Annotated in this window: 43 protein-coding genes (1 of these 43 running past the window's edge); 18 read left to right on the top strand and 25 right to left on the bottom strand. The window is 71.1% G+C overall.

Annotation, left to right across the window (positions count from 1 at the left end):
* Positions 1 to 424, top strand: the 3' portion of a protein-coding gene (locus tag QRO03_RS11170) for an alkaline phosphatase family protein (RefSeq protein WP_285137570.1). It extends 959 nt beyond the left edge of the window; the window shows 424 of its 1383 coding nt (coding positions 960-1383); its start codon lies off the left edge, out of view; it ends in the stop codon at positions 422 to 424.
* A 200-nt stretch (positions 425 to 624) separates the two neighbouring features.
* Here the strand turns inward: QRO03_RS11170 and QRO03_RS11165 are convergent, their stop codons facing one another.
* From QRO03_RS11165 to QRO03_RS11155, 3 genes are all read right to left on the bottom strand, one after another.
* The gene (locus tag QRO03_RS11165) at positions 625 to 1629 is read right to left on the bottom strand and encodes a sugar phosphate isomerase/epimerase family protein (RefSeq protein WP_183419326.1); all 1005 of its coding nucleotides are present in this window, start codon (positions 1627 to 1629) and stop codon (positions 625 to 627) included.
* 38 nt (positions 1630 to 1667) lie between these two features.
* Positions 1668 to 2855, bottom strand: a complete 1188-nt coding sequence (locus QRO03_RS11160) for a Gfo/Idh/MocA family protein (protein ID WP_285137683.1) — start codon at positions 2853 to 2855, stop codon at positions 1668 to 1670.
* A gap of 92 nt (positions 2856 to 2947) precedes the next feature.
* A complete protein-coding gene (locus QRO03_RS11155) occupies positions 2948 to 3997 on the bottom strand; it encodes a substrate-binding domain-containing protein (RefSeq protein WP_285137569.1) in 1050 nt (349 codons plus the stop codon).
* A 265-nt stretch (positions 3998 to 4262) separates the two neighbouring features.
* Here QRO03_RS11155 and QRO03_RS11150 point away from each other — a divergent pair, with 265 nt between their 5' ends.
* From QRO03_RS11150 to QRO03_RS11135, 4 genes are all read left to right on the top strand, one after another.
* Positions 4263 to 5783, top strand: a complete 1521-nt coding sequence (locus QRO03_RS11150; RefSeq protein ID WP_285137568.1) for a sugar ABC transporter ATP-binding protein — start codon at positions 4263 to 4265, stop codon at positions 5781 to 5783.
* Positions 5780 to 6832, top strand: a complete 1053-nt coding sequence (locus QRO03_RS11145; RefSeq protein ID WP_502883037.1) for an ABC transporter permease — start codon at positions 5780 to 5782, stop codon at positions 6830 to 6832. The genes QRO03_RS11150 and QRO03_RS11145 overlap by 4 nt, the downstream gene beginning before the upstream one ends.
* Before the next feature lie 100 nt (positions 6833 to 6932).
* A complete protein-coding gene (locus QRO03_RS11140) occupies positions 6933 to 8114 on the top strand; it encodes an ROK family transcriptional regulator (RefSeq protein WP_285137567.1) in 1182 nt (393 codons plus the stop codon).
* Positions 8115 to 8220: 106 nt separating this feature from the next.
* The gene (locus QRO03_RS11135; RefSeq protein ID WP_285137566.1) at positions 8221 to 8970 is read left to right on the top strand and encodes an SDR family oxidoreductase; all 750 of its coding nucleotides are present in this window, start codon (positions 8221 to 8223) and stop codon (positions 8968 to 8970) included.
* Between the two features lie 355 nt (positions 8971 to 9325).
* On the opposite strand, the gene QRO03_RS11130 is transcribed toward QRO03_RS11135, so the two are convergent.
* From QRO03_RS11130 to QRO03_RS11115, 4 genes are all read right to left on the bottom strand, one after another.
* Entirely contained in the window at positions 9326 to 10522 is a 1197-nt protein-coding gene (locus tag QRO03_RS11130; protein WP_285137565.1) for a DUF916 domain-containing protein, read from the bottom strand.
* A gap of 72 nt (positions 10523 to 10594) precedes the next feature.
* The gene (locus QRO03_RS11125) at positions 10595 to 11866 is read right to left on the bottom strand and encodes an autotransporter outer membrane beta-barrel domain-containing protein (RefSeq protein WP_285137564.1); all 1272 of its coding nucleotides are present in this window, start codon (positions 11864 to 11866) and stop codon (positions 10595 to 10597) included.
* A 17-nt stretch (positions 11867 to 11883) separates the two neighbouring features.
* Positions 11884 to 12912, bottom strand: a complete 1029-nt coding sequence (locus tag QRO03_RS11120; protein WP_285137563.1) for a sugar phosphate isomerase/epimerase family protein — start codon at positions 12910 to 12912, stop codon at positions 11884 to 11886.
* 87 nt (positions 12913 to 12999) lie between these two features.
* Positions 13000 to 16545 (bottom strand): PQQ-dependent sugar dehydrogenase, encoded by a 3546-nt coding sequence (locus tag QRO03_RS11115; protein ID WP_285137562.1) that lies wholly within the window; start codon positions 16543 to 16545, stop codon positions 13000 to 13002.
* A gap of 420 nt (positions 16546 to 16965) precedes the next feature.
* On the opposite strand from QRO03_RS11115, the gene tatA reads away from it, so the two are divergent.
* The 3 genes from tatA to QRO03_RS11100 all read left to right on the top strand — a co-directional run bounded on the left by tatA (position 16966) and on the right by QRO03_RS11100 (position 19338).
* Positions 16966 to 17205 (top strand): twin-arginine translocase TatA/TatE family subunit, encoded by a 240-nt coding sequence (gene tatA / locus QRO03_RS11110; RefSeq protein ID WP_285137561.1) that lies wholly within the window; start codon positions 16966 to 16968, stop codon positions 17203 to 17205.
* A gap of 48 nt (positions 17206 to 17253) precedes the next feature.
* Positions 17254 to 17700 carry a twin-arginine translocase TatA/TatE family subunit gene (locus QRO03_RS11105; protein WP_285137560.1) on the top strand — a complete coding sequence of 149 codons (447 nt, stop codon included), beginning with the start codon at positions 17254 to 17256 and terminating at the stop codon, positions 17698 to 17700.
* Positions 17701 to 17763: 63 nt separating this feature from the next.
* Complete coding sequence (locus QRO03_RS11100; RefSeq protein ID WP_285137559.1) at positions 17764 to 19338, top strand: DUF2079 domain-containing protein; 1575 nt, start codon at positions 17764 to 17766, stop codon at positions 19336 to 19338.
* Positions 19339 to 19527: 189 nt separating this feature from the next.
* On the opposite strand, the gene QRO03_RS11095 is transcribed toward QRO03_RS11100, so the two are convergent.
* Positions 19528 to 20430, bottom strand: coding sequence for a LysR family transcriptional regulator (locus QRO03_RS11095; RefSeq protein WP_285137558.1), 903 nt, complete (start codon positions 20428 to 20430; stop codon positions 19528 to 19530).
* Between the two features lie 71 nt (positions 20431 to 20501).
* Between QRO03_RS11095 and QRO03_RS11090 the strand changes: the two genes are divergently transcribed.
* Positions 20502 to 21578: a DMT family transporter gene (locus tag QRO03_RS11090; protein WP_285137557.1), complete on the top strand. Its 1077-nt coding sequence runs from the start codon at positions 20502 to 20504 to the stop codon at positions 21576 to 21578.
* On the opposite strand, the gene QRO03_RS11085 is transcribed toward QRO03_RS11090, so the two are convergent.
* Complete coding sequence (locus QRO03_RS11085; RefSeq protein ID WP_285137556.1) at positions 21559 to 22182, bottom strand: hypothetical protein; 624 nt, start codon at positions 22180 to 22182, stop codon at positions 21559 to 21561. The two genes, QRO03_RS11090 and QRO03_RS11085, sit on opposite strands and share 20 nt — an antisense overlap.
* Positions 22183 to 22648: 466 nt before the next feature.
* On the opposite strand from QRO03_RS11085, the gene QRO03_RS11080 reads away from it, so the two are divergent.
* The 4 genes from QRO03_RS11080 to QRO03_RS11065 are packed head-to-tail and all read left to right on the top strand — an operon-like array spanning position 22649 to position 30300.
* On the top strand, positions 22649 to 25996 hold the full coding sequence (locus tag QRO03_RS11080; protein WP_285137555.1) for a 3-keto-alpha-glucoside-1,2-lyase-like domain-containing protein: 3348 nt from the start codon (positions 22649 to 22651) through the stop codon (positions 25994 to 25996).
* Between the two features lie 54 nt (positions 25997 to 26050).
* Positions 26051 to 28276 carry an MMPL family transporter gene (locus QRO03_RS11075; protein ID WP_285137554.1) on the top strand — a complete coding sequence of 742 codons (2226 nt, stop codon included), beginning with the start codon at positions 26051 to 26053 and terminating at the stop codon, positions 28274 to 28276.
* 9 nt (positions 28277 to 28285) lie between these two features.
* Positions 28286 to 29335 (top strand): lipoate-protein ligase LplAB, encoded by a 1050-nt coding sequence (lplAB, locus tag QRO03_RS11070; RefSeq protein WP_285137553.1) that lies wholly within the window; start codon positions 28286 to 28288, stop codon positions 29333 to 29335.
* Positions 29332 to 30300, top strand: a complete 969-nt coding sequence (locus tag QRO03_RS11065) for a DNA-methyltransferase (protein ID WP_285137552.1) — start codon at positions 29332 to 29334, stop codon at positions 30298 to 30300. The genes lplAB and QRO03_RS11065 overlap by 4 nt, the downstream gene beginning before the upstream one ends.
* Before the next feature lie 848 nt (positions 30301 to 31148).
* On the opposite strand, the gene QRO03_RS11060 is transcribed toward QRO03_RS11065, so the two are convergent.
* The 4 genes from QRO03_RS11060 to galT form a co-directional block, all read right to left on the bottom strand.
* On the bottom strand, positions 31149 to 32636 hold the full coding sequence (locus QRO03_RS11060) for a carboxylesterase/lipase family protein (protein WP_285137551.1): 1488 nt from the start codon (positions 32634 to 32636) through the stop codon (positions 31149 to 31151).
* Positions 32637 to 32693: 57 nt separating this feature from the next.
* Entirely contained in the window at positions 32694 to 33650 is a 957-nt protein-coding gene (locus QRO03_RS11055; RefSeq protein WP_285137550.1) for a squalene cyclase, read from the bottom strand.
* Positions 33651 to 34289: 639 nt separating this feature from the next.
* Positions 34290 to 35453, bottom strand: coding sequence for a galactokinase (galK, locus tag QRO03_RS11050; RefSeq protein ID WP_285137549.1), 1164 nt, complete (start codon positions 35451 to 35453; stop codon positions 34290 to 34292).
* Complete coding sequence (gene galT / locus QRO03_RS11045) at positions 35450 to 36625, bottom strand: galactose-1-phosphate uridylyltransferase (protein WP_285137548.1); 1176 nt, start codon at positions 36623 to 36625, stop codon at positions 35450 to 35452. Before galT ends, galK begins: the two co-directional genes overlap by 4 nt.
* Positions 36626 to 36666: 41 nt before the next feature.
* Between galT and QRO03_RS11040 the strand changes: the two genes are divergently transcribed.
* Positions 36667 to 37641 carry a LacI family DNA-binding transcriptional regulator gene (locus QRO03_RS11040; protein WP_285137547.1) on the top strand — a complete coding sequence of 325 codons (975 nt, stop codon included), beginning with the start codon at positions 36667 to 36669 and terminating at the stop codon, positions 37639 to 37641.
* A gap of 905 nt (positions 37642 to 38546) precedes the next feature.
* Here the strand turns inward: QRO03_RS11040 and QRO03_RS11035 are convergent.
* Positions 38547 to 38963 (bottom strand): VOC family protein, encoded by a 417-nt coding sequence (locus tag QRO03_RS11035; RefSeq protein WP_285137546.1) that lies wholly within the window; start codon positions 38961 to 38963, stop codon positions 38547 to 38549.
* A 95-nt stretch (positions 38964 to 39058) separates the two neighbouring features.
* Between QRO03_RS11035 and QRO03_RS11030 the strand changes: the two genes are divergently transcribed.
* The gene (locus QRO03_RS11030; RefSeq protein WP_285137545.1) at positions 39059 to 40024 is read left to right on the top strand and encodes a helix-turn-helix transcriptional regulator; all 966 of its coding nucleotides are present in this window, start codon (positions 39059 to 39061) and stop codon (positions 40022 to 40024) included.
* 386 nt (positions 40025 to 40410) lie between these two features.
* Here the strand turns inward: QRO03_RS11030 and QRO03_RS11025 are convergent, their stop codons facing one another.
* The 4 genes from QRO03_RS11025 to QRO03_RS11010 all read right to left on the bottom strand — a co-directional run bounded on the left by QRO03_RS11025 (position 40411) and on the right by QRO03_RS11010 (position 45690).
* Entirely contained in the window at positions 40411 to 41739 is a 1329-nt protein-coding gene (locus QRO03_RS11025) for an ABC transporter substrate-binding protein (RefSeq protein ID WP_285137544.1), read from the bottom strand.
* Positions 41740 to 41813: 74 nt separating this feature from the next.
* Positions 41814 to 42734: a carbohydrate ABC transporter permease gene (locus tag QRO03_RS11020; protein ID WP_285137543.1), complete on the bottom strand. Its 921-nt coding sequence runs from the start codon at positions 42732 to 42734 to the stop codon at positions 41814 to 41816.
* Positions 42731 to 43660, bottom strand: a complete 930-nt coding sequence (locus QRO03_RS11015; RefSeq protein WP_285137542.1) for a carbohydrate ABC transporter permease — start codon at positions 43658 to 43660, stop codon at positions 42731 to 42733. The genes QRO03_RS11020 and QRO03_RS11015 overlap by 4 nt, the downstream gene beginning before the upstream one ends.
* Positions 43657 to 45690 carry a beta-galactosidase gene (locus QRO03_RS11010; RefSeq protein WP_285137541.1) on the bottom strand — a complete coding sequence of 678 codons (2034 nt, stop codon included), beginning with the start codon at positions 45688 to 45690 and terminating at the stop codon, positions 43657 to 43659. Before QRO03_RS11010 ends, QRO03_RS11015 begins: the two co-directional genes overlap by 4 nt.
* Before the next feature lie 141 nt (positions 45691 to 45831).
* On the opposite strand from QRO03_RS11010, the gene QRO03_RS11005 reads away from it, so the two are divergent.
* Positions 45832 to 46848 (top strand): LacI family DNA-binding transcriptional regulator, encoded by a 1017-nt coding sequence (locus tag QRO03_RS11005; RefSeq protein WP_285137540.1) that lies wholly within the window; start codon positions 45832 to 45834, stop codon positions 46846 to 46848.
* 244 nt (positions 46849 to 47092) lie between these two features.
* On the opposite strand, the gene QRO03_RS11000 is transcribed toward QRO03_RS11005, so the two are convergent.
* Entirely contained in the window at positions 47093 to 47677 is a 585-nt protein-coding gene (locus QRO03_RS11000) for a TetR/AcrR family transcriptional regulator (protein WP_285137539.1), read from the bottom strand.
* Positions 47678 to 47745: 68 nt separating this feature from the next.
* Between QRO03_RS11000 and QRO03_RS10995 the strand changes: the two genes are divergently transcribed.
* Positions 47746 to 49020: an MFS transporter gene (locus QRO03_RS10995; protein ID WP_285137538.1), complete on the top strand. Its 1275-nt coding sequence runs from the start codon at positions 47746 to 47748 to the stop codon at positions 49018 to 49020.
* A gap of 54 nt (positions 49021 to 49074) precedes the next feature.
* Here QRO03_RS10995 and QRO03_RS10990 read toward each other — a convergent pair whose 3' ends face one another.
* From QRO03_RS10990 to QRO03_RS10965, 6 genes are all read right to left on the bottom strand, one after another.
* Complete coding sequence (locus tag QRO03_RS10990) at positions 49075 to 49515, bottom strand: cupin domain-containing protein (RefSeq protein WP_285137537.1); 441 nt, start codon at positions 49513 to 49515, stop codon at positions 49075 to 49077.
* A gap of 177 nt (positions 49516 to 49692) precedes the next feature.
* On the bottom strand, positions 49693 to 51414 hold the full coding sequence (locus QRO03_RS10985; RefSeq protein WP_285137536.1) for a glycoside hydrolase family 35 protein: 1722 nt from the start codon (positions 51412 to 51414) through the stop codon (positions 49693 to 49695).
* 16 nt (positions 51415 to 51430) lie between these two features.
* Positions 51431 to 52951, bottom strand: coding sequence for an alpha-N-arabinofuranosidase (locus tag QRO03_RS10980; protein WP_285137535.1), 1521 nt, complete (start codon positions 52949 to 52951; stop codon positions 51431 to 51433).
* A gap of 71 nt (positions 52952 to 53022) precedes the next feature.
* Positions 53023 to 54375 carry an ABC transporter substrate-binding protein gene (locus tag QRO03_RS10975; protein WP_285137534.1) on the bottom strand — a complete coding sequence of 451 codons (1353 nt, stop codon included), beginning with the start codon at positions 54373 to 54375 and terminating at the stop codon, positions 53023 to 53025.
* A 131-nt stretch (positions 54376 to 54506) separates the two neighbouring features.
* Positions 54507 to 55442, bottom strand: coding sequence for a carbohydrate ABC transporter permease (locus QRO03_RS10970; RefSeq protein ID WP_502883036.1), 936 nt, complete (start codon positions 55440 to 55442; stop codon positions 54507 to 54509).
* The gene (locus QRO03_RS10965) at positions 55439 to 56362 is read right to left on the bottom strand and encodes a carbohydrate ABC transporter permease (RefSeq protein WP_285137533.1); all 924 of its coding nucleotides are present in this window, start codon (positions 56360 to 56362) and stop codon (positions 55439 to 55441) included. The genes QRO03_RS10970 and QRO03_RS10965 overlap by 4 nt, the downstream gene beginning before the upstream one ends.
* 110 nt (positions 56363 to 56472) lie before the next feature.
* Between QRO03_RS10965 and QRO03_RS10960 the strand changes: the two genes are divergently transcribed.
* Positions 56473 to 57516 (top strand): LacI family DNA-binding transcriptional regulator, encoded by a 1044-nt coding sequence (locus tag QRO03_RS10960; protein WP_502883035.1) that lies wholly within the window; start codon positions 56473 to 56475, stop codon positions 57514 to 57516.
* The last annotated feature ends 155 nt before the right edge of the window (positions 57517 to 57671 follow it).

Here is a 57671-nt window from a genome sequence, read left to right as displayed (position 1 = left end):
GGCTCAGGCCCGGTACGGCCTCGACCACGAGCGCTCCGGCGACCTCGTGGTGGTGGCCGAGCCCGGGGCGTGGTTCACCTACTACTTCTGGCTCGACGACGACCGCGCGCCCGAGTACGCCCGCGGTGTCGACATCCACCGCAAGCCCGGGTACGACCCCGCCGAGCTGTTCTTCGACCCCGCCGACCGACTGGCCAAGGCGAAGGCCGGCGTGAACCTGGTGAAGAAGAAGGTGGGGCTGCGCTACGCGATGAGCACCGTGCCGCTCGATCCCTCCTGCGTGCGCGGCACCCACGGCCGCCTGCCCTCGTCGCGCCAGGATGCGCCGATGGTGGTGACCAGCGACCCGGGGCTGCTCCCCGACGTCGAGGCGGTGCCCGCGGCCGGCGTGCGCGATCTGGTGCTGCGCGGGCTCGGCGTCTGACGCGCACTCGCGGCGGAACGCAACGCAGGAGTCTCGGGATCGAGCCCGCCTTGCCGCGCGCCGAGAGCAGTGTTCGGGCGGCGGCGGCCTGTACGGTCTCAGCCGTTCGGCGCGCGGCCGCTCCCGGACGCCGGGCAGACAGAAGGGCCGGGTGCCCCACGCACCCGGCCCTTCCGTGGCTCGCTTCCGCAGCCCCCCGTTCAGCGCTGACTGAACGCCGCGTCGAACGCCGCCCCGGAGGGCTCGTACGTCGACAGCTTCCGCACGAATCCGAGCGCCTCGGGCGCTCCGACCAGGCGGTCCATCCCCGCATCCTCCCACTCGACCGACAACGGACCGTCGTAGCCGATGGCGTTCAGCATGCGGAACGCGTCCTCCCACGGCACGTCGCCGTGACCGGTGGAGATGAAGTCCCACCCGCGGCGGGGATCCGCCCACGGCAGGTGCGACGACAGGCGGCCGTTGCGCCCGTTGGTGAGGCGCTTCTTGGTGTCCTTGCAGTGCACGTGGAAGATCTTGTCCTGGAAGTCCCAGAGGAACGCGACGGGGTCGATGTCCTGCCACACCATGTGCGAGGGGTCCCAGTTCAGCCCGAACGCCTCGCGGTGCCCGATGGCCTCCAGTGCCCGCTTCGTCGTCCAGTAGTCGTAGGCGATCTCCGACGGGTGCACCTCGTGCGCGAAGCGCACGCCGACCTCGTCGAACACGTCGAGGATGGGATTCCACCGGTCCGCGAAGTCCTGGTAGCCGGCATCCACCATCTCCTCGGTGGCGGGCGGGAACATCGCGACGTACTTCCAGATGCTCGAACCGGTGAAGCCTGTGACGGTCTTCACCCCCAGCTTGGATGCCAGGCGCGCGGTGTTCTTCAGTTCTTCGGCGGCGCGCTGGCGCACGCCCTCGGGGTCGCCGTCGCCCCACACGCGGTCCGACACGATGTCGCGATGGCGCTGGTCGATGGGGTCGTCGCAGACGACCTGGCCCTTGAGGTGGTTGGAGATGGTCCACACCTTCAGGCCGTTGCGCTCGAGCACGTCGAGCTTGCCCTGCACGTAGGCCTCGTCGTCCCAGCGCCAGGGGTCGAGGTGGTCGCCCCAGCAGGCGATCTCGAGGCCGTCGTAGCCCCATTCGCCGGCGAGGCGCGCGACCTCGTCGAAGGGCAGGTCGGCCCACTGGCCGGTGAACAGCGTGATCGGTCGCGTCATCGCGGAAGTCCTCTCGTCGGGCGGGTCGGGGATGCGATTCAGGATGCCGCGAGCACGCGCTCGGCGGAAGCGACGACCGACGGCGACTCGACGCCCGTCCAGACGCCGTCGGCGTCGGAGCTGCGCGCGACGGCGTCCAGCACCTCCTGGACGTGGAGTCCGTCGGCGAACGAGGGACGGGGGTCGAGGCCCGCGGCGACCGCCTCGACGAAGTCCTTCGCCTGGTGCGAGAAGCCGTGCTCGTAGCCCAGCATGTGGCCGGTGGGCCACCAGGCGCCGACGTAGGGGTGCCCGGGCTCGGTGACGAGGATGCGGCGGAAGCCCTGTTCGGTGTCGGGGAGGGTCGCGTCGTAGTACTGCAGTTCGTTGGGGCTCTCGAGGTCGAACGAGAGGGAGCCGAGCGAGCCGGCGATCTCGACGCGCAGGGCGTTCTTGCGGCCGAGGCGGAAGCGGGACGCCTCGAACGAGGCGAGGGCACCGGACTCCAGGCGTCCGGTGAACAGGGCGAGATCGTCGACGGTGACGGCGCCGCGTCCGGCGCCGGCCGAACCCGACAGGCCCGACGACGCCGCGAGCACGGGGCGTTCGGCGACGATCGTCTCGAGGACGCCCGCGACGCGGGTGAGGCGCTGTCCGGTCATGAACTCGGTGATGTCGACGGCGTGGGCGCCGATGTCGCCGAGGGCGCCGGAACCGGCGCGGTCCTTCTGCAGACGCCACGTGAGGGGCGCTTCGGCATCGCTCAACCAGTCCTGGAGGTACTCGGCGCGCACCTGGCGGATGTCGCCGAGGCGGCCGGCGGCGATGAGGTCGCGCGCGAAGGTGGTCGCGGGGAGGCGGCGGTAGGTGAAGCCCACCATCGACCGGACGCCGTTCGCGGCGGCGGCAGCCGCGGCATCCGCCATCCGTCGGGCTTCGTCGACGGTGTTGGCGAGGGGCTTCTCGCAGAGCACGTGCTTGCCGGCCTCGAGGGCGGCGATGGCGATCTCGGCGTGGGTGTCGCCGGGGGTGACGATGTCGACGACGTCGATGTCGTCGCGCTCGAGCACCTCGCGCCAGTCGGTCGAGCTCTCGGCCCATCCCCACGTCTCGGACGCGGCCCGGGTGCGGGCGGCGTCGCGTCCGACGAGGACGCTCATCTCGGGGGCGAGGGGGAGATCGAAGAAGCGGGGAGCGACGCGCCATCCCTGGGAGTGCGCGGCGCCCATGAATCCCGCGCCGATCATGGCGATGCGAAGGTGCTGGGTCACGATGAGGTCTTTCTGTGGGGGGAACGAGGACGGGGCGCCCGCGACGAGCGCGGACGCCCCGAACCGGGTCAGGACTCGAACGACAGATCGATGAAGGACGCCACGTTGTCCTTGGTCACGACCGGCGCGTCGAGCACGATGCGGTTGGGAACGCTCGGGGTGATGAGGTCACCCGCGGTCTTGCCCTGGGCGATGAGACGCGCGAGGGCGATGCCGTCGGCGGCCTGCGTCGAGGGGTAGATGACCGTCGCCTGCAGCGGGGTGTCTCCGGCCTCGATGGCCTCCATGGCGTTGCGGCTACCGGCGCCGCCGACCATGAAGAACTCGTCGCGACCCGACGCCGTGATGGCGGCGAGCACGCCGATGCCCTGGTCGTCGTCGTGGTTCCAGATGGCGTCGATCTTCGGGTTGGCCGAGAGCAGCTGCGAGGTGGACGACTCGCCGCCCTGCACGGTGAAGTCGGCGGCGACGCGCGGGCCGACCTCGAGACCGCAGTCCGACAGGGCGTCGGCGAAGCCCGCCGAGCGGTCCTGGGTCAGCGGCAGCGAGTCGATGCCGGCGATCTCGGCGACGACGGCGTCGCTGTTGCCCTCGAGCTGCGAGCAGATGTACGTGCCGGCGCTGACGCCCATGCCGTAGTTGTCACCGAGCACGGTCGAACGAGCGGCGAAGGGGCTCGAGAACTCGCGGTCGACGTTGATGACCGGGATGCCGGCCTCCATCGCCTTGATCGCGACCTCGGTGAGGGCGGCACCGTCACTGGGGAGCAGAACGATGGCGTCCACGCCGTTGTTGATGAAGGTCTCGACGGCGGCGATCTGCGCGTTGACGTCGTTGGTGCCCTCGGCGACCTGCAGGTCGACGTCGGGGAAGCTCTCGGCGGCGGCGAGCGCGCCGGAGTTGATGGCTCCGAGCCATCCGTGGTCGGCGGCGGGGCCGGAGAAGCCGATCGTGACGGTGTCGCCGGCGGCGGCGTTCTCCTCGGTGCTGGTGCCCTGGTCGACGACGTTCTCGGCGTCGGTGTTGGAGCTCGTGCAACCGGCGAGCAGGCCGACCGACGCGAGCACGGCGACACCGGTGAGAACGAGACGGGAACGCGACTTCATCTGTGAGCGCATGTACTTCCTCCTTGAATGTGATGCAGCGGGGGTCGTCGCGGACGCGGGTCGTCCCGAAGGAAGGGTCCACTCTGACGCGGCTCACGCTAGCAGAAGTATCGGTTTGGTAGTCAACTTTTGATATCAAGCCGATAAAAGTGGGTGGCAACCTCGCGAGGGCCGGTACTACTGCCCCCTCCGTCGGCGATCGCCGGGGGCGGCGGTCTCGGTGCCAACGCATTTATGCGTGTCGCACGTCGGAGATGTCGCGTGTTATGTTCGCTCCGTGATCAAAGTTGACCATGCGTCGTCATTACTCGAAGTCCGCGGCGTCACGAAGTCCTTCGCCGGGGTACACGCCCTGCGCGGCGTCGACCTCGAAGTGCGCCCCGGTGAGGTGCACTGCGTGCTCGGCCAGAACGGCGCGGGCAAATCCACCCTCATCAAGACGCTCGCCGGCGTGCACCGTCCCGACGGCGGCACGATCACCTGGCAGGGGGAGGGCGTCGAGATCGCCGACCCGCAGGCGGCGATCGACCTGGGCATCGCCACGATGTACCAGGAGCTCGACGTCGTCGACGGCCTCACGATCGCTGAGAACATCTTCCTCGGACACGAGCTCGCCCGCGGCGGCTTCACGAAGCGCTCCGCGGCGGCGCGACAGACGACCGATCTGCTGCGCCGTCTCGGGCACGCGAGCCTCTCGCCACACACCGAGGTCGGCTCGCTCAGCGCCGCCAACAAGCAGATCGTGAGCATGGCGCGCGCGCTGTCGCACGACATCAAGCTCATCATCATGGACGAGCCGTCGGCCGTGCTCGACAGCGAAGAGGTGAAGAACCTCTTCGCCGTGGTGCGGGAGCTGACCGCCGAGGGCATCGCGGTCGTCTACATCACCCACCGCCTCGAGGAGATCCGCGAGATCGGCGACCGCATCACCGTCCTCAAGGACGGTCGCACGACGGCGGTGGGACTCCCCGCCGCCGAGACGCCGAAGTCCGAGCTCATCCGCCTCATGACCGGCCGTGAGATCACCAACGTCTTCCCCGAGCGTGCGCCGATCGCCGCCGACGCCCCCGTCGTGCTCGAGGTGAAGGACCTCGCCCTTTCGGGAGTCTTCTCCGACGTCTCCTTCACCGTGCGCGCGGGAGAGGTGGTCGGACTCGCCGGACTCGTCGGCTCCGGGCGCTCCGAGATCCTCGAGACGGTGTACGGCGCCCGCCGTTCTTCGAACGGCAGCGTCAGCGTCAAGGGACGCCCGCTGCCGCGCGGGTCGGTGTTCGCCGCGGTCCGCGCCGGCGTCGGCCTCTCGCCGGAGGAGCGCAAGAGCCAGGGCCTCGTGCTCGACGAGCCGATCTACGTCAACGCCACGCTCGCGTCGATGTCGCGCTTCGCCAAGGGCGGGTTCCTCGACGACCGCTCCGCTCGACGCGTCGCCGAACAGCAGATCGAGGCCCTCGAGCTGCGCCCGGCCGACCCCGACCGTGCGGCGCGCACCCTCTCCGGCGGTAACCAGCAGAAGATCCTCCTCGCCCGCTGGCTCATCCACGGCACCGAGGTGCTGCTGCTCGACGAGCCCACCCGCGGCGTCGACGTCGGCGCCCGCGCCGAGATCTACGCGCTCATCCGCGACCTCGCCGCCGCCGGCAACGCCGTCGTCGTGGTCTCGAGCGAGATCGAAGAAGTCCTGGGCCTCGCCGACGTCGTGCTCGTCGTGGCCGACGGCCAGATCCTCCGCACGCTCCCCTCCCACCAGATCGACGAGCACGGCGTGCTCGACCTCGTCATGAAAGGATCCGCCGCGTGAGCGAGCCGACCACCCCGACCCGTGTGCGCACGGTTCCCGCCGAGGCCGGCGCTGCGCCGGCCGCCCCCTCATCGACATCGCCCGTGCGGGCGTTCTTCTCCGGCTCCGCCGGCCGCAACATCGGCCTCGTCGTCGCCCTCGTCGTGATGATGATCGTCGGCGCCATCTCGGCCCCGGGGACCTTCCTCACGGTCGACAACATCTTCGTGATCCTCCGCCAGGCCTCGATCACGGGAGTCGTGGCCATCGCGATGACCCTCGTCATCATCGCCGGCGGCATCGACCTGTCCGTCGGATCCGTCGTGGGTCTGGCATCCGTCGTCGGCACGCTCGCCGTCGTGCAGGACCTCGCCGATTCGATGCACTGGATCGTCTTCGTGATCTTCGCGCTCGCCGTGGGCGCCTTCGCGGGCCTGATCAACGGCATCGTCATCGCGTACGGCAACGTCGTGGCGTTCATGGCGACACTGGCGATGCTCGTGGGGGCGCGAGGTCTCGCCGAGATCCTCGCCGAGCGCCGCACGCTCGTCGTCGAGGACCGCAGCTTCATCACCTTCATGAACTCCGACATCCTCGGGGTGAACATGCTCGTCTGGATCTTCGCGATCGTGGCGGTGCTCGGCTGGGTGCTGCTGAACCGCACCACCTTCGGTCGTCGCACCATCGCCATCGGCGGCAACCGCGAGGCCGCTCGCCTGGCGGGCATCAACGTCAAGCGTCACGTCATGTGGCTCTACGTGCTCGTGGGCCTCGCCTCCGGCATCGCCGGTGTGATGTTCCTCGGACGCACCACCGCGGGCAGCTCGACCAACGGTCAGCTCCTCGAGCTCGACGTGATCGCGGCCGTGGTCGTCGGAGGGACGCTCCTCGTGGGCGGCCGCGGCACGATCACCGGCACCGTCTTCGGCGTGCTGATCTTCGCGACGCTCACGAACGTGTTCATTCAGAACAACCTGTCCTCTTCGGTCCAGGCGGTGGCGAAAGGTGTCATCATCGTGGTCGCGGTGCTGCTGCAGCAGCGCTTCTCCCGCCCTCCCGGACGGAGCTGACGAAACCTTGTGCCGTCGGCGGCTGCGTAATGTGCGTAGCCGCCTTCGGCATGTGGATCGAACGCATGTCAACTAATGGTGTACTGAGGGCGTGAAGAGGATGACGACAGATTCCGTGCAGTCGGTCAACGGCGTGAGCCAGTTGTTCCAGCTGCTGCGAGACGGGGTCCCGCGCACCCGCGCGGAACTGGCCAAGTCCACCGGCCTGGCGAGGTCCACCGTCGCCGTGCGCGTCGACGAGCTCATGCGGATGGGTCTCATCACGCCGGTCGCCGACGCGGTGTCCACCGGCGGTCGTCCGCCGTCGCAGTTCGCGATCAACCCCGCCGCGAAGGTCGTCGTCGCCGTCGACCTCGGCGCCTCGCACGGCACGGTCGCCATCGCCGACCTCACGGGCAAGGTGCTGTCGGAGAAGACCGGCGAGATCGACATCGCCCTCGGCCCCGAGCCCGTGCTCACCTGGCTCGTCGAGACGGCATCCGTCCTCCTCACCGAGTCGGGACGCTCGGCCTCCGACGTCGCCGCGATGGGCATCGGCGTCCCCGGTCCCGTCGAGCACTCCACGGGCCAACCCGTGAACCCCCCGATCATGCCCGGCTGGGACCGCTTCGACATCCCCGGCTGGATCAACCGCCACATGCCGGTTCCCGTGCTCGTCGACAACGACGTCAACATCATGGCGCTCGGCGAACGCAGCGTCGCCTGGCCCGCCGTCGAGCACTTCATGTTCGTCAAGGTCGCCACCGGGATCGGCACCGGCATCATCTCCGACGGTCGTCTGCAGCGCGGCGCCCAGGGCATCGCCGGTGACATCGGTCACGTGCAGGTCGCGCGCGGCGCCGACATCCCGTGCCAGTGCGGCAACCGCGGCTGCCTCGAGGCCCTGGCATCCGGTCCCGCCATCGCCCGCGCCCTGCGCGCGCAGGGGATCGAGGCGCACACCGGCTCCGACGTCGTCGACCTCGTCAAGCGCGGCAACATCGACGCGATCCAGGCGGTGCGCCAGGCTGGTCGCGACATCGGCGAGGTGCTCACGACGTGCGTCAGCCTCATGAACCCGTCGGTGATCGCCATCGGCGGCTCGATGGCACGGGTCGGCGAGCACCTGATCGCGGGCGTGCGCGAGGTCGTCTACACCCGCTCCACGCCTCTGGCCACCGAGTACCTCTCGATCGTGCAGTCCGTGGCGGCGGAGAACGCCGCGGTCATCGGCGCGAGCATGCTCGCCGTCGAGCACGCGCTCGCCCCCGAGTCGTTGAACGCCGCGTTCCTGCGGGCCTGACCGGCGGGGCTCCACCCTTCGCACGCACCGTTGCTCCGCGGTCGAACGATCGCGGCCCCAGGGCCGAGCGTCACTGCCAGGATGAGCTCGTGACGCGGAGCATCGGATGAAGATCGCCGTCGCGGGTGCGACCGGCACCGTCGGCCGGTACGTCGTCGACGTGGCACGAGAGCGGGGCCACCGCCTCGTGCTGCTGTCCCGCCGCGCAGGGCACGACCTCACGAGCGGCGACGTCTCCGCTGCTCTCGCCGGGGTCGACGCGATCGTCGACGTCCTCGGCATCCAGACTCTTTCGCGGCGACGCGCGACGCGCTTCTTCGAGGCCACCTCGGACACGCTGCACCGTTCGGGCGCGCGAGCGGGGGTTCCGCATCTGGTGGCGCTGTCGATCGTCGGCATCGACGGCGTGGACTCCTCCTACTACGGCGCGAAACTCGCACACGAGCGGGCCGTGGAGACGGGCATCCTTCCGCACACCGTGCTGCGGGCCGCGCAGTTCCACGAGTTCGCCCGGCAGACGGTCTCGCGCGGTGCATTCGGGCCGGTCGTGATCGTCCCGAAAGCGCGCCTGCGGCCGGTGGCGGCGCACGAGGTCGCCGGAGAACTCGTCCGCGTGGCGGAGGGCGATCCGGCGGGTCGGGCGACGGATCTCGTCGGGCCGCGCGACGAGATCCTCTGGGACATGGTCCGCGCCGTGCTCGCTCAGGACGGGTCTCGCCGCCCGGCGCGGCAGATCGCCCTTCCCGGCCGGATGGGCGCCGCGATGGCTTCCGGGCGCTTGCGTGGGACGGATGAGGTGCGGCGGGGCGTCGTGACGTTCTCCGAGTGGCTGCGGAGTGCCGGCGTTCCACGCTGAGCTGACGCCCCGGTGAGAAGCGGGCCGTCGGAGCGCCCCTCGGGTTCGGCTTCGCGCAAATCGGCACGTTCCTCGCAGGATTCGGGAGGGATGCTGCGAGCATCGCGCGTTTCTGCGAGCTGCGGTGCGCCGCGCTCCGCCCCCCGGGGCTGCCTGACGGCCGAAACCCGGGGGCGCCGTTGGGCGGCGTCTCTCGCCGATCGGCACGTTCCTCGCAGGATTCGGGAGGGATGCTGCGAGCATCGCGCCTTTCTGCGAGCTGCGGTGCACCGCAAACGCCCGACGCGCCAGAGCGCGCCGGGCGGCGTAGATCGCCCGCGGCGCGGAGTGTCCCTCTCCGCGCCGCGAGCGGGCCTCAGGTCGAGCGGGGTGCGTCCCGCTCGGTGTCGACGGTGTCCGTCGAGGAATCCGCGGCGGGCATCGCCCCGGCGGGCACAGGCTCGCGCTCTGCACCGGCGCCAGACGACTCGGCGCGGGCCGCGGCCACCGCGGCGGCGAGTTCGCGCGCATGGGCGGCCTTGCGACGACGCGCGGCGACGACACGCCAGACGATGAAGAGCGCGAGCGCGGCGAGGATCGCGAGGACCGTCCACGGCATCGCGGCCGTGGCCGCCGCCCCCTCCGACACGAGCGGGTCGAGGGCGGAGGGTTCGGCGCCGGCGAGGGTCCGCGAGACGACCTGCGAGGTGGCGGTCACGTCGGCGGCGAGCAGGCCCAGCGGCACCACTCCGGCGACCTCGACCGTTCGCTGCAGGGAGCTGCCGGGCAGCAGCTCCGGGGCGTCGTCGGCGGCGCTCACGGCCGCAAGACCGAAGGGACCGCCGAGGGCGACGTCGACGGCGGGGTCGAGGCGCGTGTTGCCGGTGTTGGTGAGGGTGTAGGTCACGGTGGCCGAGCCCGCCTCGACCGGGTTGGCCGTGCCGTGGTAATCGACGACGACGTCGCCCACGGTCAGGGCCGGCGCGAGATCGCCCAGCACGCGCAGGTGCACGCGGGAGCCGAGGCGTCGCTCGGTGATGGTGCCGTTGTCCGCGGTGACCCGCATGGATGCCACGACACCCGCGGCGTAGTCGCCCGGGGGAGCGTCGGCGGGAACCGTGATGAGGAAGGGGACCTCGGCGCTCGCGCCGCTGTCGAGGGTGAGCTCGGGGGCCTCGACCTGCACCCAGCTGCCGAGGTCGGTGGATGCCACGCCGCCGGCGAGGATGTCGAGCGAGCCGTCTTCGGTGAGGAAGCCGTCTGCGGCGTACACCGACAGCGTGATCGGCTGCGGGCTGCGGTTCGCGACGTAGAGCGCGTCGCCCACCGTGCCGCCCGGCTGCAGGTCGTAGGCGTAGTTCGGGCGGTCGCGGCCCTGCGCGGTGTCGGCAGGCTTCACGCTCCACGTCACCGTGGTGTCGGCGGAAGGAGCGGCGGGGTCTTCGGCGGCGGCGCCGGAGACGGCGAGGGGAGCCGCGGCCGCGGACGCGGCCACCGGCGTGCCCAGCAGAAGGGCGAGGGCGGCGAGAAGGGACAGGAGGAGTCGGACGGGGGAGGTGATCGCCTGGGACATGGGCGTGGCTTTCGGTTCGAAGGGGGTCCGTCGGGGCCGCGCTCCGAGGAGCGCGACCCCGACGGGAGGGGATCAGCTGAGGGCGGTCAGCGTCACGGTCGCGGTGTAGGTGCCGCGGGGGGTCTCGAGCGGGAGCTTGAGATCCAGGTCGGCGCCCACGAGCGAGCTGCCACGCGCGTGGCCCTCGTTCGCCGAGGCCAGCGTGCGAGCGACCGAGAGGCCCTCGCCCTCGTCGAAGCCCGAGGGCACGGGAGCGCCGGCGATCGCGTCGCCCGCGTTCTCGATCACTTCGGGCGTCCAGCCGAGGTACTTGCTCGACACCTGCTCGCCACCGGCGGTGAAGTCCGACACCTGGGCGGTCAGCGACCATCCGGGGTTGCCGGCGCGGGTGTCCTGGATGCGGATCGGGATGATCTCGCCCTCGGCGTGGAAGTGGTCGAGCTCCTGCTCGGCCACCCCGAGGTCGACGAGGCGCGACGTGCCCTCGATCGCCCACGTCAGCTCGCCCGAGCCCTGTTCGGGCACGGTCACGGCGATCGACTGGTCACCGGCCGGCGGCGCGGTCGGCGCCTCGCCGGTGTAGTCGCCCGTCGTCGAGCCCGCGCGGACGCCGGCGCCGAACACGGCGGCGGGGGTGTTCGCGTCGAGCGCGACGGCGCCGTACACGGTGGTGTTCGCCACGCGCAGGTTGGCCGAGTTGCCCGTGAGCGACAGGCCGCCGCCGATGGTGTTGGCGAACGCGTCGCTGCCGCCGTCGGCGGTGGCGCCCACGAGCACGTCGCGCGAGCTGCCGCTCACGGTGACGTCGCCCTGCACGACCGCACCCGTCATCGACACGCCCCAGCCGGAGCGGTCGACCGACACGTCGCCGCCGACCGAGGTGCGGACGATGTCGACGTAGTTCGCCTGCTGCGTGAGCAGCGAGCCGGTGATCGCGCTGTCCACGACCTCCACGTCGATTCCGCCGGCCGCAACCGACCCGCCGACGCGCAGGTCGTTGACGTAGAGGAAGCCCACGGTGGTGTCGGCCGAGTAGGCGCTGATGTCGCCCTCGACGCTGGTGCCGTCGAGCGAGACACCGTACGCGTCGGTGGCGATGACGTCTCCCGTGACGGTGACGGAGGTGGCATCCAGCCAGCCGCCCTCCTCCACGACGATGTCGCCCTCGACGGTCGCGCCGCCCAGGACGCAGTCGGCGCCGCTGGGGACCAGCAGGTTGCCCGAGACGGTCTGGCTGCCCAGGTCGTCGGTGCAGGTGAGGTCGGCCGCGTACGCGGGGACGGCGACGACGCTTCCCCCGATGACGAGGAGGCCGACGGTGGTGAGTTTGGTGATCTTGTTCATGTGATCTTCCTCGTCGCTCAGCCGCGCAGGGCTGCGATGTTGTCGTAGCTGCGGTCGGCGTTCGCCAGCGAGTTGCCCGGGTTGACCGGCACCGTGGAGGCGTTGTCCTGCTCGAACATGCCGAAGCGCTGGCCGCGGTCACGCAGCTGCGACAGGAACGCCGTGTAGTCGATGTTCCCGGCGCCGAACTCGACGATGTCGTAGCCGTTGGGGCTGTTCGGGTTCAGCTTCCCGTCCTTCAGGTGCAGGATCGGGAAGCGTCGCGGGTCGCGCTTGATGTAGTCGATCGGCTCGAAGCCCGGGTACAGGTGCTTTCCGACGTGCGCCCAGTAGACGTCCATCTCGAAGAACACCGTCTCGGGGTTCAGGTGCTGCCAGTACAGGTCGTAGACGCGCTCGTTGGTGTCGGTCGTGAAGCCCCACTCCTGGGCGTGGTTGTGCAGGTAGAGCTTGATGCCGGCTGCCCGACCCTTGTCGCCCATCTGGTTCCACGTGCCGATGGCCTGCATCCAGGCGTCCTTGGCGATGGGTCCGCCGTAGCCGCCGGCGATGGGGCCGCCCTGCCCGAGGTGCGGCATGCCGAGCACGTTGGCGATCTCGAGCTGCTGGTCGATGTTGTTCGGGTTGAGGTTGACGTGCGCACCGGTCGCGCGCAGCCCGTTGTCGTCGAGCAGCTGACGGATCTGCTGCGGGGTGATCGCGCCGACCTGGCCCTGCGTGTAGCCGGCGAACTCGATCTCCGAGTAGCCGATGCGGGCGAGCTCTTCGAACACCGCGCGGAAGCCCAGCGAGCTGACCTTGTCGCGGACGGTGAAGAGCTGGATGCCGATGCGGTTGACCGGGACGAGGCGCTTGCCGGCGCTGACCGGGGGAGCGGCGGCCGCGGCACGGGCGCCGAAGGCGGTGGATGCGGAGGCTGCGGTGGGCATGGCGGCGGCGCCGATGCCGACGGCGACGGACGACGCCGCCAGGGCCTTCAGCAGCGTGCGACGGCTCATGGGCCGATCCGGCACCGTGGGGTGCGCGTGGTCGTGGTGGTGACTCATGACTCTCCTTCGAGGTGGGTCCGCCCCGATGCCGGGGACGGCCGAGGGTGTGGTGGGGGCCGCAGCTGCGCGACCCCCACCGGGGTGTTACTTCTGGACGGTCAGGCTGGTGCTGCCGCTGCTCTTCGCGATGCCGGTCGACCCGGTGTAGGACGCCTGCACCTGGTAGGCGCCCACCGTGCTGAGCTTGGGCAGGGTCACCTGGACGGTGCCGTCTGCGCCGAGCGTTCCGGTGAGGGTGGCGACGACCGCGTTGTTGCGGCGGATCGTCACCGTGGCGTCGCCGGTCGGGACGATGCCCGTCGACGAAACCACCTGGACCGTGGCGACGGCCGCCACGGCGGGCTTCACCGGCGTGGGCGAGACGGCGACCGTGGTCGTCGAGCGCGCTTGCGACACGGTGAGGCGACCGATGCCGGCCGAGCCCTTGAAGGTCTCGTCGGCGCCGTAGGTGGCACGCAGGGTGTGCGTGCCGACCGGCAGGTCGGCGGGCAGGGCGATGACGGCGTTGCCGTCGGCATCCAGCGTTCCGCGGGCGATCTCGTTCTCGCCCACCGTCAGCACGACCTCACCCGTGGGTGCGCCGCCCTCGCCGCGCACCGCCACCGTCACGTCGCCGGGGGCGCCGTAGGTGACACGCGGGGAGGCGAGCGTGACCATCGTCCGCGTGTCGACCGTCGGCTCGTTGGGAGCGTCGAGGTCGATCGTGAACGACACCGAACCCAGCTCCGACACGTTGCCGCCGGTGTCGGTGGCGCGGTAGCGGAGGTCGTACGTGCCGTTCTGGTCGAACGTCACGCCGTACTGCTGGTTGGCGGCGAGGTTGGTCCAGGTCGTGCCGTTGTCGCGCGAGTACTGGACGCTGGCGAGCGTGCCGTTGTCGGCGGCCTGCACCGAGAAGCGGACCGGCTCGTTGAACACGCCGCCGACACCCGTGGGGGCGGCGGGGGCGAGGGTGTGAGCCACCGTGGGAGCCGTCACGTCGCCCACGCCGTCGCCGACCATGGTCAGCGAGTCGACGGCGAGCTCGTCACGCGAGGTGACGTACAGCGCGCCGGTGCCCTCGGGGGCGTCGAACGCGACCTGCACGTCCTTCCAGCCGTTGCCTCCGGGGATCTTCGCCGTGGCGAAGGGCTCGGCGTCGGCGGCGCCCCAGCGCAGCTGGACCTCGCCCGCACCGGTGGCCCGAACGACCGCACCGTCGATACCGGCGAGGTTCACCGGGTCGAAGGCGAGGAAGTCGCCCTGGCCGAGGCCGCGGATGGCGTTGCCGCCCGACGCGTCGGTGTCGGCGTAGGTGGCGACACCCTGGCGGCGGATGGCGTGCTCGGCCTGCTGCAGCTTCGGGTTCAGGCGAACGGTCGCCTCACCGGTGGCCGCGGGCAGACCGTTGGCGCCGCGGTCGGAGTAGGTGACCACGACCGCGCCGTAGAGCAGGGCACCGGGGCCGTGCTCGGGCGAGTTCGGGTCGGTGCGGAAGACACCCGTGCAACCCGTTCCCGAGACCTCGGGGTGGGCGTGCTCGTCGTGGCCGAGACCGTACGTCCACGTCACTCGGGCGCAGTCGGTGGCGGTGCCGTCTTCGGCGTCCGTGGTGGTCACCTTGAACGGGATGGCCTGACCCCAGTCGAAGAACGCGCCGTTACCGGGGAACTCCACCTTCACCTCGGGTGCCTGGTTGCCCACCGAGATGGTGCGCGAGGTCAGTCCGAAGCGTCCGCCCGCGTCGGAGACCCGCAGGCGCGCGGTGTAGTTGCCGAGCTCCGTGTAGGTGTACGAGGCGGTCACGCCGGTGGCGTCGAAGGTCCCGTTGCCGTCGAAGTCCCACTCGTAGGTGAGGGCGTCGCCGTCGGGGTCGGTGGATGCCGCGGCGTCGAACTGCACCGTGAGGGGAGCCTGCGACGACGAGGTGGGCGTGGCGGTGAAGCGCGCCTGAGGCGACTTGTTGCCGGCGACGTAGTCGATGCGGTAGAGCCCGGCATCCGGGTTCGCACGGAAGAAGCCGTCACCGTAGTCGAGCACGTACATCGATCCGTCGGGACCGATCTCCATGTCCATCGGGTTGTCGTGCGTGGGCTGGCCCAGCGTCGACAGGGCCGCGTTGGGCAGGAAGTCCTCGATGTCGGTGACCTCGAAGGCATCCCAGTCCAGCGTGAACGAGGCGATGTAGTCCTGCGAGAACTCGCCCATGAACGCCTTGCCGTCCCAGTGACGGGGGAGCTTCGTGGTCGAGGGGTTCGACTCGTCGTAGTGGTAGACGGGTCCGCCCATCGGGCCCTGGCCGCTGCCGGCCCCGAAGTTCACCAGCTCGTCCCACGGCTGGTCGCCGGGGTTGTCGCCGTACCAGAGGGTCGCGGGCTGCGCGGGCGGCAGGTCCGTCAGACCGGTGTTCCAGCGCGATTCGTTCTTGAGGTTCTGCGGGTCGAAGAACGCGCCGGGGGTGGCGGTGGCGAAGTCCCAGTCGTTGTACGCCTGGTTGTCGGCGTGCACGTAGGGCCAGCCGGCGTTCTGCGGCTCGTCGAGGCTGATGGCGTTCCACTCCACCAGGCCCATGGGCCCGCGGCCCGCGGTCTGTGCGACGGCCTTCGTCGCGTCGGGGCCGTAGTCGCCCCACGACAGCGAGTTGGTCTCGATGTCGACCTCGATGCGGAACGGGTTGCGCACGCCCATCACGAAGATCTCCGGGCGGGTGAGCTCGGTTCCGGGGGCGAAGAGGTTGCCCTCGGGGATCGTGTACGACCCGTCGTCCTCGACGTGGATGCGCAGGATCTTGCCGCGGAGATCATTGGTGTTGCCGGCGCCGCGACGCGAGTCGAAGCCGGGATTGAAGCCCGGAGCGTCGTTGTTGGGGGCGAAGCCGTTCGCACCCGGGGTGGACGCCGGGGTGTTGTCGCCCGTGCTCAGGTAGAGGTTGCCGTCGGCGTCGAAGCCGATGTCGGCGCCCACGTGGCAGCACTGCCCGCGCTGGACCTCGACGTCGAGGATGGTCTGCTCGGTCGACAGGTCGAGCTGGTCGCCGGTCCACTGGAAACGGGCGAGGCGGTTCACGCCCACCCACTGGTCCCAGTAGGACTCGTCGGCGCCGGCGGGCAGCGTGTTCGGCGCGTTACCGGTGGGGGTGTCGGCCACGCCGTCGCCGTCCGCGTCGCGCGGGGAGTAGACGAGGTAGACCCAGCCGTTGTCCTCGAAGTCGGGGTCGATGGCGACCGTCTGGAGGCCGTCCTCGGAGTTGGCGTAGACGTCGAGGGTGTTGGTGACGCGCGTGACGCCGGTGGCCGGGTCGGTCAGGCGCACGTCGCCGTTGCGGGCGGTGTGCAGGACGCGCTTGTCGGGGAGCACCGCGAGGTCGATCGGCTCACCCACGTTCTTCGTGAGGAGGACGCGCTCGTAGTTGCTCCAGTCGAGGGCGCCGCCGTCTTCACCGGTGTCGCCGGGATCCGGGGTGCCGGGGTCGGTCGGGTCGCCGTGGTCGCCACCGGGATCGGTGATGACGGGATCGGTCCCGTGGTCGTGGCCCTCGTGGGCGAAGGCTGGTGCGGGGGCCGCGGCGATGGCGCCCAGGCCCAGTGCGGTGGCCGCGAGGACCGCCGTCAACCGGGCCCGGACGGCCGGATGCCGAGAAGTAGAGTTCATCGTGAATACAGCTCCTGTGAATGCGTGCGAGTTGTTTTCACCGGGTCGCCACACGGTCGGTCTCAACGACTGTTTCGTGGCGGCCCGGGCTCATCGTGCGGTGGCTGTCGGCCACACGCGGGTACCTTCCTCCGCTCTTCATCGAGTTCGGATGGGTCGCCGATCGCCGCCTCTGCGTGGCGGATCTCGGTGGACTCCGGGGGGATGAGTCGTTCGCATGGTCGGCGATGTCACTCGTTGGTCATCTTGACCGATGTTTTTCCATAGGTCAATCAAAAGGTGCGCATTGTGTGTTCAACAAAAGTGCGTCCAACGCAGAGCTTGTGATTCAGCATCGTCGCGGACTAGCATCGCCGACGGTGCGTCCCCCGCGCCGATCCCCATCGCCGGCAATGACGTCGGCACGGCCGAGGAGGCCTCATGCTCCATGGACTGACCGGATGGCATCTGCTGATCGTGCTGGCGGTGATCCTGCTGCTCTTCGGTGCCGCCAAACTCCCCGCCCTCGCGCAGAGCGTGGGCAAGTCGGCCCGCGTGTTCCGCGGCGAGATCAAGGCGATGAAGGAGGAGGACGCCGCCTCCGACGCACCCACGTCCCCCGCCGGCGTCGCAGACGCCCGCATCGACGGGGTCGCCGCCGACTCGCCGCCGACGCGCTGACGCGGCGATGCGCTCGCACGACTCCGCAGTGAGACGGAGGGCGGCCCCGTGACCTTCGGCCTGACGATCGAGAAGCTGATGCTCATCGGCCTGATCGCCGTGATGATCATCGGGCCGGAGCGCCTGCCGGCGGCCGCGGAGTCGCTGCGCCGGACGATCCAGCAGGTGCGACGCCTGGCCCGCACCGCACAGGAGCGGGTGCGGGAAGAGCTGGGCCCCGAGGTCGCCGACGTCGACTGGCAGCGCCTCGACCCCCGTCAGTACGATCCGCGGCGCATCATCCGGGAGGCGCTGCTCACGGAACCTGAAGCGCCGCCGGCCGCCGGCGCGACCGCGGCCCCGGCCGCGGTGGACGAATCGGATCCGCCCACGCCACCGGAGTCCCGTGAGTCGGGGTCGGCACCCGAGCCCCGCACGGTGGCCGTGGAGCCCCTCGCGCCCGTATCGGGCGCCGTACCCGCGACCGCGGAGATCGGGACGCCTCCTCCCCGGTGAGCGAGCCGGCCCCGGCCCCTCACCGCTTCGATCTGCGGTGGAGGGGTGCGCGATGATGGGCGCATGACTCAGACGTCCGCGCCCGCCACGCCGGGTGACCCCGCCGGTGCCCCGAGGGCGCCGGCCGCCCCGGCCGCGCCTCCGGCGTCGTCGCGGCCCCCTGCGCCGGGGCGTGCGACACGAGTCGCGAGCCGCGTGTGGGGGCGCCGTCGCGCGTGGGCCGCCCCCGTCGCCGTCTTCGCCGTGGTGTTCGCGGGCTACGTCCTCTTCGCCGCCCAGCAGTGGGCGCAGTACACCGCCCGCTCGTGGGATCTCGGCATCTTCACCCAACTGCTCTCGCGGTACGCCGCGCTCCAGCCGCCCATCGTCACCATCAAGGGCGACGGCTACAACCTGCTCGGCGACCACTTCCACCCGCTGCTCGCGGTACTGGCGCCGATCTATGCCGTCTTCCCCTCCGCGTTCACGCTGCTCGTCATCCAGGCCGCCTGCTTCGCACTCGCCGCGGCCGTCTTCACCCGCGCGGTGAAGGCGCGTCTGGGAACGGCGTCGGCCGTGGCCCTCGGCCTGGCGTTCGGCTTCGCGTGGGGTCTGCAGTACGCCGCCGATGCCCAATTCCACGAGATCGCGTTGGCGGTGCCCCTCCTGACGCTCAGCCTCGTCGCGGTGCTCGATCGCCGGTGGCGTGCGGCGTGTCTCTGGGGCGCCCCCCTGGTCTTCGTGAAAGAAGACCTCGGCCTCACCGTGGTCGTGCTCGGGCTGCTCGTCGTCCTCCTCGCGTGGCGGGAACGCGGCATCCCCTCCCGCGAAGTCCCCGCGGCCGGTGCGACCTCGACCTCGACCGCGGTCCGCCGGTTCCTCCGGTCGGGCATGGGCCTGGGCGCGGGTCTGGCCGCGTGGGGCGCGATCTGGTTCGTCGTCGCGACGATGATCGTGCTGCCAGCGCTGAACCCCGGAGGCGAGTGGGCCTACGCCGACAAAGCCGACCCGATCAGCGTCTTCGCCGACACGGCGGCCCTCTTCAACCCGGCCAAGGGGGAGACGCTGGCGCTCATCCTCGCCTGTTCCGCCGGGCTCGCGCTGCGCTCGCCGGTGGCACTGCTGCTGCTCCCGACTCTGGCCTGGCGCTTCCTCTCGACCAACAGCGGCTACTGGGCGCCCACGTGGCACTACAGCGCCGTGCTGATCCCGATCGTGCTCGTCGCCTTGCTGGATGCCATCGAGCGCGGGCGTTCCTCGCGCTGGGCGTGGATGCGGGCCTACGTCCGACAAGCTCCCGCGGTCGCGGTCACGGCGGCGGTCGTGCTGCTGCCCGGACTGCCGCTGTTCTCCCTGGTGGAGGCCGAGGGCTGGGAGCCGTCGACGCGCGCGGCGAGCGCCCAGGCGGCGATCGCCGCGGTGCCGGAGGGGGCGAGCGTCGTCAGCGACATCGGGTTGATGAACTACCTGGTGAGCGACCACGAGGTGTTCTGGATCGGCAACGACAACCCGGCCCCCGACTGCCTCGTCATCGATACCATCGCCGGCGGCACGCCCGGAGAATGGGGCGACGTCGGCGCCGTGGGGCGGCTCTTGTTCCCGGATGCCGAGTACGCACAGGTCTTCTCCCGCGACGGCTACGAGGTCGCCTGCCGCTGATCGCCGCTACCGCCGACCCGAGCGGCGCCCCGCGCCTCGGCCGACTCGAGCGGCGCCCAGCGCCTCCGCCGACTCGAGCGGCGCCGCGGGCCCCCGCAGGCTCGAGTGGCGCCGCGCGGCCCCACCGTCTCGAGCGGCGCCGCGGGCCCTCACACGCTCGGCGCCCCGCGCCCCCGCCGTCTCGAGCGGCTATCCCGCCGCCGCCCCCGCCGCCACCGTACGCAGAGCCTGCAGCACGCGCCGCACTGCGGCGTAGGCGAGGGTGTCGGGGCGGGCGAGGACGTCGACGTGGCGCACGAGGTCGAGGTCGGCGAGCGGGCGCAGGACGACGCCGTCGACGGCGAGGGGGATCGTCGTCGTGCGGGGCATGACGGCGATCGCGGCTCCTGCGCGCACGACCGCGGCGGTCACCGAGAACTCGTTGATGCGGTGCGCGATGCGCAAGGGCCTGCCGAGGTGCGCCGCGACGTGGTCGAGCACCCCCGCGAGGGGGAACCCCTCGTGAACCGACACCCACTGCTCATCGGCAAGGTCGGCGGCGTGCACCGTCTCACGATCCGCGAGGGGATGCCCCGACGGGAGCGCGATGTCGAGGGGCTCCTCGAGGAGGGGGGTCGCGACGACACGGTCGAGCGGCCAGGGCGCGTCGTGCGCCAGACGGTGGGCGATGACGAGATCGTGGTCGGCGGTGAGCCCCGGGAAGTCGCGGTGGGCCACATCGGCGTCGCTCAGGTGCAACGGGGGGATGCCGTCGAGCTCGCGCAGCAGGGCACCGAAGAGCGACAGCCCCGCGCTGTGGAACGCCGACACGCGGACGGACCGGTGCTCGCTCTCGAGGAACGCCCCCACCGCTTCGCGCGCGGCGGTGAGCGCCTCGTCGACACGGGTGCCCGCCGTCGCCAGCGCTTCGCCCGCCGGGGTCAGGGCCAGGACGCGACCGCGTCGCATCGTGAGCGGTACGGGCACGCGCGCCTGCAGGGTGGCGAGCTGTTGCGACACGGCGGATGCCGAGATGTGCAGGGCCTCGGCGACGGCGGCGACGCTGCCGCGGTCGGCGAGCTCGCGCAGCAAGCGGAGGTGAGCGGCATCCATAAGTCTGAACTTACGTGATGCTGAAGAAATTTGTCGTTGCTCTTCCGGGTCGGTCGGACGACGGTGGGTTCATGACCCGTCGCCCACCCGAGATCGTCGTCGACGTGCTGCTGATCGCCGTGGCGGCGGTGTGGGGCGCGAGCTTCCTCTCTGCGAAAGAGCTGACCGGCGAGGTGGGTGTCGCCCCCGCCGTGGCACTGCGATTCATCGTCGCCGCCGCGGCGCTCGGCGTCGTCTGCCTGATCCGCGGGGAACGGATGCCGCGCGGTCGGGGACTGGCGATCGCCGCCCTCCTCGGATGCTCGCAGGCGGCGGTGATCGGGCTCGAGACCGCCGGCGTGCACCTGACCTCGGCGACCAATGCGGGTCTGCTCATCAGCCTCGCCCTCGTGTTCACCCCGGTGCTCGAGAGCATCGCGTCCCGCTCGTGGCTTCCGAGGTCGTACTTCGTCGCCGCCGTCGCCGCGGTGGTCGGTGTCGCGCTGCTGGTGTCGGGCGGCGGATTGCGCGCACCCGCCATCGGGGATGCGCTCGTCATCGCCGCCGCGGTGGTGCGCGCCTTCCACGTCACGGCCAGCGCGCGCCTGACCCGCGGTCGTCTCGACAGCACACTCGGGGTCGTGCTCGTTCAGCTCGTCGTGTGCGCCGCGACCTCGTCGGCCGTGGCGGGCGCCGAGCTCCCGGCGGCGGCAGGTCGCCTCACGGCATCCGGCTGGGCGAACGTGCTCTTCCTGGGGCTGCTGTGCTCGGTCTTCGCTTTCGTGGTGCAGCTGTGGGCGGTACGGCGCACGTCGGCGACGCGCGCGAGCATCCTCATGGGGACCGAGCCGGTGTGGGCGCTCGCCGTCGGTGTGGCCATCGGCGGCGAGATGGTGGGGCTCCCCGGTCTCGCCGGCGCCGCTCTCATCATCGCCGCCTCTTACGCGGGTCAGGCGATCGAGCGCCGCCACCGCAGCGGGCCCGCCGCGTCGAACGGGGAGCGGACGGGCCCCGCTCCGTCGTTACCCGAGACGGGCGGCGACGCCGTTCCCGCGGCGCCACCCGAGACCGGCGGCGACGCCGTTCCCGCGGCGCCACCCGAGACGGGCGGCGCCGCCGTTCCGGCGGCGGACGGCCGTCGGGACCGGGTCACCCCTGCAGGAGGGTGAGCGTGATGGTGGCCGCGTAGCCGCCGGGGGTCACCGACGCGGGCGTCTCCAGCAGCAGGCCGGCGGTGGCCGAGTAGGCGCCCCCCGCGGCATCCGCGGCGCTGTCGACGCTGGCCAGCAGCTCCGCGTCGAGGAATCCGCCCGTTCCGGGGTCGACGTCGTCGCCGGGGGCGACGACCTGGTCGCCACCGTCCGTCGGGTTGCCCGCGACGATCGAGGGATACCAGCCGAAGGCGTCGGCGGAGACGATGTCCGGTTGACCGGCGTTGCCGACGAAGTCGGTGATCGACCCCATGACGTACCAGAACGATTCCGGATCGACGTCTTCGGCGAGGCGGGTGTCGATGACCGTCACCGTCGGCAGCGTGCCCGAGAAGGTGCGGGTGGTTCCCGACGCCTCGTCCTCTGTGAGGACGGCCGACTCGGCGGCGACGGTCAGCGCGAGGGTCCCGGGCTCGGCGTCCGGGGCGATCTCCACGCTCACGTCGACGGTGTCCTCGTCCGCCGCGAACGCACTGCCACCGCCCACGGCGGCGAGGATGCCGACGCCGAGGGCGGCGACGCCGATGCGGGCCGAGAGGCCGCGCCGAGAGGTGGGGGTCATGGGTGCTCCGTTCTTCCACCGTCGAAACGGTGACGCTGCCGGCGGGTGTCGGCGGGTGGGTCGAGTCGGCCGGCGTCGGGCCGGTCGATGAACGAGGGACGACCTCGTTTCGCGTGGTCGCCGCGGGCTCGGGGGAGCTTCGTGGCGTCGCTGTCACGAGTCGGTCTTGGCGGGTTCGATGCGACAGTAACGGGCGTCCTGTACGCGGTCAAGCAAAAGTTGCCACTCCGTCGACGCGAGGTACGTGGAGAACGTCAGGCAGAATTCCAGTGCTCACGAGGGTGCGCGGGATGCAGGCTCTGGCCGCACGCGTCATCGCCACTGCGTTACGCGGCAGTACTTAACAGAAATTGTTCAAGTTTTGTAGACGTATCGACAAAAGCCTCCTACAGTGACGACGGTCGAGGGCGACCTGAGCGATCCCACCGGTCGACGCCGCCCCCGCTGATCACTCAAAGGAGCAACGATGCCCGTACCCGCTGTCTTGTCCGGCCCCCGCCGGCGCAGCACCCGCGTCGCGAGGACCCTCGCGGCCGGACTCCTCGGTGGAGCACTGGTGGCGACGGGAGCGATCCTGCCCGCCGGCGCGGCCGTCGCCCCCTTCGTCAACACCCCCGCGGACCTCCCGAAGCAGGAGCCGGGTGTGACCCTGCGCACCTACTCCACGCCGCCGCTCACCGAGCTCTGCACGCTCAAGTCGGGCCAGACGCCCAACGTCGACAAGCTCATGTCGACGATCGACTGGCGCACCGACGAGCAGTTCGGCGCGGCCGACAACTTCGTCACGCACGCCCTGGCCAACCTGACGGTCAGTCAGCCCGGCCAGTACGCGTTCCGCCTCACCAGCGACGACGGCTCACGGCTGACGCTCGACGGAACGCAGATCATCGACAACGACGGTCTGCACGGGGCCGAATCGGTGGAGGGGACGGCGACGCTCGACGTGGGCGTCCACGACCTCTTCGTGGAGATGTTCGAGGCCACCAACGGTCAGCAACTCACCGTCGAGTGGAAGACCCCCGGCTCGTCGAGCTTCACGGTGATCCCGAACAGCGTGCTCAGCACAGAGGCCGGCGTCGTGCGAGTGACCGCCCCGGGCACGAAGTACTGCGAGGGGAGCAGCGACTCCGCGGGCGACGGACTCCGCCTGGATGCCGTCAACCCGAACTACACGCTGGTGAACCTGCGTCCCGAGGGCTTCAACCCGAAGGTGTCGGGCCTGGCCTTCCTGGGCAACGGCGACCTCGCCGTGCTCACCACCGGGTCGGTCAACTCCGGCGGCTGGGACACCTCGGTTCCGGGCAAGGTCTTCGTGCTGAAGGGCGCCCAGGCCGCCGACGGCCCGGAGGACGTCACCGTGGTCGAGGCCGCGAGCGGCCTCCAGAACCCCATGGGCATCGACGTGATCGACGACAAGATCTACGTGTCCGAGCGGTACCAGCTCACCGAGCTCAGCGACACGAACGCCGACGGCTCGTACGAGACGAAGCGCAAGGTCGCGGAGTACCCCTCGGGCAACAACTTCCACGAGTTCGCGTTCGGCCTGATCCACGATGACGAGAACTTCTACGTCAACCTGTCGGTCGCGATCGACAACGGCGGCGCCACGACGAACCCCCAGCCGGCGAAGAACCGCGGGACCTCGGTGAAGATCAACCGCTCCACCGGCGCGATCAGCTACGTCGCCGGCGGCCTGCGCACGCCCAACGGCGTGGCCTTCGGCCCCGAGCGCGAACTGTTCGCGATGGACAACCAGGGTTCGTGGCTGCCCTCGAACAAGCTCGTCCACATCGAACAGGACCGCTTCTTCAATCACTACACGACCCCCGCGGGACCGTTCGATCAAAACCCCGTGACCCCGCCGGCGGTGTGGATCCCGCAGAACGAGATCGGCAATTCCCCCAGCACGCCCATCCTCATCGAGAACGGCCCCTTCGCCGGTCAGATGATGTTCGGCGACGTCACCTACGGCGGCCTGCAGCGCGCCTTCCTCGAGAAGGTGGACGGCGAGTTCCAGGGTGCGGTCTTCCGTCACTCGGCCGGGTTCGAAGTGGGTGTGAACCGCGTCATCGAGGGCCCCGACAAGTCGCTGTACATCGGCGGCACCGGTGAGGGCGGCAACTGGGGTGAGGCGGGCAAGCTCACCTACGGTCTGCAGAAGCTGGTTCCGAAGGCGACGCAGAGCACCTTCGACATGACCTCGATGAAGGTCGTCGAAGGCGGCTTCGAGATCGAGTACACGCAGCCCCTGTCGGACGAGACCGTCGCCGATCTCGCCTCGGCATACCGGGCCGAGCAGTGGCGCTACCTGCCCACCTCCACCTACGGCGGTCCCAAGATCGACGAGGAGATCCTCTCGGTCACCGGCGCCACGGCATCCGCCGATCGCAAGACGGTCACGGTCACCTTCGACGGTCTGAAGCAGGGGCGCGTCGTGCACCTGCGTTCGCCGCAGCCGTTCGCCGCCGCGAACGGGGAGAAGCTGTGGAGCACCGAGGCCTGGTACACGCTCAACGCGCTCCCCGGCTACGTCTCGCCCGCCGATCAGGGCTGGTACGAGGCGGAGGAGGCGCGCCTGATCGGCGGCGCCAAGTTCGACTCCGAGCACAGCGGCTACTCCGGTGCCGGCTTCGCGGGCGGCATGTGGCAGGCGGGATCCGCGTTCGAGTTCACGGTGAACGCCGAGACCGCGGGCACCGTCCCGGTCTCCGTGCGCTACGCCAACGGCCCGAACCCCGCCCCCGGCGCGAAGGACGTGAACCTCTACGTCAACGGGCAGAACCTCGGCAAGTGGGAGTTCCCCTCGACGGGGGACTGGAAGACCTGGGCGACGATCACGCGGGACATGCCGCTGGTCGCCGGGGCCAACACCATCGCACTGAAGTACGAGTCGGGCAACAAGGGCAACATCAACGTCGACGTCCTGTCGATCGGAACCGCCGACATCTGCACCCCGGCGCAGGTCGAAGACGGCTACCGCGCGATCTTCGACGGCACGCTCGAGAGCCTCAACGCCGGCTGGCGCATGGCGGGCCCCGGTGGGTTCGGTCGCCAGAACGACTGCAGCATCCGCGGCGAGGGGGGCCTCGGCCTGCTCTGGTACAAGGCCGAGGAATTGGCCGAGTACAGCCTGAAGCTCGACTGGAAGCTCATCGCCGATCACAACGGCGGCGTCTTCGTCGGCTTCCCCGACCCGAAGGGCGACCCGTGGGTCGCGGTCAACCAGGGCTACGAGATCCAGATCGACGCCACCGACGCCGCCGACCGCACCACCGGCGCGATCTACACCTTCCAGGGTGCGGACCCCGCCGCCGTCGCCGCATCGCTCAAGCCCGTCGGTTCGTGGAACGCGTACGAGATCGTCGTGAAGGGCCAGACCATCAAGGTCTACCTCAACGGCACGCTGGTGAACGACTTCACCAGCACCGATCCCGCCCGTGACCTCTCGCAGGGCTTCATCGGCCTGCAGAACCACGGTGGCGGCGAAGCCGTGTCGTACCGCAACGTCCGCATCAAGGACATCGACGAGCCCGCGCCGCTCGCGGTGACGGCCTCGGCCGAGGTGCGGTGCATGGCGAAGAAGGCGTCGGTCACGGTGCGCGCCACCAACGCCGACGCGGTGCCGGTCGACGTGACGCTGAAGACGACGTGGGGCGAGAAGGTCATCCCCGCCGTCCAGCCCGGGGCGACGGTGTTCCACACCTTCACCACCCGCGCAGCCTCCGTCCCCGCCGGCGACGCGACGGTCGCGGCGACCGGCGACGGTCGCACCGGTGCAGCCACGGCCGCGTACGCGGCGAAGAGCTGCGGCTGATCCCCTCGGCGCCCTCGGCGGCGGACTCGCGTCCGTCGCCGAGGGCGCTCCCTCATGTCCCGGAGGTGTCCCCTGCTGTCCTCCCTCGGCCGTCGCGTCAGCCGTCACCGTCTCCTCGTCCTCTCGCTCTGGGCACTGCTCGTCGTCGTCGGTGCCGTTCTCGCCGGCGACGCCTTCGATCGGACCGTCTCGGTCGCCGACGCGCCCGCCGGCAGCGAGTCGCTCCGCGCGAGCGACCGCCTCGACGCCCTCGATCCGGAGGGCGAGATCGTCACCGCCGTCATCCGCGGTGAGGACTTCTTCTCACCGGGGCTCCGCGACAGCGCGACCGCCGTCATGGCGTCGCTGCGCGCCCTCCCGGGGGTCGTCGAGGTCACCGACGCCTACACCGCAGGTGGCGCGATAGGCGACGACGGCCGCTCCTCGCTCGTCGTCGTCGAGCTCTCGCGGGACCTGTCCGACGACGACGCCCTCGCCGTGGCATCCGAGGTGTCCGCACTGCTGCACTCGATCGCCGCTCCCGAGGTGCTGGTGGGAGGGGAACTCCTCGCCGAGGAGGCCTTCGTCGACCGCGCCGCCACGGACGCGGCCATCGGGGAGGGCGTCGCGATCCTCGTGCTCGTCGTGCTGCTCACCGTCGTGCTCGGGTCGCTGCGCATCGCGCTCATCCCCGTGATCGCCGCCCTCGCTGCGATCGCGCCGACGCTGGCGATCCTCGGCCTTCTCGCCCTGGTCGTCGACGTCAACGAGTTCGCCGTCAACGTCGTCACGATCCTCGGCCTCGGGCTCGCGGTCGACTACAGCCTGCTCGTCGTCCTCCGCGTGCGCGAGGAGCGCGCCGCCGAGCCCGCCGCGGCCATCGACGACATCGTCGCCCGCGCGCTCGCCGGTGCCGGGCGGGCCGTGCTCGTCTCGGGGCTGGCGGTGGCCGTGGCGCTCCTCGGCATCCTGGTCCTCGGCGACCCCCTCCTATCGGGGATGGCCCTCGGCGGCGTGGTCGTCGTGGGGGTCGCCACCGTCGCGGGGCTCACCCTCGTCCCGGCAGCCCTGTCCCTGCTGCACCGTGCGCTCCCCGCCGCCGGAGAGCGCACGTGGGCGCGGCCCTGGGCCGGAAGATCTCGGCGTGACGGCCTGCTCGTCTCCTCCGCGCGCCTCGCTCAGCGTCGCCCTGGTGTCACCGCCGTCGCGGCGGCCGCGCTGATGCTGCTGCTCGCCGCACCCGTGGCATCCCTCGCCCTCGACGACTCCGACATCCGCTCCCTGCCCGCCGCCGCCGAGGAACGACGGGCGTACGAGGCCACGACCACGGGCTTCACCGGCATCGGGATCGAGCCCGTCACCGTCGTGCTCGACGGATCGATCCAGGATGCCGCGGTCACCGGCGTGCTCGACAGGATCGCCGCGCTCCCCGAGGTCGTCGACGCCGACGTGGTGCAAGGGCTGCCGCCCGAGATCACCGCGGTGGACTTCACCCCTTCGGGCTCCACGGCGACGGGCCCTTCGGCGCAGCGCCTGGTAGCGGCCGCGCGCGCGATGGACACGCCGGTCCCGCTCGCCGTCACGGGACCCGCCGCCTCGCTGATCGACACGCGCGACCACCTGCTCGCACGACTGCCGTGGGCCGTCCTCGTCGTCGCCGGGGCGAGTTTCGCGCTGCTGTTCGCCCTTACCCGCTCGGTGGTGGTGCCGGTCAAAGCGCTCGCCCTCGCGACCCTCACCGTCGCCTCGACGCTCGGCGTTCTCACCGCGGTCTTCGGGTGGGGGTGGGGCGCGCCGCTGCTGGGCTTCGAGCCCACGGGCACCCTCGACGTCACCACGCCGCTGCTGATCGGACTGCTCGCCTTCGGGCTCACGATGGACTACGAGGTGTTCCTGCTCGCCCGCATCACCGAACGATGGCGCGCGCGCGACCTCGCGCTCGACCCCCGCACCGTCAACGCCGAGGCGGTCCGCCACGGGATCACCCGCACCGCCCCGGTCGTGACGCTCGCCGCCGCGGCCATCAGCGTCGTGTTCCTCGGCTTCGCGGTCGGCGAGCTGGTGGCGATGAAGGAGATCGGCGTCGGCATGGTGGTGGCGGTGGTGCTCGACGTCACCGTCGTCCGCGGGCTCCTCCTCCCGTCGCTGATGACCCTGCTCGGCCGCGCCAACTGGTGGCCGGGCACGCGGGCGGATCGGCGGCGGACATCGGATGCCGCGGCGTCCGACGCCGCGACGCCGTCACGGTCCGACCCCGTCCCGGTCGACGCCGCGCCCCTCGCGCGCGCGACCCCGCCGTAGGCTGGACCCATGCACGGCGAGTACAAGGTCCCCGGCGGCAAGTTGGTCGTCGTCGACCTCGAAGAGCGCGAGGGCCGCATCCACGGGTTCCATCTCGCGGGAGACTTCTTCCTCGAACCCGACGACGCACTCGACGACATCGACCGGGCCGTCAACGGCCTCCCGGTGGAGTCCGACGTCCCCACGATCGCAGCGTCCATCCGCGCGGCCCTCCCCGAGGGCGCCCAGCTGCTGGGGTTCACCCCCGAGTCGGTGGCCACCGCCGTCCGCCGCGCGCTCGTCACGGCACCCGGCTGGGCCGATTTCGACTGGGAGGTCGTCCACGACCGCCCCGTCTCGCCCCGCATGAACCTCGCCCTCGACGAGGTGCTGACCACGCGCGTGGGCGCGGGGCTGCGCGCACCCACGCTGCGGCTGTGGGAGTGGGACGAGAACGCCGTCGTGATCGGCTCGTTCCAGTCGCTGCGCAACGAGGTCGATCCGGCCGGTGCCCACAAGCACGGCTTCGACGTGGTGCGCCGGATCTCGGGCGGCGGCGCCATGCTGATGGCCGCGAACTCGATCGTGACGTACTCGCTGTACGTCCCGGCATCCCTCGTCTCAGGCATGACGTTCGCCGATTCGTACGCGTTCCTCGACGATTGGGTGCTGCAGGCGCTGCGCTCCCTCGGCATCGACGCGGTCTACCAACCGCTCAACGACATCGCCGGCCCCCACGGCAAGATCGGTGGCGCGGCCCAGAAGCGTCTCGCCAACGGCGGCGTGCTGCACCACGCGACCCTCAGCTACGACATGGACGGCCAGGTGCTCACCGAGGTGCTGCGCATCGGTCGCGAGAAGCTCAGCGACAAGGGGACCGTCTCGGCCGCGAAGCGCGTCGATCCGCTGCGCAGCCAGACCGGTCTGCCGCGCGACCAGGTGATCGATCGCTTCATCCAGACCTTCACCACGCTGTACGGCGCGACCGAGGGGCACATCACCGACGAGGAGTACGCCGAGGCCGAGGCGCTCGTGGAGTCGAAGTTCGCCACCGACGCGTGGCTGCAGCGCGTCCCGTGAGCGCCGCCACCGCAGGCGACGCCCTCGAACCGGGCGCCGTCGAGATCCACCACGCCGACAACCTCGCCGTCACTCCGGCCTACCCCGACGGCTCCTTCGCCCTGGTCTACCTCGACCCGCCGTTCAACACCGGACGGACGCGTTCCAAAGCCGTCGAGTCGGCGACGTGGACGCCGCCCGTCGAAGAGCCCCGGGATGCCGCCGCGCCCGAGGCCGCGTCCGAGCCCGACGCCGCGGCATCCGAGGATCCGAACATGCTGACGTTCCCCGAGGAGGAGGCGCCCCCGCCCCCCGTGGTGCAGCGCGGCTTCCACGGGCGCGAGTACGCACGCCTGCGCGGCGACCTCCGCACCTACGACGACCGGTTCGACGACTACTGGGGGTTCCTGGAGCCGCGGCTGATCGAGGCGTGGCGCCTGCTCGCCGACGACGGCACGCTCTATCTGCACCTCGATTACCGCGAGGTGCACTACGCCAAGGTGATGTGCGACGCGCTGTTCGGTCGCGACAAGTTCCTCAACGAGCTCATCTGGGCCTACGACTACGGGGCGAAGACGAAGCGCCGCTGGCCCACGAAGCACGAGACGATCCTCGTGTACGTGAAGAACCCGACGACGTACTTCTTCGATTCGGATGCCGTCGACCGCGAGCCCTACATGGCTCCGAGCCTCGTCACCGCCGAGAAGGCCGCCCGCGGCAAGCTCCCCACCGACGTCTGGTGGCACACGATCGTGCCGACCACGGGCCGCGAGAAGACCGGCTACCCGACGCAGAAGCCCGAGGGCGTGCTGCGCCGCATGGTGCAGGCGTCGAGTCGGCCCGGCGACCGGGTGCTCGACATGTTCGCCGGCAGCGGCACGCTCGGCGCCGTCGCCGCGCCCCTCGGTCGCGACAGCGTGCTGATCGACGATAACGCCGACGCCGTCGCCGTGATGCACAAGCGCCTCGAGCCCTTCGCGCGCTGAGAGCCCTTCGGGCGCTGAGAGCCCTTCGCGCGCTGACGGCGGGTCGGGCGCGGCCTGCGCGGGTCGCGGCGCGGGATGTGCGGCCTGCGCGGGTCGCGGCGCGGCGCGCGGTCTCGAGGGTTTGGGGCGGGTTTCGCCGTTCGGGGCGTGATTTTCGTGCCCCGAGGCGCCGATCGCGCCCCGAACCGGGGTCGTGGCGCTTCCTCGTCGCCGTGCCGGTGCCGGTGTCGCGCCCGGCGTCGGGGCGTGAGGTGTGCGGCCTGTGCGGGTCGCGGCGCGGCGCGCGGTCTCGAGGGTTCGGGGCGGATTTCGCCGTCCGGGGCGTAATTTTCGTGCCCCGAAGCGCCGATCGCGCCCCGAACCGGAGTCCGGTGCCGCGCCCGGCGCCGGGGCGTGCGGTGTGCGGCGTCGGGGCGCGGAATATGCGGCTTGTGCGGGGCGGGGCGCGGAATGTGCACCGGGTCGTCCCGCGACCGCCCCGCTGCACATCGCCCGCCCCGTCATGAGTCTGTCGCCCCCGTCGGCTGGTGCCGCCGTCCCCGACCCCGCGCGGCAGCCCCGGTCGCCCGGTGCCGCGCCCCCGACCCGGCGCGGCAGCGCCGGTCGGCGCCGCCGCGCCCGTGCAGCGGCCCCCGCCGCGCCGCCGCAGCCCCGGTCGGTGCCGCCGTCCCCGACGCGGCGCGGCAACCCCGGTCGGTGCCGCCGCGTCCGTGCAGCAGCCCCGGTCGGTGCCGCCGCGTCCGTGCAGCAGCCCCCGACGCGCCCCCGCACCCCTGCGGCAGTCTCGAACGCGGCGCCGCGACCCGCGCCGGTGGGCGATCCCCGCGCCACCCGCCCGCTGCCGCGGCTCACACCAGCGGAGTGACCTCGGCGTACGCGTCGGTCTCGACGGGCGGGGAGGATGCCGCGCCCCCGAACACCCGCCCGCGCCGGGTCGCGGCATCCCACTGCGGCCAGCTCGGGTCGCCGTCGCGCACGAAGGCGACCATCGCGCGGTGCATCTGCGCGGCGAGGTCCGTCGGCGGCGCGCCGCCCGTGATCGCCGTCACACCCTCGGCGTCGAGATGGTCGAACCAGAACGGCACGTCGAGACAGTGGCCCGCGACGCCGATCGACGGCACCGGCGACGCCCACGCGAACCGGTAGAGCCAGGTCCGGCTCGCCGTCCGTCGCGTCGAGCCGGCAGCGTCCCGCGCCCGGGCCACCCGCAGCACCGTCGCGCGGAAGACGCGGTCCGTGGCGAACCCGCCGAGCACCGCGGCGGCTCCCTTGCGGGGCGTGCGCGCGAGGTAGGCGCGGCGCCGCGACCGGCCGAGCCCCAGCACGGCGAGGGCGAGCGGCACCGGCACGAATCGCAGGACGCTGCGGTATCTCGCGGTCAGCGCGGTCACCTCGTCGTCCGTCGCCCCGATCACGAGCGGCACCGCCGCCGATGCCCCGTCGACGAGGGCGTCGAGCGGATGCCGCGGGAGCACGTCGCCGTCCACCACAGGTCCGAGCGGCATCCCGCCCTCCAGCAGCACGTTCAGCGAGGCGAGCGCTCGGCCCCGCTCGGGCTTCGCGGCCTCCTTCTGCAGCGCGACCAGGCGCTCCTCCGACACGGAGGCGAAGCCGTCGCGGTCGGCCGCCACCCCCGCGAGGGTGGCCATCCGGTCGGCGAAGTGCCCCGCGGCGTCGAGCGACACCGCTCCGATCGCCGGCGAGATGGCCATCGCGCGGTGGAAGAGCCCGGATGCCGCAGGAGACGCCATCAACGCCAGCACCGACCCGCCGCCCGCCGACTGCCCGGCCACGGTCACGCGCGAGGCATCGCCCCCGAACGCGCCGATCTCGTCGCGCACCCACTCGAGCGCCGCGATCTGGTCGCGCAGGCCGCGATTTCTCGGAGCGCCCTCGATCAGACCGAACCCATCGAAGCCGATGCGGTACGAGACGACCACCGTGATCACCCCGTCGCGTGCGAAGGCATCGCCGTCGTACCAGCGACTGGCGGGCGAACCCGAGGTGTAGCCCCCGCCGTGTATCCACACGAGCACCGGGAGCGCGGCATCCGGGGTCGCACCGACCGGGGCGAAGACGTTGACGTTCAGCGTGGCGTCGCCGGGCACGCTCGGCTCGGGGATGAGCGTGATCCCCGCGTCGCCGCGCTGCGCGGTCGCGCCGTACGCCGTCGCGTCGCGCACGCCCTCCCACGGCTCGAGCGCCACCGGGGCGGCGAATCGCAGCGGCCCCACCGGTGCCTCGGCGAACGGTATGCCGAGGTACACGGCGGTGGCGCCCCGACGGAAGCCGCGCACCGCACCTTTCGACGTCACGGTGAGGGGCTCGGCATCCATTCCCTCATCCTGCCGGTCCGGGTGCGGGCGGGCGGCGTTCCGGCGCCGTGCGTCCCGTCAGGCGGCGGCGGCGTCCCACCAGCGCAGCACCCGCAGCGCGAAGAAGGTCAGCCAGCGCGACGGTTCTCCGGCGGGTACGTCGACGGCGAACCACTCGCGTCCCTCCGGCGGATACGCCTGGTGCCACGTGCCGTCGGCGTCGCGCGAGTCGCGCACCCGCTCGACGGCCTCGGCGAGGCGCGGATCGGGGTTCTCGCCGTCGTGCAGGGCGGCGGCGCGGAAGTGATCGAGGGCGCGCAGAGCGCTGAAGCGCGCGCGGAACGGATACCCCAGGTGATGCGCCCAGACGTGCCGCTCACCCGTCGACAGCCGGTACAGCAGACGCCGCTCCAGCAGGTACTCTTCGGCGCCCTTTCGGGCGGCGTGCAGTTCGGGCGTCCCACCGGTGCGCCACTCGTCGTCGAGGATGCCGATCACCGCATTGATCGTCGAGTGGAACGACGACTTCGTCGACCCCTCGACCCACTCGCAGTTGTACCCGCCGTCCGGCAGACGATGCTCCACGAACCAGTTCCGGATGCCGCTGACGTCCGCCCCGAGCCACGCACCGCTGGCGAGGGTGAAGGCGTTGATGCACGCGTCGACCTCGCCGTCCCAGAACGGGAGGTCGTCATACTCCCAGCGCGCGTTGCGCTTCAGAAGTCCCGCTGTGTCGGGGCGGAGGGCATCGGCATCCACTCCCCACTCGCGCAGGCTCATCAGCGACCACGACGTGGCCGTCCAGGGCTGACCGTCTTCTTCTCCGCGGTAGTCGGCCGGGAAGTGGGCGCCACCCGCCCAGAGGCCGTCCTCGCCCTGAGCGGCGAGCAGCTGCGCCCCGAACCCCTCGCGCGGAACGCGGGCGCGAGTGGCCTGCCACTGTTCTTCGGGGGCGTCGAGCAGGTCGCGCTCCACCTTCCACCGCAGGCTCGGGTCGCTGTCGGCCAGCCACGCCAGCACGTCGTCGTCGCTCATGCGCGCAGGCTACGCCCGGATCACGCGCTCCGCCAGGCGACGGGTGCGTCGTCGTGGATGGGCTTCAGCACGGCGCGTTCCCGTGCCCGCCGCGGTTGCGTCGGTGCGTCTGGGTGCGTTCCGGGTCGGGTTGTGCGCGCCGCGTTGCGGGTTTCGGGGCGTGCGCGACATGTTTGCGGGTTGGGTGGCATGCGCGTTGTGTTTGCGGGTTGGGTGGCATGCGCGTTGTGTTTGCGGGTTGGGTGGCGTGCGCGCTGTGCTGCGGGTTGCGCCGGGTCGCGCATAAACGCTGTTCGTGCGCATAAACACGTGCAGGGCGTGTTTCTGCGCACGGATCGTGTTTATGGGGTGGGTGGGGGTTGGTCGCGGGCTCGGCCGCTCGGCGGCTCGGCGGCTCGGCGGTCTCGACTCGGTGCGGTCCGCGTCGTGCGCCGCGCTGCGGGTTCCGCCGGGTGACGCATAAACACTGTTCGTGTGCATAAACACGCGCAGGGCGTGTTTCCGCGCACGGATCGTGTTTATGCGTGACCGCACCGAAGGGCGAAACGCCCCGGCCCCCACAGCCCCGACCCCCACCGCCGCAGCCCCGACCCCCACCACCGCCGCGCCGACCACCCACCCTGGCCGCACGCGCGGGCGTCACACGTCGCGGCGTGCGCCCTCCGACGGGGTGACCGTGAAGATGTTCGGGGCGCGGAATCCGGATGCCGAGAACGCGGCGAGGACCGCGTCCGTCGCCGCCGGGATGAGCCCGGTCGGGATGAGCGCGATCGCCGCCCCGCCGAAGCCGCCGCCCGTCATGCGTGCCCCGAGGGCGCCGGCGCCGAGGGTCGTCTCGACCGCGAGGTCCAGCTCGGGCACCGAGATCTCGAAGTCGTCGCGCATCGAGGCGTGCGAGGCGACGAGCAGCTCGCCGATGGCCGAGGGACCGTCGGCGTCGAGCGCGGCCACGGTGTCGAGCACGCGCTGGTTCTCGGTCACGATGTGACGCACGCGGCGGAACGTGACGTCGTCGAGCATCTCGGCGGCGCGCGGCAGATCGTCGACCGTGACGTCGCGCAGCGCGGGCACCCCGAACGCCGCGGCGCCCCGCTCGCACGCCGCGCGACGCTCGCGGTACCCGCCGGTGGAGTGGGCGTGCTCGACGAGGGTGTCGACGACGAGAACCGACAGTCCCGCCTCGGCGAAACCGAGAGCGACGGGCCGCGTCTCGAGCGTGCGACAGTCGAGGAAGGTCGCGGCGTCGGCGACGCCGAGCATCGAGGCCATCTGGTCCATGATCCCCGTCGGGGCGCCGACGGCGTCGTTCTCGGCGATGCGGCCGACGCGGGCGAGCGCGACCTTGTCGAGCCCGGCGCTCCACACGTCGTTGAGGGCGGATGCCACGGCCCCCTCGATCGCGGCGGACGACGACAGCCCGGCACCCACCGGAACCTCCGACGCCAGGGCGAGGTCGATGCCGTGCGGAGCGGCATCCGGAGCCTCCCGGAGAAGCGCCCACGCCACCCCCAGCGGGTATCCGGCCCAGTCGAGGCCACCGGCGGCGATGCGCGCGTCGAGATCGGCGAGCGCGACCTCCACGGTGTCGTCGGCGAAGGTCGAGCGCACGCGGATGACGTCGTCGGAGCGTACGGCCACGGCGGCGGCGGTGCGCTGCGCGATCGCGAAGGGGAAGACGAAGCCCTCGTTGTAGTCGGTGTGCTCGCCGATGAGGTTGGCGCGGCCGGGGGCGGACCACACGCCCGCGAGGGGAGCGTCGGTCATGCGGGTGAGCAGGGTGCGGGCGTCGTCGACGGCGGTCATGCCGTCACCTCCGGAACGGTGTCGAGGGCGGCGCGCAGGCGCTCGGCCTGCGACTCGGGGGTGACATCGCCGATCCAGGCGCCCATGGCCGCCTCGGACCCGGCGAGGTACTTCAGCTTGTCGGCGGTACGGCGGGGCGAGGTGATCTGCAGGTTGAGGCGGACTTCGTCGCGACCGCGCCCGACGGGCGCCTGGTGCCACGCGGCGATGTAGGGGGTGGGGGTGTCGTAGAGCGCGTCGATGCCGCGCAGCAGTCGCAGATAGAACGGGGCGAGTTCGTCGCGCTCGGCGTCGGTCGTCTCGGCCAGGTCGGCGACGTGGCGGTGGGGGAGCACGTGCACCTCGACGGGCCATCGGGCGGCGAACGGGATGAACGCCGTCCAGTGCTCGCCGCGCAGCACGACACGCTCGCCGGCGGACTCGAACTCGAGGATGCGTTGGAACAGGTTCTCGGAGCTGCGCGAGATCGTGTCGAGCAACCGGTGCGTGCGCGGGGTGACGTACGGATACGCGTAGATCTGCCCGTGGGGGTGGGGGAGGGTGACGCCGATCTCCTGCCCGCGGTTCTCGAAGGGGAACACCTGACGGATGCCGGGCAGAGCCGACAGCGCCGCGGTGCGGTCGGCCCACGCCTCGATCACCGTGCGGGCGCGGGTGCGCGACAGGGATCCGAACGACCCCTCGTGCGCGGGGCTGAAGCAGACGACCTCGCAGCGACCGACGGAGGTGCGGGTGCGGCCGAGGCCGAGGTGCTCGAGGTCGTCGTCTCCGAGCGGCGGGTCGACCGCGGCGGGTGCGTCGTCGGTCGCGACCTCGAGCGCGGGGCCGAACGACGGCGACTTGTTCTCGAAGACCGCGACGTCGTACAGCGACGGGATCTCCGACGGGTTGGTCGGCGTCTGCGGCGACAGGGGGTCGAGGTGCGCGGGAGGCAGGAACGCGCGATTCTGCCGATTGGATGCCACGGTGATCCAGTCGCCGGTGAGCACGTCCTGGCGCATGGTGGCGGTGGCGGGCCGGGGGTCGAGCGTGCGGGCATCGACGGCGCGCTCGGCACCGAGCGTCGTGCCGGGATCGTCGAAATAGATCAGTTCGCGGCCGTCGGCGAGGCGGGTCGGGCGCTTGACCACACCGGCGCGGAGGGGCACCGCAGGGAGGCTGTGCGTGTTCACGATAACACGCTACAGCGCAGCCGTGATATCGTCAACATGCAATGAATGCGATGCGCGTGTCCATGGCCCACGTGGCCGAACGAGCCGGAGTGTCGGCGCAGACGGTGTCGCGCGTGGCCAACGGCAGCCCCCGCGTCGACCCCGCCACCCGCGCCCGGGTCGAGAAGGCGATGGCCGACCTCGGCTACCGCATGCACCGCGCGGCCCGTGCCCTTCGCACCGGGCAGACCTCCACGATCGGTCTCGTCGTGTCCACCCTCGCCTCGGTCGGCAACTCGCGGATGCTGCAGGCGATCTCGGAGGCCGCCGCCGCGCGCGAGTACGCGCTCGCGGTCGTGACGGTGGGGGAGCGCGGCATCCGCGACGCCTTCGCCCGGCTCCGCTCGCAGGGCGTCGACGGCGCCGTGGTTCTGAACGAGGCGACCGAGCTCGCCCGCGACGTCGATCCGCCGGCCGATCTGCACGTCGTGGTCGTGGATTCTCCGCCCGACGATCGCTTCTCGATCGTGCAGACCGACCACGCCGGGGGCGCCCGCGCGGCGACCGCGCATCTCCTCTCCCTCGGACGCGGCACGGTCCATCACCTCGCGGGGCCCTCGGGGTCGTTTGCGGCGACCGAGCGCGAACGCGGGTGGCGCGAGGCCCTGGCCGACGCCGGGATCACCGCGCCCGAGCCGGTCCGCGGCGATTGGACCTCGGCATCCGGTCACCTCGCCGCCGCTGCCCTCGGCGCTGCCACCGCGGTCTTCGTGTCCAACGACCAGATGGCGCTGGGAGCCCTGCGGGCGTTCGCCGAGTCGGGGCGGGAGGTTCCGCGCGACGTCGCCGTGGTGGGGTTCGACGACATCGTGGATGCCGCCGAGTACCGCCCCCCGTTGACCACCGTGCGTCAGGACTTCGACGCCCTCGGCCGTCAGGCGGTCGCCGCCCTGGTCGCCGCGATCGAGGGAGCCGCGCCGGTGGCCGAGACGGTACCCGCGGCGCTGGTGGTGCGCGCGAGCAGCGCGCGGGTCTGACGGGCGGGTGCCGCCGTCGCCTCGCGCGTTTCGGGGCGTGATTCGTGCGTTCGGGGCGGTTCTCGCGCGCCCCGAAGCGCAGATCCCGCCCCGAACGCGCCCGCCCGCCGCGACCGCGCCCCAAAGCGCAGAACCCGCCCCGAACGCGGTGATCCCGGCTTGACCCGCGCCGGCCTTCGCGTGCGTGGGACGCGGGTCGGGGGTCGCCGCGTTTCGGGGCGTGATTCGTGCGTTCGGGGCGGTTGCCGTCCGCCCCACAGCGCAAAACCCGCCCCAAAGCGCAAAACCCCGCCCCAACGCGGGGAACCGGCCCCGAACGAGGCCGCTCGCCGCGACCGCGCCTCGAAGCGCAGAACCCGCCCCGAGCGCGGAGATCCCGGCTTGACCCGCGCCGCCCGCCCTCGCGTGCGCGCGACGCGGGCGTCGCCGCGTTTCGGGGCGTGATTCGTGCGTTCGGGGCGGCTGCCGTCCGCCCCACAGCACAAAACCCGCCCCAAAGCGCGGAACCCGCCCCGAACGCGCCCGCCCGCCGCCGCGGCCCCGCCCCAAAGCGCGGGACCCGCCCCGAACGCGCCCGCCTGCCGCGGCCCCGCCCCAATGCGCAGATCCCGCCCCGAACGCGCCCGCCTGCCGCGACCGCGCCCCAACGCGCAGGACCCGCCCCGAACGCGGAGGTCTCGGCTTGACCCGCGCCTGCCTTCGCGTGCGCGCGACGCGGGTCGGGGGTCGCCGCGGTTCGGGGCGTGATTCGTGCGTTCGGGGCGGTTCCCGTCCGCCCCACAGCGCAAAACCCGCCCCAACGCGCGGAACCGGCCCCGAACGAGGCCGCTCGCCGCGACCCCGCCCCAAAGCGCGGAACCCGCCCCGAACGCGCCCGCCGGCCGCGCGCGCCCCGAAACCCCGCCTCAGCCGTTCCAGGGGGCGATCACGTCGATGATCCACACCACGCCGAAACGGTCGACGAGCTTTCCGTAGAGCGGCGAGAACGCCGAGGGTCCGAAGGGCGCGAGGATCTCGGCATCCTGACTCAGTCCTTCCCAGGCGGCGCGCACCTCGTCGGCGTCGTGTCCGCGCAGGGCCAGGTAGAAGGGATTGGTGCCGCGGTCGTACGCGAGCGAGCGCTGGATGTCGTACGCCATCACGTGCACGCCGCTCGGCGCGACCATCTCGCCCCACACGATCTGCTCGCGCTGTTCGGGCACCTCGGCCGTGTCGCCGTAGGGCACCGCGGTGACGGTGCCACCGAACACCTCGGCGTAGAACGCGAGCGCGGCGGCAGCCTGTCCGTCGAAGTTGACGTGGAGGGTGGTGGTGAGGGTCATGTCAGTCCTGTCGTGAGCCGGGAGGTTCCGGATGCCATGACTCTCTCGTCAGATCCGGACAGGGAGCGTCCGCAATATCTCGCAGAATGGATGCCATGCCGGAAAGCTCCTCCCCCTCGACGTCGCGTCGTCTGCTGTCCCTGCTGACGGTGCTGCAGTCCCGGCGAGACTGGCCGGCCACCGTGCTCGCCGGCCGCCTCGACGTGAGCGAGCGCACGATCCGCCGCGACGTCGACCGGCTGCGCGAACTCGGCTACGAGATCGACGCGACGCGCGGACCCGCCGGCGGCTACCGGCTGCGCGCGGGGGCGCAGCTGCCGCCGGTGGCGTTCGGCGACGAGCAGGCGGTGGCCGTGGCCGTCGCCCTCCGGCTCGCCGCGTCGTCGGGCGGCCCGCTCGCCGAGGCGGCGGAGGAAGCCCTCAGCGTGATCTCACGCCTCCTCCCCGCACCGCTCGGCCGCCGGGCGCAGAGGTTCGCGGTCGAGGCGGTGGCACCCGCCGGTGCGGTGGGGGTCGACCCGGGTGTGATCGGCGCGATCGAGTCGGCGATCTCGGACCGCGAGGAGGTGCGGTTCGACTACGGCGGTGCGGAGGGGCCGGTGCGCGTGACCGAGCCGCACCACCTGCTGTGGCGCAGCGGCCGGTGGTACCTCCTCGCCTTCACCGCCGACCGGGACGGCTGGCGTGTGTATCGGGTGGACCGTATGCGGCTGAAGACGCACAGAGGACGCCCGTTCACGCCTCGGGAGGTTCCCGGCGGAGACCCGGTGCGCTATCTGGAGGGGCGGTTCCGCGGCGGAGACGACTCGGGCGGCTGGCCGTGCCGGGGCGAGATCGTGGTCGAGGCGTCACGCGAGGAACTCGAGCCGTACGTCGTCGACGGCACGCTGTCCGATGCGGGGGGAGGACGCGCGCGGGTGGGTCTCGGGTCGTGGTCGTGGGGTGCGCTCGCGGCCGAGTGCCTGCGTTTCGACCGCCCGATCGCCGACGCGCACCCCGCTGCCCTGCGCGACGCCCTCGCCGAGGCCGCCCGTCGTGCCGCGGCAGCAGCCGGCGCCTGAGCGACGCTCTCGGGGCGCGGAAGGGAGGGGATGCCGTGAGCGCAGGACGCGTCAGGGGTGGCATCTCCTCCGCTCACCGCATCTCCTCCCCTCGGCGCGCGAGGGCGGCCGCCTCCCGCGAAGCGGCGAAGCCGCGACCCACCCCGGCGAAGCCGCAACCCCACCGCGGCGAAGGCGCGACCGCACCCCGGCGAAGCCGCGACCCACCCCGGCGAAGGCGCAACCCCACCCCGGCGAAGCCGCGACCCACCCCGGCCAAGCCGCGACCCACCCCGGCGAAGCCGCGACCCACCGCAACCCCACCCCGACGAAGCCGCGACCCCCCGGCGCACGAACGACGCCCGCGGATGCCGGAGCATCCGCGGGCGTCGCGTGAACGGAGAGCGTTACTTGTTCACGGGGATGGACTGCGACTCCAGGGTGCCGATGGTGGCATCCTGGCCCTTCTGCAGGGCCTCGGCGAGGGTGCTGCCGCCGCTGACGGCGGCCTTGAAGCCGTCGCTCACGTCGGCGTAGGTCTTGGTCATGGTCGGACCCCAGACGAAGTCGGGGGTGACCTCGGTGGCCGCCTCGGCGAAGACGTCGTAGATCTTCTGGCCGCCGTAGAACTCCACGCCCTGCGTCAGCGAGGGGAGCTTCAGACCCTCCGTGGTCGCGGGGTAGATGTTGGCCTCCTCGTTGAGCGCGGTCAGCGCCTCCTCCGAGGTGTTCAGCCACAGCGCGAACTTCGTCGCCTCGTACGGGTGCTCGCTGCCCTTGAGGACCGCGATCGAGGAACCGCCCCAGTTGCCCGAGACCTTGTCACCGGCCGCCCACTGCGGCAGGCCCGCGACGGCCCAGCCGCCGGCGGTGTCGGGTGCGCCGCTGGAGATCGAGTTGGCTCCCCACACGGCTGAGTTCCAGGTCCACACCTGGCTGGAGTTGTACGCGTTGTTCCACTCGTCGGTCCATGCCGGGTAGGTGGAGACGAGATCCTGGTCGATGAGCGACTGCCAGTAGTCGGCGACCTTCTCCGAGGCGGGGTCCGTCAGCGAGACGGTCCACCCGTCCGCGTCGTTGCCGAACCACTGCCCGCCCGCCTGCCAGACGAATCCGGCGAACTGGTTGATGTCGGACTGCGAGAAGTTGGTGATGTAGCCACCGAGCGCGCGGATCTTCTTCGCGGCCTCGGTGTATTCGTCCCACGTGGTGGGGACGGCGATGCCGTTCGCGGCGAAGAGGTCTGCGCGGTAGAACAGCGCCATCGGACCGATGTCCTGGGGGATGCCGTAGACGGCGTCATCCTGGCCGAGGGCGACCTGGTTCCACGCCCAGCCGACGAACTGATCCTTCGCGGCGACGACGTCGGAGCACGCGGCGATGTTCTCGACGCCGTCCTGCACGAGGAAGTTCGGGAGGGCGTCGTACTCGATCTGGCCGAGGTCGGGGGCGTTGCCGGCCGCGATCTGGTTGAAGAAGTTCTGGTAGGTGCCGCTGTTGCCGTTGGGGCCGGTCTGCACCTTGACCTGGATGTCGGGGTTCTCCGTGTTCCACATCTCGACGACCTTCTCGATGCCCGGGATCCACGAGGTGAACTCGAGCGTGACGGGGCCGTCGGCCGGGGCGCAGTCGGCCGCGGCCGCGGCGCCGTCGCCGCTTCCGCCACCGGCGCAGCCGGCGAGGAGCAGAGCCGACAGGGCGACACCGGATGTCGCCGCGAGGATTCTGTGCTGCATGGGAATGCCTTTCTCTGGGTGCCCGGACGCGCCGTTTGCGTCCGAGGTGGGGGCGGCCGCAGCCGCCGAAGGGGTCACTTCAGCGCGCCGGTCCCGAGACCGTTGCGCCAGAAGCGCTGGAGGAGCAGGAAGATGACGATGAGGGGGATGACCGACAGCAGGGCGCCGATGAGGACGAGACCGCGCAGCTCCGGGATCTGGTTGAGCTGGTTGTTCCACCCGTACAGGCCGAACACCACGGGGAAGAGCTCCTCGCTGCGCAGCATGATCAGCGGCAGGAAGAAGTTGTTCCAGATGGCGACGAACTGGAAGAGGAACATCGTCACCAGCGCGGGGCTCATGAGCCGGAGGCTCACCGTGAAGAACGTGCGGATCTCACCGGCGCCGTCGAGGCGGCTGGCTTCGAGCAGCTCGTCGGGAACGGAGGATGCCGCGAAGATGCGCGCGAGATACACCCCGAACGGGCTGACCAACGAGGGCAGGAACACCGCCCAGAAGGTGTTGGTGAGCTGCACCTGGCTGAAGATGAGGAACAGCGGCAGGGCGAGGGCCGTGGCGGGCACGAGGACGCCGCCGAGCACCACGTCGAACACCAGCTCCCGGCCCGGGAAGCGGTACTTCGCCAGCGCGTACCCGGCCATCGCGGCGAGCAGCGTCGCCACCGCTCCACCGAGGCCGGCGTACAGCAGCGAGTTGCCCAGCCACCGCAGGAAGATGCCGTCGCGGTAGGCGAACAGGTCGCCGATGTTCGAGAACAGACGCATGTCGGCGAACCACAGCGGGTTGGTCGTGAGGATGTCGCCGGTGCTCTTGCTGGACGCCACCAGCAGCCACCACAGCGGCAGCAGGAAGTACACCGTGAACACGGCCATGACGAGCATCGCCGACGTGCGGGAGACGAGTGGCTCGCGGACGGCACCGGAGCGGGTGCCAGCGGGGCCCGACGTGCCGGGGCGGACGCCGCGGGAAGGGCGGGAGGTGGTGACGGCGCTCATGCGTTGCCCTTCTTCTGCATCCACTTCATGAAGCCGAACGACAGCACGAAGGTGGTCACGGCCAGGACGACCGAGAAGGCCGCGGCGAGGTTGGCGTTGGGGATGGATGCCGTGGCGTAGACGGTCATGTTCGGGGTGAAGGTGCTCGTCACGGCGGAGCTGAACGAGCGGAACACCTGGGGCTCGGCCAGCAGCTGCAGGGTGCCGATGATCGAGAAGATCGCCGTCATCACGATCGCGGGCCGCACGAGCGGGATCTTGATCGACCAGGCGATGCGGAACTGTCCTGCGCCGTCGAGGCGCGCGGCCTCGTAGACGTCGCTGGGGATCGACAGCAGCGACGAGTAGATGATCAGCATGTTGTAGCCGACGTAGACCCAGGTGACGACGTTGGCGATCGACCACAGCACGAGGTCGGCGCCGAGGAAGTCGACGTTCTGGGTCAGGGCCGTGAAAGGCGAGAGGTTGGGCGAGTACAGCGAGCCCCACATGATCGCGGCGATGACGCCGGGGACGGCGTAGGGCACGAAGAACGCGAGGCGGAAGAAGCGTTTGCCCTTCAGCAGGGGCGAGTCCAGCAGCAGCGCGAAGATCAGTGCGAGACCGAGCATGACGGGCACCTGCACGACGCCGAACGCGAGCATGCGCAGCATCGACGACCAGAACGCCTCGTTCTGGAACACGAGGGCGTACTGCGTGAGGCCGCCGAAGACGAGCTCGGCTTTGCCGAAGGTGCCCTCGCGGCGCACCACGAGCAGCGACTGCACGATCGCGAAGACGATCGGCAGGACGTAGAACAGCACGAACAGCACCGCGAAGGGCGCGAGCAGGATGACGATCGCGCTCTTGAACGCGACGCGGGGGCGCCGCGGCCGCGGCGCGCTCCCGCTCGCTGCCCGCGTCGGTGCGGGGACGGTGGTGGTCACGAGGCCTCCTCGATGATGCGGACGGCACCGCCGGCGACGACGGCGGTGCCGTCGATGGCGACGCCGGTGATCGCGTCGCGGCCGTGCGCCGCGATCTCGACCGTGTCGGTGGTGTGGTTGACGATGAAGATGAACGAGCGGTCGGATCCCGCGCGGCGGACGACCTCGACACCGGGCGCGACGGGGTTCCGACGGATGCCGGCGGCCTCGGCCGCGTCCGACAGGAGGTCGCGGTACGCCGACGCGTCGGGCAGCGTCGCGAGGTACCACGCCGTGCCGGCGCCGACCGTGCGGCGGGTGCGGGCGGGGAGCCCCGCGGCGGGACCGTCGATGAAGCGGGCGGCGACCTCGGCGTCGACGGTGCGGAGGCGCTCCGACCAGACCGTTCCCGTGGTTCCGTCATCGAGGGTCACGCTCTGGCCGGGGCCGAGCGGGGCGAACTCCTCGGACACGATGCCGAGGAGGTCGCGGAAGGCGCCGGGGTAGCCGCCCAGGCGGACGCGGTCCTGTTCGTCGACGATGCCGCTGGCGAAGGTGATGATCGCGGTGCCGCCGGCTTCGACGAAGCGGGCGATGCGGTCGGCGTCGGCGTCGCGCACGAGGTGCAGGGCGGGGACCACCACGAGGCGGTAGGCCGACAGGTCGGCGCGCGCCGAGACCACGTCGGTCGAGACGCCCGCGGCGGCGAGGGCCGCGTGGGCCGCGTGCACCTGGTCGAGGTAGCGCACGTCGTCGCTCGGGCGGCCCTCGTTCTCGAGCGACCACCAGCTCTCCCAGTCGAACAGCACCGCGGCGTCGGAGGCGACACGGGTGCCGGCGAGGGGCTGCAGGGCGCGCAGGGTGCGTCCCACCTCGAGGACGCTGCGCCACTGCGCGGTGTCGGTGCCGGCGTGGGGGAGGAGGGCGGAGTGGAACTTCTCGGCGCCCTGCGCCGAGGCCCGCCACTGGAAGAAGCAGATGCCGTCGGCGCCGCGGGCGACGTGGGAGACGACGTTGCGCAGCAGTTCGCCCTCGCCCTTGGCGAGGTTGTGCGGCTGCCAGTTGACCGCACCGGTGGAGGTCTCCATGAGCAGCCACGGCGTGCCTGCGGCGAGGCCCCGCGTGAGGTCGGCGGCGAACGACAGCTCGGCGATCGGGTCGGGGAGGCGCCGGTCGAGGTAGTGGTCGTTGGCGATCACGTCCATCTCGCCCGCCCACGAGAAGTAGTCGAGAGCCCGGATGTGCGCGGTGACCATGAAGTTCGTCGTCACCGGCGCGGTGCTGTGAGCGCGCACGATCCGCGCCTCGGCGCGATAGAGCTCGAGCTGCTGGTCCGACGAGAACCGCTGGAAGTCGAGCAGCTGACCGGGGTTGCGCAGCGAGAGGGCGGCCAGGGGCGGCAGGATCTGGTCCCATGCGCTGTAGCGCTGGCTCCAGAACGAGGTGCCCCACGCCGTGTTGAGTTCGGCGATCGAGCCGTAGCGCGCGCGCAGCCACTCGCGGAACGCCACGGCGCTGGCGTCGCAGTAGCAGAGGGCGTTGTGGCATCCGAGTTCGTTGGACACGTGCCACATGGCGAGAGCGGGGTGATCGGCGTAGCGCTCGACCACACGGCGGCTGAGCTCGGCGGCGTAGGCGCGGAAGACGGGCGAGCTGGGGCAATACCCCTGTCGGCCGCCCGGGAAGCGGCGCGTCCCGTCTTCGGCGACGGGGAGGATCTCCGGATGCCGTGTGGTCACCCACGGCGCGGGGGAGGCCGTGGCGGTTCCGAGGTTGACGCGGATGCCGTGGGAGTGGGCGAGGTCGATGACCTCGTCGAGCTCGGCGAAGTCCCAGACCCCGCGGTCGGGGTTGATCCACGACCAGCCGAAGATGTTCACGGCGACCAGCCCGACGCCCGCCTCCCGCATGAGGCGCATGTCCTCGTCCCACACGGCGCGATCCCACTGCTCGGGGTTGTAGTCGCAGCCGAACACGAGACCCTCGCGGGTCAAGGCGTCCAACGGGGTGCCCTCGTGGGTGAGGGGGGCCAGATGGTCAACGGCAAGCATCCGGTGGGCGCTCCTTCGCGGCTTATGTGAACGTGCACACACTCGAGCGAATGAAATTCGGAAGAGGTTTGTGTGAACGTGCACATACTGACACGGACGCACGGAGTCGTCAACCCGCGGCGCCCCGCTAGGCTGAAACTCATGACGCCTCCTCCGCCTGGGCGCCGGCGCAGCACGGTGCATGACGTGGCGAGGGCGGCGGGGGTCTCACGGGGCACGGTGAGCCGCGTCCTCAACGGCGGGTACGTGTCGGACCACGCACGTGAGGCCATCCAGTCGGCCATCCGCGAAGTCGGCTACGTGCCCAACAACGCCGCGCGCACGCTCGTGCGCCAGCGCACGCAGGCGGTGGGCTTCATCGTCCACGAGCCGCACTCGTTGTTCCTGGAAGACCCCAACATCGGCGGCATCCTGCTCGGGGCCAACACCGCGCTCTCCAACGCCGACTACCAGATGGTGTGCCTCGTCATCGACACCGACCGTGACACCGATCGCGTGGCGCGCTACCTCAGCGGCGGGTTCGTCGACGGTGCCGTCATCGTCTCGGCGCGCCACCACGACCCGATCACCGACGTCGTCGAACGACTCGGCCTCCCCGTCGCCTACGTCGGCCACCCGCCGGGCATCTCCCGGCCGTGGGTGGGGATCGACAATCTCGGAGCCGCCCGGGCGTTGACTCGGCAGCTGCGCGAGACCGGGCGCCGTCGTATCGGCATGATCGCCGCGGCGCTCGACCGCGATTCGGGCAGCGACCGTCTCGCCGGCTTCCGCGAGGCCCTCGGCGCCGAGTTCGACGAGAGGCTCGTCGAACCGGTGCCGCTGTACGCCTTCGCCGACGGAGAGGCGGGTATGCGGCGGCTGCTCGAGCGCGCGCCCGACGTCGACGCCGTCTTCGGAGCCTCGGATGCCGTGGCCGCGGGTGCCGTCCAAGCACTGCGGGCTGCCGGGAAGCGCGTGCCCGACGATGTCGGGGTGGTCGGTTTCGACGACAGCGCCTGGGCGCTGCGAACGGATCCGCCGCTGAGCACCGTCGATCAGCCCGCGGAGGGCCTGGGTGCGGCCGCCGCCGAGGCGGTGCTGCTGCAGTTGTCAGGGGGCGTCGCCGACGCCGACGGCATCCTTCTCGACGCGCCCATCATCTGGCGCGGCTCGGCGTAGCGCGGCTCACGCGCCGTGACCTCACGGCACGTCCCTGACCTCGCGTTCGGGGCGACATCCGCGGCGTGGGGCGTGAGTTTCCCGCCCCGATGGGCGGGATCCGTCCCGGAACGCCGTGCTGTCGCGCGTCGGCCGATGTCTCGGGTTCGGGGCGACATCCGCAGCCTGGGGCGTGAATGTCCCGCCCCGATCGACGGGATCCGCCCCGACTCCGCCCGCTCGAACCTCTCGCCCGGGCCGAGCGTCAGCGCGGCTCGACCCACCCGCGCTCGAGGATGCGGAAACCCGCCTCGATCGTCGCAGCGGCATCGTCGTGCTCGAACGCGAGGATCTGCAGCTGCAGCACCATGCGCGCGTAGACGCGGGTCTCGGCATCCGGTCCGCTCTGCCCGGTCGTCTCGGCGATCGCGTCGGCGAGGGCGTCCTCGTGGCGCAGCCACATGCGCGACGCGTACTCCTGCAGCGCCGGGGTCCCCGTGATCAGCTGCATGAACTGCCGGCGATGCTCACCCGTGGGGTCGAACGCGAGACCGATCAGCTCGCGCCGGTACAGGTCGTGGAGCGCCTCCGCCACCGAGGTGTCGGGGGCGCGGTCGCGCACGGCGGCGACGAGCATGTCGCGCTGCGCGTCGTCCTCGTCGAAGACGAGGGCCTCTTTCTGCGGGAAGTGCGCGAACACGGTCGTGGGTGACACGTCGGCGGCGTCGGCGACCTCCCGGATGCTCACCTCGTCGAACCCCCGCTCGACGAAGAGAAGCGTCGCGGCATCGGAGATCGCCTTCCGGGTGGCGGCTTTCTTACGCTCGCGGCGGCCGATCGTCTCGCTCATGGCTCCACTTTAGCGGTTCTGATCGGAAGTTGTATTGACACCGAAACTGGTACGAGTACAGTTACGGCGTGACTTCAGAATTCGCCCCCACCGATCGCAACGGCCGCCGCGCCTGGATCATGCTCGTGGTCATCACGACGCTCACGACCGCGGGCATGACCGTGGTGCTCCCCGTCCTTCCCTTCGTCGTGCTCCGCTACGTGTCGAACCCGTCCGACCTGGCCGTGTGGGTCGGCATCCTCGAGACCGTCAACGCGTTGTGCGCGTTCCTCGTCGCACCCTTCCTCGGGCGCATCTCCGACCGGTTCGGCCGGCGCCCGGTGATCATCGTCGCCGGCTTCGGCGCGGCGCTGGGCTTCCTGTTCTTCGGCATCGGCGGAGCCCTCTGGGTGCTGCTTCTCGGCCGCATCGTGCAGGGCGTCACCGCGGGCGACCTGCCCGCGCTGTTCGCCTACCTCGCCGATATCACCCCGCCCGAGAAGCGGGCCCGCCGCTTCGGCGTCCTGGGGGCGACGGCCGGCATCGGAACCATGGTCGGACCGGCCCTCGGCGGATCCCTCGCGGCCATCGACGTCGACCTGCCCGTCTTCGTCACCGCCGGCCTGGCGCTGACGGTCGCGATCGTGAGCATCTTCCTCCTGCCCGAGAGCCTCGCGCCGAACAAGCGCATCGCCTCCCTCGACCTGCGGGCCGTGCATCCGTTCGCGGTGTTCCGCGGCGTCTTCCGCCGCCCCGAACTGCGCGGACTCATGATCGGGCTCGTGCTGGTGGGCCTGCCCTTCGGCTTCTTCGTCAACAACTTCAGCGTTCTCGCCCTCGACGCCATCGACTGGAATCCCACCGCGATCGGTCTGCTCACGGCGTGCGTCGGCATCATCGACATCGCGATCCAGGGGGTGCTGCTCGGCTTCCTGCTGCCGCGCATCGGCGAGCGGGGCGTGGTCGTCAGCGGCATCGCCGCGCAGGCGGTGGGGTTGGTCGCGCTCGCCGGGGTCGCGTCGGTGCTCGCGCAGCCGTGGTTGTTCGTCGTGGGGGCGCTGACCCTGGCCGCAGGGCAGGGCGCGGCCCAGGCCACGATGGACGGACTGCTCTCCAACGCCGTGGGCGACGACGAGCAGGGCTGGATCGCCGGTGCCGCGCAGTCGCTCAACGCCGCCGTCGGCACCGTCGCGCCGCTCATGGCGGGGCTGCTCTACGCCCACGTCGCCCACGCGGCACCGTACGTGCTGGGCGCAGTGCTCATGGCCGCCGCCGCGGTGGTCATCGCCCGGGCCCGCTTCACCAGCCCCTCGCTTCGGACCAAGGTCCCGGATGCCGCGGAGCCGGTGCTCGCGGCGGAGTGAGTTACCGCGGGAGGGAAGACTCCGGATGCCGTGCGCCGCGGCATCCGGAATCTTTCAGGCCGTGGGCCCCCAGGGCATCGGACGCTCGGGGTCGCGCGACGCGTCGTCGGGGAGGTGGGGGAGCGCCTCACCGCCGGCGCGGATGCAGAGCCAGCGCAGTTCGCCGCTGCCCTCGGGGGTGGCCCTCCAGGTGCGCCACACGTTCTGGCCGACCCTCACGACGCTCCCCGGGCCCACATCGACCACCTCGTCGTCGAGGCCCATCTGGCCGCGGCCCTCGAGGAACACGTACAGCTCCTCTACACGGGTGTGGGTGTGCCAGTACCCCGCCTCCTCGCCGGGGGCCAGGGCGTTCGCGGTCATGCCGATGAACTGCATCGTCAGCTCGTGGTCCACCACGCGGCGCCCGTCGCGCGAACGGGCGGGCGCGAACCCGCCGAAGTGGTCGCGCCAGGCGTCCAGCGCCCCGATCTCGGTGATCTCGTAGTCGCTCATGCCCCCATCCTGCTCCTCCGGCACGACCCCCGCGTGAGGCGCCACGATTCGTCGCCTCCGGTGCCTCTGCGGCGACAATCCTGGCGCCTCACGCGGGCGGGTGCGGGGCGGACGAGAAGAGGCCGATCCCTAGGGGACCGGCCTGCTCTCGGCGCGTGCGCCGTGTCTCGTGACGCGTTACTCCTCCAGCTGCCCGAGCGACGGAGCCGCCACGAAGCGCGCGACGGGCTCGATCGCGTGCTCGAGCTCGACCACGACGATCTCGTTCTCGCCCGCGCGCGTGGCGGGACCGGGCACGTACAGCGTGTTCAGCGGCACATTGTTCCAGTACCGGCCGAGGAAGAAGCCGTTCACGAATGCGAAGCCCTTGCCGAGACCCGCCGTGTCGAGGAACAGGTCGGAGGCCGCGTCGAGGGCGAAGCCGCCGCGCAGGAGCGCGCGTCCCACGGCGCCCTCGCCCGTGCCGGTGGCGGATGCGAGGTCGACCGGCGTCGCGGTCCACCCCCTGAGCGGCTCGCCGTTCAGGGTGACCGGGCCGAACAGGCCCTTCGCCTCCCCGAGGCGGTCGGCGTAGTTCACGCGACCCTGGTCTTCCACCAGGACGGTGAGGCGAGAGCCCGCGGGGATCGTGATCGCGCGCTCGTGCAGGGCTCGCGACAGCCGACCCACGGGCGTGCCGTCGATGTGGATCCAGGCCAGGTCGCGCACCTCGCCGAAGACGAGCGCGGCCGGACCCGAGAACGACGGCAGATCGACGTCGTAGCGCACGAGCGGTCCGAGGTGGGCGAGGTCCTCGAACGTCGAAGGCTCATCGGCGCCGCCGGCCGCGGCGGCATCCGGGATCCAGTCGCCTTCGCCCGAGAGCGAGACCTCGAACGCCGGGGCGTCCGGCCGTGCGCCGGGGACGGCCTCGGGAACGGGGGCGTACTTCGCGATGACCTCGCGGAACGCGTGGAACTTCGCCGTCGGGTGCCCCGACTCGTCGATCGGTGCGTCGTAGTCGTACGAGGTCACGATCGGGTCGTACCGGCCCTTGTCGTTCGCACCGTTTGTGGTTCCGAAGTTCGTGCCGCCGTGCACCATGTAGATGTTGACCGACGCGCCCGCCGCGAGCAGCACGTCGAGGTCGTGGGCGGATGCCGCGGGGTCGGTGGTGTGGTGGATGCTGCCCCACCAGTCGAACCATCCGTCCCAGAACTCGCTGCACATGAGCGGTCCCGTGCGCTGGTGCTCGCGGAGGGTCGCCAGACGCTCCTCGCTGCGCGAACCGAACGATCCGGTGAGGTGCAGCTCGGGCAGGTTCCCGGCTTCGAGCATCCACGGCATGGGCTGGTCGACGGTGGTCAGAGGCACGGTGATGCCGGCGTCCTTCGTCACCCGCACCAGTTCCTGCAGGTACTCCTTGTCGGAGCCGTAGGCGCCGTACTCGTTCTCGATCTGCACGAGCACGACATTGCCGCCGCGGTCGATCTGGCGGGGCGCGACGATCTCGTACACGCGGCGCAGGTACGCCGACACCGCCTCGACGAACTGCGGTTCGGAGCGACGGATGCCGATCCCCGGCGTCGACGTCAGCCACACGGGCAGTCCGCCGTTGTGCCATTCCGCGCAGATGTACGGGCCCGGGCGCACGATCGCGTGTAGGCCCTCGTCGGCGATCAGATCGAGGAAGCGTCCGAGGTCGTTCCACCCCGTGGCATCCCACTCCCCGCGCACGGGCTCGTGGGCGTTCCACGCGACGTAGGTCTCGATGGTGTTCAGCCCCATCGCCTTGGCCGTGCGGATGCGGTCGGCCCAGTGCTCGGGATGGATGCGGAAGTAGTGCAGCGTGCCCGAGATGACCTGGTGCGGTCGCCCGTCGAGCAGGAAGTCGGTCTCGCCGATGGTGAAGGTCGTCACGGTGTCTTTCGGGGTGTCAGTCGGTGAGGCGCGCCGTCAGGCGCACCCAGGCGAGGGCGGGGAGGGTGAAGCGCAGGATGCCGTCGGGGCCGGCCTCGACGGTCAGCGGCACGGGAGCCACGGGCTCGCCGTCGGCGGAATTGGTGGTGTGGCGGTCGCCCCCCTCGGGGATCGTCACGACGACCGCCTCGACGGCGTCGACCGCGCCCAGGTCGAGCTCGACATCGGTGGGGGAGTCGAGGTCGCGGTGCGCGAGGAAGACCGCGACGTGGCCGCCCTCGACGGTCGCGACGGCGTCGACGGCGTCCACCGACCCGTGGCGTGCGGTGTCGATGGACGCACCCTCGACCCGGGGGAGGACGACCCGGCCGGATGCCGCCTTCGCGGTGAGGGCGAAGGGGTGGAACGTGCTCTGGCGCCACGCCGCTCCGCCGCCGGGCTCGGTGCGGATGGGCGCGATGACGTTCACGAGCTGCGCGAGGTTGGCCATCGAGACGCGATCGGAGCGACGGATGAGGGTGATGAGGAGCGACCCCACGACCACGGCATCCGTCACGGTGTAGTCGTCCTCGATGAGGCGCGGGGCGATCGGCCAGTCACCGGTGAACACGCGGGGCTTGTCGACCTCGTTCCACCGGGTCTGGTTCCATACGTTCCACTCGTCGACGCTGATGCCGATCGTGCCGCCGTCGGGGGTCGTGGCGCCGGTCTCGTCGATGATGTCGATGACGTCGGCGATGTAGGCGTCGAGGGCCGCGCCGCTGGCGAGGAAGCTCGCCGCGTCGCTCGGATCCTCCTCGTAGTACGCGTGCACCGAGATGTGGTCGACGAGGCCGGCGGTGTGGCGGAGCACCGTGCGCTCCCACTCGCCGAACGTGGGCATCTCGTGGTTCGAGCTGCCGGCGGCGACGAGCTCGATGTCGGGGTCGAGGAAGCGCATCATGCGCGCGGTCTCGGCGGCGAGGCGGCCGTACTCGTCCGCGGTCTTGTGACCGATCTGCCAGGGGCCGTCCATCTCGTTGCCGAGACACCACAGCCGGATGCCGAAGGGCTCGTCGCGACCGTTCGCGCGGCGGCGTTCGCTCAGCGCGGTGCCGGAGGGGTGGTTGGCGTACTCCAGCAGGTCGGCGGCCTCGGCGACGCCGCGCGTGCCGAGGTTGACCGCCTCCATGACCTCGAAGCCCGCGGCATCCGCCCAGTCCGCGAACTCGTGCAGCCCCACCTGATTGGTCTCGGTGCTGTGCCATGCGGCATCCAGGCGCACCGGACGCTCCTCGCGCGGGCCCACCCCGTCCTCCCAGCGGTACCCCGAGACGAAGTTGCCGCCGGGGTAGCGCACGACGGTCGCGCCGAGTTCGCGCACGAGATCGAGCACGTCGGCGCGGAAGCCCTCGACGTCGGCGCTCGGGTGCCCGGGCGAATGGATGCCGTCGTACACGCAGCGGCCCATGTGCTCGACGAACGAGCCGAACAGGCGGCGCGGCACCTCGGCGCCGACGGCGGTGCGGTCGACGGTGATGCGGGTGGGGGTGCTCATGGCTCTCCTCGGGAGGGAAAGGGAGGGGCGGGCCGCAGACGTACGCTGCGGCCCGCCCCCGATGCTGCGGGTTACTTGTTGACCGAGAAGCCCTGGTCGTTGCCGTACTGCACGAGCTGGTCCTGCCACGCGGTCAGGCCCGCGTTGAGGTCGCTCTTGTTGGCGTACGCCTGGCCCACGGTGTCACCGTAGATGCTGTTCGCGTAGACCTGGAACGGCAGGTAGCTGAAGCCCTCGACGACGTCGCTCGACGCCTCGGTCAGCACCTGGTTGATCTGCTGGCCGCCGAAGTACTCCGACTCCTTGTCGACGAAGGCGGGGTCGCTCAGCTGAGCGGTGGTCGAGGGGAAGCCACCCGACTCGGCGAAGATCTGCAGGCTCTCCTCGTCGTTGTTGAGCCACTTGAGGAAGCCGGCCGCGAGAGCGGGGTTCTGGCTCTGCTTGGTCACGGCCTGACCGCCGCCGCCGTTCTCGGCCGTGGCGGGCTGGCCGTCGTAGGTCGGGATGGGGGCGACGGCCCAGTCGCCCGCACCGTCTTCGACGGAGCTCTCGAGCACACCGGGCATCCAGGCGCCGATGACGAGCGAGGCGATCGACCCGTCTCCGAGGCCCTTGAACCACTCGTCGCTCCAGCTGGGCGTGGTCGAGAGCAGATCGCCCTCGATGAGACGGTTCCAGTTCTCGGCGAACTTCTTCGAGCCGTCGTCCTGCAGGTCGATGGTCACGTCGGTGCCCTCGGCGGAGAACGGAGTGCCGCCGGCCTGCCAGATCATGCTGGTGGTGAAGCCGGAGTCGCCGGTGTCGGCCGTGATGTATTTGGTCGGGTCGGCGGCGTGCAGCTTCTGCGCGGCCTCGTAGTACTCGTCCCACGTGGTGGGCACGGCGATGCCGTACTGGTCGAAGACCGACTTGTTGTAGAAGAGGGCCATGGGGCCCGAGTCCTGCGGCAGGCCGTAGATCTTGCCGTCGAAGTCGACCGAACCCCACGGGCCGCTCGCGTAAGCGCTCTCGAGGTCGCCGAAGCCGTAGGGCGCGAGGTCGAGAAGCGAGTCCGACAGCGCGAACTGCGGGAACGCGTAGTACTCGATCTGCACGACGTCGGGGGCACCCGAGCCGGCCTTGATCGCATTCTGGAGCTTGGTGTACTCCTCGGTGTTGGTACCGGCGTTGACCAGGTTGACCTTCACATTCGGGTACTTCGCCTGGAACGCGGCGACCTGGGCCTCGGCCGAGGGGGTCCACGACCAGTAAGTGATCTCGCCGCCGGCCTCGAGGGCCGCGTCGATGTCCTCGGCCGAGCCGGCGCCCGCGGTGCCGCCGGTGTTGCCGCCGGAGCATGCGGTGAGCGCGCCGACCGACAGAGCGGCGGCGGCGACGGCGAAGACGGTCCGCCGGAAGGCGGTGCCCTTGCGCATGAATGTCATCGGTTCCTCTACTTCGTTGTTGTGGATGCCGGGGCGGGACGCTCCGGTGAGGGGTGTGAAGACCGGGGCAGGACGCTCCGGGTGTTGCGGGTGGTGGGGCTGACGCCCCGATCAGGGGGAAGTTCGGGTGGTCACTGCTTGACGCTGCCGGCGCTCAGGCCCGATTGCCAGAAACGCTGGAGCACGAGGAACGCGGCGACGATCGGGATGATCGACAGCAGCGAACCGGTGATGACGAGGTTGTAGATGGGCTGCGCGCCGACACCGACGGCCTGTGCGTTCCACTGGTTGAGGCCGACGGTCAACGGGTACCACTCGGGGTTGCTCAGCATGATCAGCGGAAGGAAGTAGTTGTTCCACGTCGCCACGACAGCGAACAGCAGCACGGTGACGATGCCCGGCGTCAGCAGGCGGATCGAGATCGTGAAGAACGTGCGGAACTCGCCCGCGCCGTCCATACGCGCGGCCTCGAGCAGCTCGGTGGGGATTGCGTCGGTCGCGTAGACCCAGACCAGGTAGAGCCCGAAGGGGCTGATGAGCGAGGGGATGATGATCGCCCACGGGGTGTTGGTCAGGCCCAGCTGGCTGAACAACAGAAAGGTCGGCACCGCGAGCGCGGTTCCCGGCACGGCGATGGCACCGAGGATGACGGCGAAGACCGCCTTGCGTCCGCGGAAGTTGTACTTCGCCAGGCCGTAACCGGCCAGGGTGGCGAGGAAGGTCGCACCGCCGGCGCCCACCACCACGTAGAGCAGGGTGTTGCCGAGCCAGCGCAGGAAGATGCCGTCGCGGTACGTGAAGGTCTGCACGATGTTGTCGCCCAGGGCGAAGCTGTCGCCGAACCAGAGCCCGAACGACGAGAACAGGTCGGGCTGCGTCTTGGTGGCGTTGATGAGCAGCCAGGCCAGCGGCAGGAGCGTGTACACGAGGTAGAGGCTCATGACGATGGTCAGCACGACCGACCGGCGGGTGTGCGTGGGCGACGTGTGCGCGAAGGAACGGCGCCCGCGCGGACGATCGGTGGTCACCGCGACGGTGTCGGTGCGGGGTGCGGTCGCGGTGGTCATCGCGCCTCCTGACGTGAGCCGCGCAGCTGCACGACGTAGGCGATGATCGCGGTGATGAGGCCCATGATGATGGCGATCGTCGCGGCGTAGTTGTACTGCTGGCCCGCGAACGAGAGGTTGTAGGCGTACATGTTCGGCGTGAAGAACGTCGAGATCGTGTTCGGGGCCAGGGGCTTGAGGATGTTCGGCTCGTTGAAGAGCTGGAAGCTGCCGATGATGGAGAAGATCGTGGCGATCACCACGGCTCCGCGGACGGCGGGGATCTTGATCGAGAAGATCGTGCGCCAGGCGCCCGCTCCGTCGATGGATGCCGCTTCGTACAGCTCGCCCGGGATCGTCTTCAGCGACGAGTAGAAGATGAGCATGTTGTAGCCGACGAACTGCCACGTGACGATGTTGCCGATCGACAGCAGCATCCACTGGGGGATGAACGGCTGCAGCACCTCGGAGCCGAGCAGCTGGTTGACGTTGCCGGCCAGACCGAACTGGTCGCCGTAGATGTAGCCCCACATCAGGACCGCCACGACGGCGGGTACGGCGTAGGGCAGGAAGATCACGATGCGGTAGAAGTTCGACGCGTGCAGGCGAGCGCTGTCGATGGCGAGTGCGGCGCCGAGGGCGAGCACCAGCATGATCGGCACCTGCACCACGAGGAAGATCGAGACGCGGATCAGACCGTCCCAGAACTTCTCGTCCTGGAAGGCGGCGACGTAGTTCTCGAGTCCGACGAAGGCGTTGCCGCCGATCAGCTGCTCGCGGAAGAGGCTGAGGTAGATCGAGTACACCAGCGGGGCCAGGAACACGAGCGCGAAGACGATCGCGAACGGTGCGACGAACAGCCAGCCGCGGTCGTCGATTCGTGCACGCCGTTTGCGCCGCGGGGTGCGCAGGGCGGGCGGAGGTGCCGCGGTGGTCGTCATCGTCCAGTGCCTCTTCGTTGGTGCGCATTCGGTCCGGGTGGCCGAGATGTTGACGTAAACATAACCCGGCACCGCTAAGGTGTCAACGTCAACATCCCAAGGGGGCAGACATGAGCGAGACGACGACGACGTCGACCGTGATCCCGACGCGCGAACGTCGACGCGAGGTGTCGATGGCCGATGTCGCGGCCGCGGCGGGGGTGTCGGGGCAGACGGTCTCGCGCGTGGCGAACGGGCGCTCCAACGTCGATCCTGACACGCGTCAGCGCGTGCTCGACGCCATGACGCACCTGGGCTACCGGCCCAACAGCGCCGCCCGCGCCCTGCGGTCGGGGCGGTTCCGCAGCATCGGCGTGATCATGTTCTCGCTGGGCTCGTACGGCAACACCCGGACGCTCGACGCGCTGGCTTCGATGGCCGCGGCATCCGGATACTCGATCACGCTCATCACGGTGCAGTCGGCCTCGCAGTCCGATGTGTCGGGGGCGTTCCTGCGCCTGCGCGAGCACGCCGTCGACGGCATCGTCATTCTGATCGAGACGCACCGCCTCGGGGAGAACGAGCTCGCGATCCCGTCGGGCCTGCCTGTCGTCGTCGTGGATTCCAGTGCCGACTACCCCTACGCCGTCGTCGACAACGATCAGGCGCAGGGAGCGCGGCTCGCGACCGAGCACCTGCTCGACCTCGGTCACGAGACCGTCTGGCACGTGTCGGGTCCGCCGGAGTCGTTCGCCGCGGAACGTCGTCGCAACGCGTGGCGGGCGGCCCTCGAGCATCGCGGACGCCGCGTGCCCGAGCTGCAGATCGGCGACTGGACCGCCGACTCCGGCCACCGCATCGGCGCCGCGCTCGCGGTGCGGCCCGAGGTGACCGCGGTGTTCGCGGCGAACGATCAGATGGCGCTCGGCGTCATCAGGGCCCTGCACGAGGCGGGGCGCCGCGTGCCCGGCGAGGTCAGCGTCGTCGGCTTCGACGACATGCCCGAGGCGGCCAACTTCTGGCCGCCGCTGACGACCGTGCGTCAGCGGTTCGAACGCGTGGGCGAAGAGGCGATGAAGGCCCTGATCGCCGACATCGAGAACACGGGTGGCGACCACGCCCGCACGCTCGTGCCGACGTCGCTCGTCGTGCGCGAGAGTTCCGGGCCTCGCTGAGCCGCGCCGCGCGGGATCGCCCGCGGCTGCGTGAGGGCTTCCGCCCCGCCCGGCGCGTTTGCCCTGCCGGGCTCGCCCCGCGGCTGCGCGAGGGCTTCCACCCCGCCCGGCGCGTTTGCCCTGCCGGGCTCGCCCCGCGGCTGCGCGAGGGCTTC

It is taken from the genome of Microbacterium sp. lyk4-40-TSB-66, assembly GCF_030209475.1.
Classification (GTDB): domain Bacteria; phylum Actinomycetota; class Actinomycetes; order Actinomycetales; family Microbacteriaceae; genus Microbacterium.
The sequence above is the reverse complement of the archived record's forward strand: the minus strand, read 5'-3'. Positions and strand labels throughout refer to the sequence as shown.

Excerpts from the sequence above, each read along its gene's own strand:
- QRO03_RS11095 (WP_285137558.1), bottom strand. The coding sequence starts at position 20,430 with ATGGATGCCGCTCACCTCCGCTTGCTGCGCGAGCTCGCCGACCGCGGC.
- QRO03_RS11130 (WP_285137565.1), bottom strand. The coding sequence starts at position 10,522 with ATGTCCCAGGCGATCACCTCCCCCGTCCGACTCCTCCTGTCCCTTCTC.
- QRO03_RS11080 (WP_285137555.1), top strand. The coding sequence starts at position 22,649 with ATGCCCGTACCCGCTGTCTTGTCCGGCCCCCGCCGGCGCAGCACCCGC.
- QRO03_RS11090 (WP_285137557.1), top strand. The coding sequence starts at position 20,502 with ATGACCCGTCGCCCACCCGAGATCGTCGTCGACGTGCTGCTGATCGCC.
- QRO03_RS10990 (WP_285137537.1), bottom strand. The coding sequence starts at position 49,515 with ATGAGCGACTACGAGATCACCGAGATCGGGGCGCTGGACGCCTGGCGC.
- QRO03_RS11115 (WP_285137562.1), bottom strand. The coding sequence starts at position 16,545 with ATGAACTCTACTTCTCGGCATCCGGCCGTCCGGGCCCGGTTGACGGCG.
- QRO03_RS11160 (WP_285137683.1), bottom strand. The coding sequence starts at position 2,855 with ATGATCGGCGCGGGATTCATGGGCGCCGCGCACTCCCAGGGATGGCGC.
- QRO03_RS11060 (WP_285137551.1), bottom strand. The coding sequence starts at position 32,636 with ATGGATGCCGAGCCCCTCACCGTGACGTCGAAAGGTGCGGTGCGCGGC.
- QRO03_RS10960 (WP_502883035.1), top strand. The coding sequence starts at position 56,473 with ATGAGCGAGACGACGACGACGTCGACCGTGATCCCGACGCGCGAACGT.
- QRO03_RS10975 (WP_285137534.1), bottom strand. The coding sequence starts at position 54,375 with ATGACATTCATGCGCAAGGGCACCGCCTTCCGGCGGACCGTCTTCGCC.
- QRO03_RS11035 (WP_285137546.1), bottom strand. The coding sequence starts at position 38,963 with ATGACCCTCACCACCACCCTCCACGTCAACTTCGACGGACAGGCTGCC.
- QRO03_RS11155 (WP_285137569.1), bottom strand. The coding sequence starts at position 3,997 with ATGCGCTCACAGATGAAGTCGCGTTCCCGTCTCGTTCTCACCGGTGTC.
- QRO03_RS10980 (WP_285137535.1), bottom strand. The coding sequence starts at position 52,951 with ATGAGCACCCCCACCCGCATCACCGTCGACCGCACCGCCGTCGGCGCC.
- QRO03_RS11030 (WP_285137545.1), top strand. The coding sequence starts at position 39,059 with ATGCCGGAAAGCTCCTCCCCCTCGACGTCGCGTCGTCTGCTGTCCCTG.
- QRO03_RS11075 (WP_285137554.1), top strand. The coding sequence starts at position 26,051 with ATGTCCCGGAGGTGTCCCCTGCTGTCCTCCCTCGGCCGTCGCGTCAGC.
- QRO03_RS11025 (WP_285137544.1), bottom strand. The coding sequence starts at position 41,739 with ATGCAGCACAGAATCCTCGCGGCGACATCCGGTGTCGCCCTGTCGGCT.
- QRO03_RS11165 (WP_183419326.1), bottom strand. The coding sequence starts at position 1,629 with ATGACGCGACCGATCACGCTGTTCACCGGCCAGTGGGCCGACCTGCCC.
- QRO03_RS11125 (WP_285137564.1), bottom strand. The coding sequence starts at position 11,866 with ATGAACAAGATCACCAAACTCACCACCGTCGGCCTCCTCGTCATCGGG.
- QRO03_RS11005 (WP_285137540.1), top strand. The coding sequence starts at position 45,832 with ATGACGCCTCCTCCGCCTGGGCGCCGGCGCAGCACGGTGCATGACGTG.
- QRO03_RS11000 (WP_285137539.1), bottom strand. The coding sequence starts at position 47,677 with ATGAGCGAGACGATCGGCCGCCGCGAGCGTAAGAAAGCCGCCACCCGG.
- QRO03_RS10965 (WP_285137533.1), bottom strand. The coding sequence starts at position 56,362 with ATGACGACCACCGCGGCACCTCCGCCCGCCCTGCGCACCCCGCGGCGC.
- QRO03_RS11040 (WP_285137547.1), top strand. The coding sequence starts at position 36,667 with ATGAATGCGATGCGCGTGTCCATGGCCCACGTGGCCGAACGAGCCGGA.
- QRO03_RS11135 (WP_285137566.1), top strand. The coding sequence starts at position 8,221 with ATGAAGATCGCCGTCGCGGGTGCGACCGGCACCGTCGGCCGGTACGTC.
- tatA (WP_285137561.1), top strand. The coding sequence starts at position 16,966 with ATGCTCCATGGACTGACCGGATGGCATCTGCTGATCGTGCTGGCGGTG.
- QRO03_RS11120 (WP_285137563.1), bottom strand. The coding sequence starts at position 12,912 with ATGAGTCACCACCACGACCACGCGCACCCCACGGTGCCGGATCGGCCC.
- QRO03_RS10970 (WP_502883036.1), bottom strand. The coding sequence starts at position 55,442 with ATGACCACCGCGACCGCACCCCGCACCGACACCGTCGCGGTGACCACC.
- QRO03_RS11020 (WP_285137543.1), bottom strand. The coding sequence starts at position 42,734 with ATGAGCGCCGTCACCACCTCCCGCCCTTCCCGCGGCGTCCGCCCCGGC.
- galK (WP_285137549.1), bottom strand. The coding sequence starts at position 35,453 with ATGACCGCCGTCGACGACGCCCGCACCCTGCTCACCCGCATGACCGAC.
- QRO03_RS11140 (WP_285137567.1), top strand. The coding sequence starts at position 6,933 with ATGACGACAGATTCCGTGCAGTCGGTCAACGGCGTGAGCCAGTTGTTC.
- QRO03_RS11085 (WP_285137556.1), bottom strand. The coding sequence starts at position 22,182 with ATGACCCCCACCTCTCGGCGCGGCCTCTCGGCCCGCATCGGCGTCGCC.
- QRO03_RS11055 (WP_285137550.1), bottom strand. The coding sequence starts at position 33,650 with ATGAGCGACGACGACGTGCTGGCGTGGCTGGCCGACAGCGACCCGAGC.
- QRO03_RS11010 (WP_285137541.1), bottom strand. The coding sequence starts at position 45,690 with ATGCTTGCCGTTGACCATCTGGCCCCCCTCACCCACGAGGGCACCCCG.
- lplAB (WP_285137553.1), top strand. The coding sequence starts at position 28,286 with ATGCACGGCGAGTACAAGGTCCCCGGCGGCAAGTTGGTCGTCGTCGAC.
- QRO03_RS11100 (WP_285137559.1), top strand. The coding sequence starts at position 17,764 with ATGACTCAGACGTCCGCGCCCGCCACGCCGGGTGACCCCGCCGGTGCC.